This is a genomic window from Rhodococcus sp. T7 (assembly GCF_009872365.1).
Classification (GTDB): Bacteria; Actinomycetota; Actinomycetes; order Mycobacteriales; family Mycobacteriaceae; genus Rhodococcus_F.
The window spans coordinates 1-56440 of the sequence record NZ_WXYH01000330.1; the positions used below are offsets into that span (position 1 = coordinate 1).

General features: G+C 65.8%; 52 protein-coding genes and 2 pseudogenes (1 of these 54 cut by a window edge). 24 read left to right on the forward strand and 30 right to left on the reverse strand.

From position 1 onward, the window contains the following. Nucleotides 1–223: pseudogene (locus MLGJGCBP_RS52095) on the forward strand (alpha/beta hydrolase); the annotation flags it as partial. Nucleotides 224–403: 180 nt separating this feature from the next. Continuing rightward, a complete protein-coding gene (locus MLGJGCBP_RS28475) occupies nt 404–688 on the forward strand; it encodes a DUF1905 domain-containing protein (protein WP_087562003.1) in 285 nt (94 codons plus the stop codon). A gap of 443 nt (nt 689–1131) precedes the next feature. Here the strand turns inward: MLGJGCBP_RS28475 and MLGJGCBP_RS28480 are convergent, their stop codons facing one another. The 4 genes from MLGJGCBP_RS28480 to MLGJGCBP_RS28495 form a co-directional block, all read right to left on the reverse strand. Beyond that, nucleotides 1132–1422, reverse strand: coding sequence for a BMC domain-containing protein (locus tag MLGJGCBP_RS28480; protein WP_087562000.1), 291 nt, complete (start codon nt 1420–1422; stop codon nt 1132–1134). A gap of 91 nt (nt 1423–1513) precedes the next feature. Then, nucleotides 1514–2317 carry a 5'/3'-nucleotidase SurE gene (gene surE, locus MLGJGCBP_RS28485; protein WP_160099691.1) on the reverse strand — a complete coding sequence of 268 codons (804 nt, stop codon included), beginning with the start codon at nt 2315–2317 and terminating at the stop codon, nt 1514–1516. After that, nucleotides 2314–3273 (reverse strand): HAD family hydrolase, encoded by a 960-nt coding sequence (locus MLGJGCBP_RS28490; protein ID WP_160099693.1) that lies wholly within the window; start codon nt 3271–3273, stop codon nt 2314–2316. Before MLGJGCBP_RS28490 ends, surE begins: the two co-directional genes overlap by 4 nt. A gap of 2 nt (nt 3274–3275) precedes the next feature. Next, entirely contained in the window at nt 3276–4271 is a 996-nt protein-coding gene (locus MLGJGCBP_RS28495) for a DUF7064 domain-containing protein (protein ID WP_160099695.1), read from the reverse strand. A 264-nt stretch (nt 4272–4535) separates the two neighbouring features. Between MLGJGCBP_RS28495 and MLGJGCBP_RS28500 the strand changes: the two genes are divergently transcribed. The 8 genes from MLGJGCBP_RS28500 (at nt 4536) to MLGJGCBP_RS28535 (ending at nt 12708) form a co-directional block, all read left to right on the forward strand. Further along, complete coding sequence (locus tag MLGJGCBP_RS28500; RefSeq protein WP_160099697.1) at nt 4536–4826, forward strand: EutN/CcmL family microcompartment protein; 291 nt, start codon at nt 4536–4538, stop codon at nt 4824–4826. Nucleotides 4827–4897: 71 nt separating this feature from the next. Continuing rightward, the gene (locus MLGJGCBP_RS28505) at nt 4898–5221 is read left to right on the forward strand and encodes a BMC domain-containing protein (protein WP_087561995.1); all 324 of its coding nucleotides are present in this window, start codon (nt 4898–4900) and stop codon (nt 5219–5221) included. A gap of 71 nt (nt 5222–5292) precedes the next feature. Then, a complete protein-coding gene (locus tag MLGJGCBP_RS28510) occupies nt 5293–6669 on the forward strand; it encodes an aldehyde dehydrogenase family protein (protein ID WP_160099699.1) in 1377 nt (458 codons plus the stop codon). Next, complete coding sequence (eutJ, locus tag MLGJGCBP_RS28515) at nt 6669–7478, forward strand: ethanolamine utilization protein EutJ (RefSeq protein WP_160099701.1); 810 nt, start codon at nt 6669–6671, stop codon at nt 7476–7478. The genes MLGJGCBP_RS28510 and eutJ overlap by 1 nt, the downstream gene beginning before the upstream one ends. Further along, entirely contained in the window at nt 7475–8110 is a 636-nt protein-coding gene (locus MLGJGCBP_RS28520) for a hypothetical protein (RefSeq protein WP_073366703.1), read from the forward strand. Before eutJ ends, MLGJGCBP_RS28520 begins: the two co-directional genes overlap by 4 nt. Continuing rightward, nucleotides 8107–9417 carry a malate dehydrogenase gene (locus tag MLGJGCBP_RS28525; RefSeq protein WP_160099703.1) on the forward strand — a complete coding sequence of 437 codons (1311 nt, stop codon included), beginning with the start codon at nt 8107–8109 and terminating at the stop codon, nt 9415–9417. Before MLGJGCBP_RS28520 ends, MLGJGCBP_RS28525 begins: the two co-directional genes overlap by 4 nt. Next, nucleotides 9414–10451: an alcohol dehydrogenase catalytic domain-containing protein gene (locus MLGJGCBP_RS28530; RefSeq protein WP_160099705.1), complete on the forward strand. Its 1038-nt coding sequence runs from the start codon at nt 9414–9416 to the stop codon at nt 10449–10451. The genes MLGJGCBP_RS28525 and MLGJGCBP_RS28530 overlap by 4 nt, the downstream gene beginning before the upstream one ends. 25 nt (nt 10452–10476) lie before the next feature. Then, on the forward strand, nt 10477–12708 hold the full coding sequence (locus tag MLGJGCBP_RS28535; protein WP_160099707.1) for a helix-turn-helix domain-containing protein: 2232 nt from the start codon (nt 10477–10479) through the stop codon (nt 12706–12708). Nucleotides 12709–12889: 181 nt separating this feature from the next. On the opposite strand, the gene MLGJGCBP_RS28540 is transcribed toward MLGJGCBP_RS28535, so the two are convergent. From MLGJGCBP_RS28540 to MLGJGCBP_RS28570, 7 genes are all read right to left on the reverse strand, one after another. Then, complete coding sequence (locus tag MLGJGCBP_RS28540) at nt 12890–15400, reverse strand: pyruvate, phosphate dikinase (protein ID WP_160099709.1); 2511 nt, start codon at nt 15398–15400, stop codon at nt 12890–12892. Between the two features lie 14 nt (nt 15401–15414). Next, entirely contained in the window at nt 15415–16035 is a 621-nt protein-coding gene (locus MLGJGCBP_RS28545) for a hypothetical protein (RefSeq protein ID WP_087561989.1), read from the reverse strand. A 96-nt stretch (nt 16036–16131) separates the two neighbouring features. After that, entirely contained in the window at nt 16132–17568 is a 1437-nt protein-coding gene (locus MLGJGCBP_RS28550) for a hypothetical protein (RefSeq protein ID WP_160099711.1), read from the reverse strand. Between the two features lie 44 nt (nt 17569–17612). Next, the gene (locus tag MLGJGCBP_RS28555; protein ID WP_160099713.1) at nt 17613–18029 is read right to left on the reverse strand and encodes a PEP-utilizing enzyme; all 417 of its coding nucleotides are present in this window, start codon (nt 18027–18029) and stop codon (nt 17613–17615) included. A 128-nt stretch (nt 18030–18157) separates the two neighbouring features. Continuing rightward, nucleotides 18158–19753: a class I adenylate-forming enzyme family protein gene (locus MLGJGCBP_RS28560; protein WP_236581410.1), complete on the reverse strand. Its 1596-nt coding sequence runs from the start codon at nt 19751–19753 to the stop codon at nt 18158–18160. Next, the gene (locus tag MLGJGCBP_RS28565; protein WP_160099715.1) at nt 19746–20876 is read right to left on the reverse strand and encodes an NAD(P)-dependent alcohol dehydrogenase; all 1131 of its coding nucleotides are present in this window, start codon (nt 20874–20876) and stop codon (nt 19746–19748) included. Before MLGJGCBP_RS28565 ends, MLGJGCBP_RS28560 begins: the two co-directional genes overlap by 8 nt. A gap of 43 nt (nt 20877–20919) precedes the next feature. Then, nucleotides 20920–22380 carry an aldehyde dehydrogenase family protein gene (locus tag MLGJGCBP_RS28570; RefSeq protein ID WP_201453223.1) on the reverse strand — a complete coding sequence of 487 codons (1461 nt, stop codon included), beginning with the start codon at nt 22378–22380 and terminating at the stop codon, nt 20920–20922. A 248-nt stretch (nt 22381–22628) separates the two neighbouring features. On the opposite strand from MLGJGCBP_RS28570, the gene MLGJGCBP_RS28575 reads away from it, so the two are divergent. Beyond that, nucleotides 22629–26069: a protein kinase domain-containing protein gene (locus MLGJGCBP_RS28575; RefSeq protein WP_236581414.1), complete on the forward strand. Its 3441-nt coding sequence runs from the start codon at nt 22629–22631 to the stop codon at nt 26067–26069. A gap of 700 nt (nt 26070–26769) precedes the next feature. Here MLGJGCBP_RS28575 and MLGJGCBP_RS28580 read toward each other — a convergent pair. Further along, entirely contained in the window at nt 26770–27300 is a 531-nt protein-coding gene (locus MLGJGCBP_RS28580) for a DUF1772 domain-containing protein (protein ID WP_160099717.1), read from the reverse strand. A gap of 237 nt (nt 27301–27537) precedes the next feature. Between MLGJGCBP_RS28580 and MLGJGCBP_RS28585 the strand changes: the two genes are divergently transcribed. The 5 genes from MLGJGCBP_RS28585 (at nt 27538) to MLGJGCBP_RS28605 (ending at nt 30321) form a co-directional block, all read left to right on the forward strand. Next, nucleotides 27538–28044: a cupin domain-containing protein gene (locus MLGJGCBP_RS28585; protein WP_160099719.1), complete on the forward strand. Its 507-nt coding sequence runs from the start codon at nt 27538–27540 to the stop codon at nt 28042–28044. A 70-nt stretch (nt 28045–28114) separates the two neighbouring features. After that, nucleotides 28115–28732, forward strand: a complete 618-nt coding sequence (locus tag MLGJGCBP_RS28590; protein ID WP_160099721.1) for a maleylpyruvate isomerase N-terminal domain-containing protein — start codon at nt 28115–28117, stop codon at nt 28730–28732. 302 nt (nt 28733–29034) lie between these two features. Continuing rightward, complete coding sequence (locus MLGJGCBP_RS28595; RefSeq protein ID WP_160099723.1) at nt 29035–29442, forward strand: VOC family protein; 408 nt, start codon at nt 29035–29037, stop codon at nt 29440–29442. Nucleotides 29443–29496: 54 nt separating this feature from the next. After that, nucleotides 29497–29766, forward strand: coding sequence for a DUF7218 family protein (locus MLGJGCBP_RS28600; RefSeq protein ID WP_160099725.1), 270 nt, complete (start codon nt 29497–29499; stop codon nt 29764–29766). Between the two features lie 189 nt (nt 29767–29955). Next, a complete protein-coding gene (locus MLGJGCBP_RS28605) occupies nt 29956–30321 on the forward strand; it encodes a YtxH domain-containing protein (protein WP_160099727.1) in 366 nt (121 codons plus the stop codon). A gap of 16 nt (nt 30322–30337) precedes the next feature. On the opposite strand, the gene MLGJGCBP_RS28610 is transcribed toward MLGJGCBP_RS28605, so the two are convergent. The 3 genes from MLGJGCBP_RS28610 to MLGJGCBP_RS28620 all read right to left on the reverse strand — a co-directional run bounded on the left by MLGJGCBP_RS28610 (nt 30338) and on the right by MLGJGCBP_RS28620 (nt 33091). Then, on the reverse strand, nt 30338–31036 hold the full coding sequence (locus MLGJGCBP_RS28610; protein ID WP_442972128.1) for a hypothetical protein: 699 nt from the start codon (nt 31034–31036) through the stop codon (nt 30338–30340). A gap of 82 nt (nt 31037–31118) precedes the next feature. After that, nucleotides 31119–32408 carry a wax ester/triacylglycerol synthase domain-containing protein gene (locus MLGJGCBP_RS28615; protein WP_160099731.1) on the reverse strand — a complete coding sequence of 430 codons (1290 nt, stop codon included), beginning with the start codon at nt 32406–32408 and terminating at the stop codon, nt 31119–31121. Between the two features lie 56 nt (nt 32409–32464). After that, entirely contained in the window at nt 32465–33091 is a 627-nt protein-coding gene (locus MLGJGCBP_RS28620; RefSeq protein WP_160099733.1) for a TetR/AcrR family transcriptional regulator, read from the reverse strand. Nucleotides 33092–33336: 245 nt separating this feature from the next. Between MLGJGCBP_RS28620 and MLGJGCBP_RS28625 the strand changes: the two genes are divergently transcribed. The 3 genes from MLGJGCBP_RS28625 (at nt 33337) to MLGJGCBP_RS50700 (ending at nt 36038) form a co-directional block, all read left to right on the forward strand. Further along, on the forward strand, nt 33337–34287 hold the full coding sequence (locus MLGJGCBP_RS28625) for a metal-dependent hydrolase (protein ID WP_160099735.1): 951 nt from the start codon (nt 33337–33339) through the stop codon (nt 34285–34287). Further along, a complete protein-coding gene (locus MLGJGCBP_RS28630) occupies nt 34287–35444 on the forward strand; it encodes a hypothetical protein (protein WP_160099737.1) in 1158 nt (385 codons plus the stop codon). The genes MLGJGCBP_RS28625 and MLGJGCBP_RS28630 overlap by 1 nt, the downstream gene beginning before the upstream one ends. A 435-nt stretch (nt 35445–35879) precedes the next feature. After that, nucleotides 35880–36038 (forward strand): hypothetical protein, encoded by a 159-nt coding sequence (locus MLGJGCBP_RS50700; protein WP_201453225.1) that lies wholly within the window; start codon nt 35880–35882, stop codon nt 36036–36038. 46 nt (nt 36039–36084) lie between these two features. On the opposite strand, the gene MLGJGCBP_RS28635 is transcribed toward MLGJGCBP_RS50700, so the two are convergent. Both MLGJGCBP_RS28635 and MLGJGCBP_RS28640 read right to left on the reverse strand, forming a co-directional pair. After that, entirely contained in the window at nt 36085–36387 is a 303-nt protein-coding gene (locus MLGJGCBP_RS28635) for an antibiotic biosynthesis monooxygenase family protein (RefSeq protein ID WP_160099739.1), read from the reverse strand. 215 nt (nt 36388–36602) lie between these two features. Further along, nucleotides 36603–38957: an arylsulfatase gene (locus tag MLGJGCBP_RS28640; protein WP_160099741.1), complete on the reverse strand. Its 2355-nt coding sequence runs from the start codon at nt 38955–38957 to the stop codon at nt 36603–36605. A 211-nt stretch (nt 38958–39168) separates the two neighbouring features. Between MLGJGCBP_RS28640 and MLGJGCBP_RS54385 the strand changes: the two are divergent. Next, nucleotides 39169–39789, forward strand: a pseudogene (locus MLGJGCBP_RS54385) (hypothetical protein). Between the two features lie 304 nt (nt 39790–40093). Here MLGJGCBP_RS54385 and MLGJGCBP_RS28650 read toward each other — a convergent pair. The 8 genes from MLGJGCBP_RS28650 to MLGJGCBP_RS28685 form a co-directional block, all read right to left on the reverse strand. After that, entirely contained in the window at nt 40094–40501 is a 408-nt protein-coding gene (locus MLGJGCBP_RS28650) for a DUF302 domain-containing protein (RefSeq protein ID WP_160099743.1), read from the reverse strand. Between the two features lie 96 nt (nt 40502–40597). Then, entirely contained in the window at nt 40598–40867 is a 270-nt protein-coding gene (locus MLGJGCBP_RS28655; RefSeq protein ID WP_160099745.1) for a metal-sensitive transcriptional regulator, read from the reverse strand. Nucleotides 40868–41185: 318 nt separating this feature from the next. Next, entirely contained in the window at nt 41186–41827 is a 642-nt protein-coding gene (locus tag MLGJGCBP_RS28660) for a hypothetical protein (protein ID WP_160099747.1), read from the reverse strand. Next, nucleotides 41827–42831 (reverse strand): inorganic phosphate transporter, encoded by a 1005-nt coding sequence (locus MLGJGCBP_RS28665; protein WP_160099749.1) that lies wholly within the window; start codon nt 42829–42831, stop codon nt 41827–41829. The genes MLGJGCBP_RS28660 and MLGJGCBP_RS28665 overlap by 1 nt, the downstream gene beginning before the upstream one ends. Before the next feature lie 203 nt (nt 42832–43034). Next, nucleotides 43035–44027, reverse strand: coding sequence for an Acg family FMN-binding oxidoreductase (locus tag MLGJGCBP_RS28670; protein ID WP_236581417.1), 993 nt, complete (start codon nt 44025–44027; stop codon nt 43035–43037). A 108-nt stretch (nt 44028–44135) separates the two neighbouring features. Then, nucleotides 44136–45542 (reverse strand): WS/DGAT/MGAT family O-acyltransferase, encoded by a 1407-nt coding sequence (locus MLGJGCBP_RS28675; protein WP_160099751.1) that lies wholly within the window; start codon nt 45540–45542, stop codon nt 44136–44138. A 62-nt stretch (nt 45543–45604) separates the two neighbouring features. After that, a complete protein-coding gene (locus MLGJGCBP_RS28680) occupies nt 45605–46213 on the reverse strand; it encodes an Rv1733c family protein (protein ID WP_160099753.1) in 609 nt (202 codons plus the stop codon). Between the two features lie 317 nt (nt 46214–46530). After that, entirely contained in the window at nt 46531–47814 is a 1284-nt protein-coding gene (locus tag MLGJGCBP_RS28685) for an MgtC/SapB family protein (RefSeq protein ID WP_160099755.1), read from the reverse strand. Nucleotides 47815–48257: 443 nt separating this feature from the next. Between MLGJGCBP_RS28685 and MLGJGCBP_RS28690 the strand changes: the two genes are divergently transcribed. Next, nucleotides 48258–49136 carry a universal stress protein gene (locus MLGJGCBP_RS28690; RefSeq protein WP_160099757.1) on the forward strand — a complete coding sequence of 293 codons (879 nt, stop codon included), beginning with the start codon at nt 48258–48260 and terminating at the stop codon, nt 49134–49136. A 63-nt stretch (nt 49137–49199) separates the two neighbouring features. Here MLGJGCBP_RS28690 and MLGJGCBP_RS28695 read toward each other — a convergent pair whose 3' ends face one another. The 5 genes from MLGJGCBP_RS28695 to MLGJGCBP_RS28715 form a co-directional block, all read right to left on the reverse strand. After that, a complete protein-coding gene (locus tag MLGJGCBP_RS28695; RefSeq protein ID WP_160099759.1) occupies nt 49200–49445 on the reverse strand; it encodes a PLD nuclease N-terminal domain-containing protein in 246 nt (81 codons plus the stop codon). Nucleotides 49446–49538: 93 nt separating this feature from the next. Further along, entirely contained in the window at nt 49539–50408 is an 870-nt protein-coding gene (locus MLGJGCBP_RS28700) for a universal stress protein (protein ID WP_160099761.1), read from the reverse strand. After that, the gene (locus MLGJGCBP_RS28705) at nt 50405–51343 is read right to left on the reverse strand and encodes a universal stress protein (RefSeq protein WP_160099763.1); all 939 of its coding nucleotides are present in this window, start codon (nt 51341–51343) and stop codon (nt 50405–50407) included. Before MLGJGCBP_RS28705 ends, MLGJGCBP_RS28700 begins: the two co-directional genes overlap by 4 nt. 3 nt (nt 51344–51346) lie before the next feature. After that, nucleotides 51347–52147, reverse strand: a complete 801-nt coding sequence (locus MLGJGCBP_RS28710) for an ABC transporter permease subunit (RefSeq protein WP_160099765.1) — start codon at nt 52145–52147, stop codon at nt 51347–51349. Further along, nucleotides 52137–53048, reverse strand: a complete 912-nt coding sequence (locus MLGJGCBP_RS28715; protein WP_160099767.1) for an ABC transporter ATP-binding protein — start codon at nt 53046–53048, stop codon at nt 52137–52139. Before MLGJGCBP_RS28715 ends, MLGJGCBP_RS28710 begins: the two co-directional genes overlap by 11 nt. A gap of 210 nt (nt 53049–53258) precedes the next feature. Between MLGJGCBP_RS28715 and MLGJGCBP_RS28720 the strand changes: the two genes are divergently transcribed. The 3 genes from MLGJGCBP_RS28720 to MLGJGCBP_RS28730 all read left to right on the forward strand — a co-directional run. Then, complete coding sequence (locus MLGJGCBP_RS28720; protein WP_442972129.1) at nt 53259–54242, forward strand: Acg family FMN-binding oxidoreductase; 984 nt, start codon at nt 53259–53261, stop codon at nt 54240–54242. Nucleotides 54243–54340: 98 nt separating this feature from the next. Then, nucleotides 54341–54982: a response regulator gene (locus MLGJGCBP_RS28725; RefSeq protein WP_160099769.1), complete on the forward strand. Its 642-nt coding sequence runs from the start codon at nt 54341–54343 to the stop codon at nt 54980–54982. A 66-nt stretch (nt 54983–55048) separates the two neighbouring features. Further along, nucleotides 55049–56440, forward strand: partial view of a sensor histidine kinase gene (locus MLGJGCBP_RS28730; protein WP_160099771.1) — the 5' portion only. The gene runs 330 nt beyond the window's last position; 1392 of the gene's 1722 nt are visible here — the first part of the coding sequence; the start codon lies at nt 55049–55051; the stop codon falls past the right edge of the window.

Sequence of the window (56440 nt, forward strand, 5' to 3'; positions counted from 1 at the left end):
TGGACGCCCTGCTTTCGCTGCCCGAAATCGGCGGTCCGGTCGGGTACTCGGGAGGGGTGATCGCCATCGGCATCCGGTTGGCGGTGGTCGAGCCGCGCATCACGACCTGTTCGACGCCTTCGGCTCGAAGGAGAAGACGCTGCACGCCAATATGGGCGGGCATACCGGCGTCCCCCAGTTCGAGGGTGACGACAGGAACCGGTTCTTCGCCCGGCACCTGAAGCGGGACAGACCCGACAGGCCGGCAGCACACGATCGGAGCTGCCCGTCAGGATGTGCAGCTGAGATACGCGGTGGCGTGCGCAGTATGCGTCATTGGCGGGATGGTCGCTTCTGGACCCTTCACAATGAGGAGTTGATCCGGATGGATTCACCCGGTCCAGCACCGCGAAGGAGCAAGACCATGGCAGATCCCCGACCCCTGGACATCACCTTCACCGCCCGGCTTGGCAAGGTCCGTCCCGGGGACACTTGGACATGCGTGCAGCTACCCGACTCAGCACGGATCTTCGGTACCCGTGGTCTGGTCAAAGTCGCTGGGACCATCGACGCGCACCCGTTCACCGGAGCGTTCATGGCACTGGGAGATGGCACCCACAAGCTGCCCGTAGCTGCTGCCATCCGCAAGGCGATCGGCAAGAACGACGGTGACAACGTCGAGGTTCACCTCACCGAGCGACTGAACTGAACTCACCAAAGGCTAGACGTCCGGTACGGGATCCGCTTTCGGGAGGACTCCTGCCCACCGTGTCCAGTGCGGCGTGCGGATGCCAGGGCTTCGCTGTGGTGGTGGGTACACATATCGGGCGATGGTCGCTGACGTCCACCCCGCCAACCATCCGGCAAAGAACAGCAGAACCGGGGAGCGGGCTTCTGGTCGCGTGGTGCCGATGATCGACCACACGATGACCCAGGCGACGCCGCATCCGATGCTGTAAGTCGTGTAGGTGTGAGGCTTCATGCTCTCATTGTCCTTCAGCCGGGGATCTCCATTCGATAGCCGGATGAGGATGGTGATGCGATGACGACAGCCCGCTATCGGTGTCTCTGCGTGAGCGACGCTCGGCCCATCGCGACGCAATTTCAGTCGGCGTCGTGCAGCCGACAACAGTGGTGCCGGAGCCGGTTCCGTTACCAGATTGTGGGAATCGCGGCTGCCAACACGTCCTCGGTCTCGTTGTGGGGGCGCGCGATCACGTGCGATGTCGCCAACTCTCCTGTATTTCGTGCCGCCGCCATCCCTGCGTCGACCGCGGCCTGGACCGCGCCGACATCGCCGCGGACCAGCACGGTTACCTGTCCGTTGCGCAGAGTCCTGTATCCGACAAGAGCGACGTTGGCCGCTTTGACCATGGCGTCAGCAGCCTCGATGGCTCCGACCAAACCCACCGTTTCGATCAATCCAACTGCACCGGAACTCATTGTCCAACCTCCATATTCATCAGATGGCCTGTGCCACGTGCCTTGGCGACCGGGACTCCACATGACAGTTTGTGACGCTATTTCGCTCGTGTCACGAGCGGACCTGACAGATCCAGTCGATGGACGAGTCTCCGTTCAGGTGGAGCAGCGACAGCGTGGGGTGTCCCATCCGCACCCTTTCGATGTCGGAGCCTTCGACGATGTCGATCGTGGGTTCGAGTAACTCCGCCACCGGCAGCGCATCGGCATGCCGATCGAACTCGGCGATGAACGGCAGCAGGGTCGGCGCGGTGCCGGCGAGGGTCCACGACGCGGCGACCAGGGGTCGAACCTCCGCACTGGGTAGGTTGGGCACGTTGAGGTTGAATACCGATCCGGCGTCCGCGGTCATGATATTCGGCAGGATGTCGCCGACCACCGCGGCGGCGGTGCTCCAGTGCCGGGCAAGGCTGCGCTCCATCGATTGGTCGATTTCGAAGTCCAGGTGCAGCGATGCTGCCAATGCGGTCACGCCGTGCGCCCCGGCGACCATGGCCGCACCGGCAGTGCCCAAATGCAACACCGCTGCACCAAGGTTCGAACCCTCGTTGATACCGGAGAGAATAAGGTCGGGGACCGGGCCGAAGCGGCCGAGGACTGCGGCGAGTGCGATCATGCCCGGATGCGCGGCCACGGAGTAGGCCTCGACTCCCGGTAGCCCGGGTAGCCGACGGTGGCTCACTTCGAGTCGGTCTTCGACAAGAAACATCGTCAGGCCACCGGCGCTGCCGCTGGCTTGCCGGTGAGGTGCGGCGACCGTGACGTCGTACCCTTGCTCGCACGCAGTGTGAGCAAGGGCCGCCAGCCCTGGCGCGTCGATCCCGTCGTCGTTGGTGACCAGGACGTGGGGCGTCATGGCATCGCCAATCGCACTGCGAGCAGCAACTCGTTGTCCGCCGCGGATGGGGTGCCGTTCGCAATTGGCTCCCCTCGGGGTGGCGGGGCCGAGGTGGCGGGCTGGGTGTTCGGCGTCGGTGACACTCGGTGGGGGGTGATCCGCTCCTGTAGTGCCTTCGCTCCGGACACTCTGCGCTGCACCCGGGCCGGGATAGCCGAGGGTCGCGGTAACGCTGCGACTGGTGACGGCGGGCACGCACATGCCGCCGTCGCGGTGGCACTTGCAAATAGGTGCGCGAGAATCTCTTGCGGCCAGATCGCGACGAACTCCGCGCCGGCGGCGAGCAGTTGCTCTTCGGTGTGCATGCCCCAGGCGACCCCGACCGCGCGGATCCCGGCTCTCATTGCCGCTTCGACATCCCCGACTGTGTCGGTGATGATGGCGGTCGCCCCGGCCGGGACAGCACCTCCGATTGCTGATTCGTCGTAGAACGCTTGGCAGCGCCGACCGGAACCTTGCGCGGCGTCGTCGAGGAACCGCTGGATTCCCTTGGCCTTGTCGGGTTCGACATCGCCGCCGAACACGTGCCCGAAGCAGTATTCGAGCGTGTTCGTGCGCAGAACTCTGCGGATGACTTCAGTGGAGTTCGACGACAGAACGGCCAGGGTCGCGTGCGGCACCAGCGCTTTCACCACGTCCACCATGCCGGGAATCATGAGTGGGGCGTAGTCGGCTCCGAGGCTGCGCATGAAGTCGTCCTCGACAAGGCGCACATGCTCGGCGTCGCGGCAGAGACCGCGCAGGGAGACGAAGAAGTTGTTGGCGAACATCTCGTAGAACTGTTCAGCTGTTGTGATCCCGAGATGATGAGTGGCACTGATCTTCTCGAAGACCCGCCAGGATGCTTCGCGGGTCTGCACGAGTGTGCCGTCGAGGTCGAAGATCACCGCCTGCGGCGGCTCAGGTCGGCACATGGTCAGCTGCCGGCCGTGTCGGAGGCGCTGTAGATCTTGCACAACTGCTGGGGGCCGATGAAGTCCTGGATCTCGCCCCATCCACGTTCGGTGCCCGAACGCCATTCGGCGAGGACGTTGTACCCGACCGTGCCAGGCCCGGCCTGCCAGGGGAAACTCGTCCGGCCGAGGCCCTGGAGCTCATACTCCCGACCTTCGCTGTCGGTAAGCTCCAGCTCGACCGACTTGGCGAAGAACCCTTCCCGGATGGTGCGGCCCCGGCCCGCGGCCAACCCGAACAGTTCCCCCTTGTCGACGACGTAGCCGTGCTCGAGGGTGAGTTCGGTGGTGGCGTCTGGGCCGCCTGTGGGGTCGAAGTCGAAGATTCCGTGGATCGCGAAGTCCTTGGAGAAGTGGGCGTGCAGCCAGCTCATGGTGTGGCCCTGGTGCTCCGAGCGCAGACCCCAGCTGTGGTCCATCGTCGAGATGCAGTCGACGGCATACTTCTTGCCGCGCAGGTTGACCTCGCCCTCGAAATGACCGGACTGGTCGAAGTGGCCGGCGTAGGCCTCACCCCACGCGAACACGCCGTCGTCGGCCTGCTTGGCCACGATCGGGTCCTGCTGGGGGTCGTGGATGTCGAAGGCATCGGCGATGGCGGTGTACCGGAAGGCCAGCGAGACGTCGTCGCCGTTGTCGAATTCCACATCCCACACCCGGTTGGGTTCGCGGCAGACGACATGCAGGCCATTGTTCAAGCGGTAATCGCGCAGATTCCGCGGTTCCGGGATGGGCAGGTGGTGCTGGGCGTCCCAGTACTCGGCCTGCCAGGGCGCCTGCACGAACTTCGAGTTCATGGCGATCGTGGAGATCGCGACGCCCACATTCGGGCGGAAGAGCGCATAGACGCCGACGTTGAGGGTGGCTTCCGGGATGTAGAAGCCGAAGAAGTTCGTCTCGGTCCAGGTTGGATCGTCGCTGGTAGGGGTGTGGAAATCAGCGTCGATGTCTTCGATCATGTGGCTCTCCTAGGCTCTGGCGGTTGCCGCCCGGTGTGATTACCCGGCGCGGTCCTCGTCACCGCACACCTTGCCGAATTCGAGATACCCCCGCCACATCCATCGGGGACAACTGACCGGCCCAGAGCTGTCCCCGGGAGATAACGACCAGCGGGGTGTGCCGCCGTAGCGTCCTCCTCGATGCACTCCCGGGTCACTTGGGGTGAGCGGGAGTGCATCGATCCCGTTCGTTTTCGGTGACCCTAAGAGAAGGCGGTCCTCCCGGTGAGACTTGCACGTGTTGTCGGCCAGGTGGTGTCCACCGCCAAGGTTTCCGAACTATCCGGAACGACGATCCTGGTCGTCGAGGATATCGACACCGCCCCCGACGGTACGGATCGGCGGTCGTATGCCGCCGTCGACCTCGTCGGTGCCGGACAGGAAGAAATCGTTCTCGTCGTGTCCGGGGGCGCGGCACGAGTGGACCCGGCCACCACCGGTGTCCCGGTCGACCAGGCGATCGTCGCGATCGCGGACACGATCGTCACTCACGGTGAGGTGACCTACTCGAAATGACCACACGAACCGACGCAGTGCGCAAGTCACTCGCTGATCTACCCAGCAATAACGAAAATGGAGGAAAGACCATGGCAACCACTCAGACCACCCTGCCCGCCCGTGGCGCCGGAGCACTCGGCCTGATCGAGACCAAGGGTCTCGTCGGGGCAATCGAAGCCGCCGACGCAATGGTCAAGGCGGCGAACGTACAACTCCTCGGCCATCGGGAGATCGGTGGCGGCCTGGTCACCGTGATGGTCCGCGGCGATGTCGGCGCGGTCAAGGCCGCAACCGACGCCGGCGCGGTCGCCGCCGGCAAAGCCGGAGAGGTCGTCTCCGTGCACGTCATCCCGCGGCCCCACGACGAGACCGAGGGTGTGCTGTCGAACCTGGCCCGCCCCAAGGGCGCCTGAAAGTCGACCGCGATCGGGGCGCAACACAGAGTCGTCTGCGCCCCGGACCGAGCCATGGAAGGTAAAAGACCGTGACAGCAACGCTCGATGCGGACCTGGCGGCGCTGGTTGACGTCCGCGCACAGGTGACCGCCACGAAGAAGGCCTTCGACGCGATCGAAGGGGCCGACCAGCAGTGGCTCGACAACATCGTTCGGGCCATGGCGAAGGCCGGGTACGCCGCGTCCGAGGAACTCGCCCGGATGGCGGTCGACGAGACCGGATACGGCGTATACGAAAACAAGATCATCAAGAACCGCTTCAACACCGGCTTCGTGGCCGACTGGATGCTCGAGCGGCGGGCCGTCGGTGTGCTCTGGGCCGACGAGGAGAACAAGGTCACCGCCGTGGGCTCCCCGATTGGCGTGATCGCAGCGATCATCCCGGTCACCAACCCCACGGCCACCGTGTTGTTCAAGTCGCTGGCGGCGGTCAAGGCCGGCAACGCCGTGGTCCACGCACCACACCCACGGGCGGCGCGCTGCTCGGCCCGGGCGGCGGAAATCATGGCGGAGGCAGCGGTGCGGGCCGGCGCCCCGGAGAACCTGGTGTCCTGCCTGCAACAGCCCACCCTGGAGGCCACCCGGGAACTGATGCGCCACAACAGTATCCGCCTGGTCCTCGCCACCGGTGGTCCCGCGATGGTCGCCGCCGCGTACTCGAGCGGCAAGCCGACCATTGCGGTCGGCGCGGGCAATGTCCCCGCCTACGTCGACTCGACGGTCACCGATCTCACCGAGACGGCGACGATGATCGTGACCTCCAAGTCGTTCGACAACGGCACCGCCTGCGTCGCCGAGCAATCCGTGGTGGTCGCCGAACCTGTCGCCGACCAATTCGTCGCGGAACTGTCCCGTGCCGGCGCCGCCTGGCTGACCCCGGAACAGCAGGCCGCATTGACCAGCACCCTGTTCGACGAGCGCGGCGGACTCCGTGCGAACGCGGTGGGCCAGTCCGCGATCCGATTGGCAGAGCTGTCCGGGTTCACCGTCCCGGCGACGACGAAGGTGCTGGCGGCCGAGATGACCGAGGTCGGCGACCACGCACTGCTCTCGCGCGAGATCCTCGGACCGGTCCTGACGATTTATCGGGAGGCGGACTACCAGGCGGGCTGGCGGCGGTGCCGGGAGATCCTGGCACTGGGCGGCGAAGGCCATACCGTCGCCGTGCACAGCGCCGACCCGACGGTGGTGGCCAAGTTCGGCGAACTTCCGGCCGGCCGCATCGTCGTCAACACACCAGCCCTCTTCGGTGGGATGGGGTACTCGACGAACGTCGATCCGTCCTTCCAGATCGGCACCGGGACGTGGAGCGGGTCGATCTGCTCGGACAACGTCACCCCGCTGCACCTGGTGAACATCAAGCGCATCGCGCACGAGGCCCGGCCCTGGCGTGGAGTGTTCGACTGATGTCCCTCGACACGGTCGCGCAGACACTCGATCAGGCGCATCGGCGCATCCGTTCCGCCCGAACGGATCACGACGGTGATCTGCGCACCGGCATCGACCTCGGCACCGCCACCTGCGTGATCACCGTGGTCGATTCCACCGGGGATCCGGTGTGGATCGATTTCGACCGCACCGCCGCCATCCGCGACGGGGTCGTCGTGGACTTCGCGGCCGCAGCCGCGGCAGTCCGGAAGCTGAAAGCGACCGCCGAGGACGAACTCGGCGTCGAGCTGATCAACGCGGCCACCGCCTATCCCCCGTGCATCGGGGAGGCCGACAGTCGGGCCTGCCGCTTCGTCCTCGAGAGCGCGGGCTTCGACGAGGTCGTCCTGATCGACGAGGTCAGCGCCGCCAACAAGACCCTCGACGTGGCCGACGGGGTGGTCATCGACGTCGGTGGCGGATCGACCGGCGTGGGAGTCTTCGAAGCGGGGCAGCTGACCGCCCTCGACGATCGCCCCGGCGGCGGACACCACCTGGATCTGATCCTTGCCGGCGCTCTCGGCGTCACCATCGCCGAGGCGGAGGAATGCAAACGGGCTGGTAGCGGTGACTACCTCGCGATCCTTCGACCGGGAATCGAGCGCATCGGTTCCTCGATCCGGGATCTGACCCGAGGCGCCGAACACCTCGAACTCCATCTCGCCGGCGGCGCCCTGATGCTTCCCGGCGCCGATACGACCATCAGTAAATACCTGGGCCGGCGTGTGCGGGGTTATCCGCACGCGCTGCTCATCACTCCATTGGGAATCGCGAGGTACGCGTCATGACAGGCACAGCAACACTCCGGACGTACGCATTCATCGATCGAATGCAGCCGCAGTGTGCGGCGCACATCGCCGCCACCAGCCCCGGCGACCCGCCGTTGGCCGGGATGGCGGAACTGTTCGTCGAGATGGCCCCGGGCAACGAGGTGTTCCGCGCGGCGGACATCGCGCTGAAATCTTCCGGGGTACGTCCCGCCCTGCAGATCATCGAACGCGAATTCGGTCTACTCGAAATCCATTCCGAGCACCAGGCGGAAGTCCTCGCGGCCGGGGAGGCTCTGCTCGATGCGCTCGGGATGAAGGAAACCGACCGCATCAAGCCGGTCGTCGCGTCGACCCAGTTCATCACCAACGTGCACGGGTATCAGGCGCAGCTACTGAACAAGTGGCGCAAGGGCACCCTACTGATGCCCGGCTCGAGCCTGTTCGTCATGGAAGTCGCCCCGGCGGCGTATGTGTCGTTGGCCGCGAACGAAGCGGAGAAGGCCGCGGACATCGACGTCATCGAGATCCGCGCCGTGGGCCGGTTCGGTCGACTGTTCCTGGCCGGCAGTGAAAGCGAGGTCGCCACCGCCCGCGATGCCGCGGTCGCCGCGCTCGAATCACTCGAAGGGACCGAGGAGGCCCGGCGATGACGGTCTTCGGTGTCGACGCGGTCCCATCGGCCGGGGCCGGCGAGCTGGTTGTCGGAGCGAAAGACATCGTCACCCCGCTCGCACGGGAACTGGCCCGCGAACGCGGCATCACGATCGTCGTTGCCAGCGCCGGACCGCCCAGCATCCCCGCCACCGCGAACCAGTCGCCGCCCCCGGCACCCGCTGCGGTGGCCCCGATGTTTGCCCGCCCGTCCTCGAACGGGTCACACACAGCGCCGCCCCCGCTCGCGCCGCCGGCCCCGGCGCTGTACCGGCGCGGGGCGCCGCTGCATCCCGCCGTCGCTCCCGCCGCCCTGCACCAGCCCCGCATACCGCGACCCGAGCTGACGAGTGCTGCGAAATCCGTCGGCCGGGTGGTCGTAGTCGGCGCCGGGCACGTCGGAATGATCACCGCGATGAAGCTCGCGGAGGCGAACATCATCGCGGAAGTCGTCCTCGTCGACATCGCCGAAGGACTGGCGGCGGGAATCGCGTTGGACCTGACCCATTCGACCGCGCTGCTCGGCTTCGACACCACCATCCGCGGCGTCACCAGTCTCGCAGAGGCCGGGCCCGCCGACTACGTGGTCATCACCGCCGGGCGGGCCCGCCAGCCCGGGATGAGCCGGACCGATCTCGTGGAGGTGAACGCCGGCATCGTCGGCGCACTCGCCCGCGAGGCCGCCGCAATCTCCCCCCAGACGGTGTTGCTGGTGGTGACCAATCCGCTCGACGAGATGACCCACCACGCGTGGCAGGCCTCGGGGCTGCCCGCCGAGCGGGTGATCGGCATGGCCGGGGTGCTCGACAGCTCGCGCTTCCAGGCCTTGGCCGGGTTGGCTACGGACTCCCCCGCGTCCACGGTGAACGCGCTCGCCCTGGGCAGCCACGGCGACGAGATGGTCATCCCGCTGTCGCAGGCGCGAGTAGCGGGCACTGCGATCACCCAGGCGCTGCCGAACGCACAGGTCACCGCACTTGTCGACCGGGCCCGCAACTCCGGCGCCGAGATCGTCGGGCTCCTCAAGTCCGGCAGCGCATTCTTCGCCCCAGGTGCCTCCGCCGCCCGCATGGTGTTGGCAATGGCCACCGATTCCGACCAGATCCTCCCGGCCACCGTGCGTGCCCGAGGCCAGTACGGCATCACGGATGGGTATGTCGGACTTCCGGCCCGGTTGGGTCGCAACGGGTTACGCGAGATCGTGGAGATGCCACTGACCCCGGATGAGCTGACCGCGGTGCGCACCGCAGCTACCCGGATCTCCGAGCGGGTGGCCGACCTCGAGCGAGTGACGGCCGCGTCATGAGAGCGGTGGTGTTCGCCGGGGTCGGTGCCGTCGAGGTCTCGAGCGTCCCTGATCCGGCTCTGATCGACCCGACCGACGCACTGGTCAAGGTGCATCGGGCAGCGATCTGCGGAACCGATCTGCACACGATCACCCACCCCGACGGTCTGTCCCGCGGAGCGGTGCTCGGCCACGAGTTCACCGGCACCGTGGTGACGGTCGGTTCGGCGGTGCGGACCTTCGCCACCGGTGATCGGGTCAGCGGCGCCGACTTCACCGCGTGCGGGCACTGCTGGTGGTGCCGCAGCGGGAATCACTGGGAATGCGGTCAGCGCCAGTTCTTCGGCACCGGTGAGGCGTTCGGTCCCGCGCTGGCCGGAGCCCAGGCGGAGATCGTCCGAGTACCACATGCCGATGTGGTCCTGCACGCCATCGCCGACGGAATCTCGGACGAGGCCACCCTGTTCTTCGGGGACGTCCTGGCGACCGGGTACGCGGCGGTGCAACGCTGCGACATCCGGCCCGGCGATACCGTCGCGATCATCGGTGGCGGGCCTGTCGGGCAGCTGACCAGCCTCGCCGCGCAGGCCTGCTCGGCCGGCCCGGTCGTGCTGATCGAACCGGTCGCGGAGCGGCGGGCCACCGCCCACGCACACGGGGCGCTCGCCGCGACCCCGGAGGAGGCGCGACCGCTCGTCGACGCGCTCACCGACGGTCGCGGCGCGGATGCCGTCATCGAGGCGGTCGGTGGCCCACGCGGACTCGACGCCGCGTTCGGGCTGGTTCGCCGCCGTGGCACCGTCGTCTCGGTCGGGGTGCATCAACAACCGACCTGGCCGCTGCCCGTCGCGCAGGCGTTCGCCGGCGAATTGACACTCCGCTTCGCGATCGGCAATGCAATCCGCGACCGGGACCGGTTGTCCGGATTGGTGGCCTCCGGGGCGATCGACCCGACCATCATCATCGACCACCGAGTCGACCTCCACGACGCACCGTCCGCATACGAGGCGATGACCTCGCGCCGTACGCTGAAGGCAGTCATCGAAGTGTCCTAGACACACACGAACCGACGAGGCGGGTATGGACCACACGGAGAGCTCGATCGGGGTGCGAGCCACCCCGATCGGCACGGTACCCGGAGGGGCCGTGCCAGTGGAGCGGATCCAGGCGCTGCTGGCGACGATCCCGCAGAACGCCGTCGCCGCGGCAGCGGATGTTGTCACGACCTTCAGCAGCAGCATCCCCGTCAGCGTTTTCCATCGACACGACCTCGACTGGATCGTGCTCGCCGGCGCGCAGGACTCCGCCGACCAAACTCAGCTGGCCGCCCTCGAGTGCGGTGCCGGTCCCCTGGTAGACCGCGCAGCCACCGTCGGCAGCGTCGCCATCGTCGTCGATCTGTCCGTCCCGGTCCAGGTGGTCTCGGCGCACCGCACTCTTCTCGCCCAGCTCTGCGTGTGGATCGAACTGACAGCCCACGCCCATGCCTCCACCGAAGATCTCGCCGCGCTCGACGACGAGGCCGAGGTCATGCGCGCCGTAACGCACCAGATCCTCAGCGCGCAAGACCTCGACCAGGTTCTGCTCAACATCACCACCCAGACCCTGCGGATGTCCGAATCAGACATCTGTGGGGTGTTCCTGCGGGAGGACGACGAGTTGCGCATGCGCAGCTGCACCGGGCATCGGGTGATCGACACCGCCCGTTTGCGGATGAAAAAGGGCCAGGGGGTGGCCGGGCTCGTCTTCGAAACCGGGAAGGTCGCCAAGATCGACAGCTACCTCCAGGATTCGACGATCAGCACGGATTTCATGTCCCTCGCCGAGCAGGAGGCGACTCGTTCGGCGCTGGCGGTGCCCCTGATCGTGCACGGAGACATGATCGGTGTCCTGGAGGTGTGGCGGCGCCGCTACTCCTCGTTCACCGAGCGCGACGTCCGCCGCTTGGTGGCGCTGGCCGACCTCGCCACCATCGCCATCGAAAATGGTCGCCTCTACGACACCCAGCGGGCCACCGTCGTCGAACTCGACCGGACCCGCATTTCCCTCGAGCGCCAACTGACCCTGCTCAATCGGTCTGCAACACTGCAGCATTCGCTGATCGAGATCGTGCTCGCCAATTCCGCCGTCACCAGTTCGGTGGCCCGCACCGTGGGTACCGAACTGGGCTGCGATGTCGTGATCCTCTCCGCCACCGGAGAGATCGAGGCAACCTTCCCGCGCACCCTCGACACCACACCCCTGCTCGACGAAGTGATCGGCCGGCACGGTGTGTTGCCGCAACGCGCCACCCGGATCGTGGCCCGTGACGCCCGCACGATCTGGGCTCACCCGGTCATCGCCGCCGAGAACCAGTACGGGGCGGTCTGCCTCGTCGGTGGCAGCGAGGATGCAGAGATCATGGAGGTGGCATGCGGGCAGGCCGCGATGGTCTGTTCCCTCACCCAGCTGCAGCAGCGCGCCGCCAGCGCCGCTCGGGCCGAGGCCCTCGACCAGATCCTGTGGGACCTGATGGAAGGCACCGCCGAGCAGCGGTCCGCCGCGCGCAGCCGCACCCACCAGATGGGAATCCGGCTCAAAGGTTTTCACCGGGTCGTCTACGGCGTTCTCGAAAACACCGACGCCATCTCCGCGCAGGAGGGGTGGACCACATCCTCCGCAGATACGTTGCGGCGCAACGTCCTCAACGGTCTCCGCAGCTGCACCCATCCCGCGCCGTTGACGCTCACCAGTGTGCGCGGCAACTGGATCGTCGCCCTCGCCCCGATCAAGGACCGCGAACGAGCCCGGGCTCTGCTCGATGAGCTGGACAAGACCGCGGCCCAGTGTCATCCGGAGCTGCGGATCACGTGGGGTGTGAGTTCGGCACGCAGCGACCCGGCGGACTATCCGGCGGCCTTCGGCGAAGCGAAGACCGCACACGCCGCCTCCCGTCGCCTCGGCACGGTGTCCCTGTATGACGAACTCGGTATCGTGCGGCTCCTGCTCGGTAGCAGCGACAATCCCGACCTGCAGGGATTCATCAAGGAGGTCACCGAGCCACTGCTCGAGTACGACCAGCAGTCGGACGGATCCCTGCTCAAGACGCTGCGCACCTTCTTCGATGCCAATTGCTCGCAGAAGGATGCCGCCGAACGGCTGTTCGTCCATCCCAAGACCCTCGCCTATCGGCTGGATCTGATCCGCAAACTCACCAATCTGGACCTGTCCCGACATTCCGACCGGATGCGCGCCGACCTGGCGCTGCGGCTCTTGCAGGTCACCCAGGCGGTCAATGACCTGGACGGCGATTCGACGCTACCCACCAACTGAGAGTGGTGTGTGGTGACCCCCGACCGGGTTCTCACCACACACCACCCGTCGCCGGTTGGACCTTCTTCGTATCGACTTCGGGCGGAATAGACGCGGCCGCACGGCCGGTCAACGACGACTGAGGGTGGCGCAGGACGGCGTTTGATTCACGCCACCCATACCCCACCCTCAGGTCACCGACCTACTCGCTCTGGCGGTCTCGTTGTCCCAACGCCAGGATCGATGGGCGCACCTCATCGGCGTCGACGCCGAAGCGGGTGAACCCGCGCTGCTGCAGTGCCTGCACCAGTTCCGCGGTGACCGGTCCACTCAACCGGATCCCCACCCGGCGATTCCGATCTCGGGCGATCACAGCGGCGACGGTGTCGACCAAGTGGCCGACCTGATCGTCGATCTCGACGCGAGGGTCGACGGTGATCAGGCCCCGACGCAGATACGAATCGAGCGGTTCACTGGTCAGCAGGTGCCGCGCCGAGATACCGGCCACCGCGGCCTGCAGGACCCGCAGTTCGATCCACACGACGTCACTGTGTTCGGTGATGGCGTCGATGGAGGCGACACCGCGGGGGCTGGTCAGATACCCACCGATCTCCACCTGCTCGGCGCCGGGCAGGTGGTCCCGCAGCGCGACCAGCGCGGCGACCTCACCGCTGTCGGCGATCTTGCGGACCGTGAAGTGCACACGCAACTCGGCATCCGCGTTCTGCAGGGCAGCGGTGATACCGCGCAACTGCGCAGACAGAATTTCCTCCGACCCGAGCGGCAACGCCAATTCCGGGTGCGCAATGAACAGCTCGGCCGTGCGGAGCAACTCGCTTGATTCGTCGGCGTGAAAATCGATCGCCCGCACCCCGAACTCGGACACGCTCGCATCGGCGAACAACTTCGAAAACTCGGTGGCCACAGCGGCCTCGAGCGCCGCGCTGGCATCGCTGATCTCGCCCTCGCGCAGCGTGGTGATGATTCCGTCGAGGTGCCCGGTGGTGGCCAGGACGTCGTCGATACCCGCCACCAATCCGGTGGCACCGCGTGCGAGCGCCTGACGCACCTGATCCGGTGTGGTCGCCCGCGCGAAGACCTGCGCGCCGGCACGTTCGCGGGCGAGTTCGAGCAGACCCGAGAGACGGTCGTCCTCGGCCGCCGGCTCACTGAGCTCGATCTCCCCGGCAATCACCTCACCCGACGAGCCGTCGAGGGAGACGATATCTCCGGTGGTCAGAGTCCTGCCGGCCACGTGCATGGTGCCCGCCGCGGGGTCGATGTCCACCGCGGCGCATCCGACGACGCAGGTGGTGCCCAGTGCGCGGGCCACCACGGCGGCGTGGCTGGTCGAACCGCCCGTGGCGGTGAGGATGCCGTCGGCGGCGATCATGCCGTGCAAGTCGGTCGGGCTGGTCACCGGCCGCGCCAGGATGACTGTCTTGCCCTCCTTGACCGCCTGCTGCGCCGCGTCGGAGTCGAAGTACAGCTCACCGACCACGTGCCCTGGGGACGCGCCGACGCCGGTGGCCAGCAATCGCCCGTCCTCGTGGGCGCGGGCGTAGGCATCCGGGTCGAACCCGGGCCGCTGCACCTGGCGGATCTGCTCCAGGGTCAGCGTCGCGAGGGCACCGGAGGTGCTCACGACCTGCTCGGCGAGCAGGTCGGCCGCGATCCGGATCGCGGCCTGGGCGGTGCGCTTGGCGCTGCGGACCTGAAGCATGTACAGGATGCCGCGTTCAACGGTGAACTCGATGTCGAGGACGTCGCCTCGGCGGCGTTCAAGCTCGACGCAGGTGCTCTCGAGTTCGGTGTAGACGTGCGGGAGTCGGTCGCGTAGCGCGGTGACGGGGTCCGGGGTGCGGATACCGGCGACGACGTCTTCCCCCTGACTGGCGGCAAGGAACTCCCCGAACAGTCCTGGCTCGCCGGTGACGGGGTTGCGAGTGAACACCACGCCCGAGCCGGAGTCCTCATCGAGGTTACCGAAGACCATCGACTGCACGACCACCGCGGTCCCGAGGTCGTTCGGGATCTTGTGCACTTCACGGTATTTCACGGCACGTCGGGTATTCCAGGACCGGAAGACCGCCTCCACGGCGCCGATGAGCTGAGCGCGTGGGTCGCTGGGAACTTCGTCGTCGAGTTCGTCGCGCACCAGGGTCTGGCAGTGCTCCCACACCCGGTCGTAGACGGGTCCGGGCTGGCTGTCGGTCTCCACGTCGTCGATCAGCGCGGCGAGATCCTCGCGGTCGGGTGTCTCGAGAGCCCCCATCACCGTTTCGGCGTACATCCCGTGGAACCGGAACAGCACGTCCGCCATGAAGCGGGTGTCGCCGGTGACGTCGGCCAGCGCGATCGCCGCATCGCGGCCGAGACCGAGGTTGAGGACGGTGTCCATCATCCCCGGCATGGACACCGGAGCCCCTGAGCGAACGGACAGCAGCAGCGGGAAGGGGCCGCCACCGAATGTCTTGCCTGTCGCCTGTTCGAGCTCGTTCAGGCGGCCGTGGATTTCCTCGATCAGGTCCTCGGTCATGGACCCGTGCTCGAGGTAGTCGTGACAGGCCGACGTGGAAATGACGTACCCGCCGGGCACGTTCAGGCCTTCCTGGGTCATCTCGACCAGGCCGTAGCCCTTGCCGCCGAGCACATTCCGGTCGATCTCACCTGGTTCACTGAACGCGCGGGTCAGTCCGGTCGTAACAGTCACAGAGCTCACCTTGTTCACTCCTTACGTGCGCGACCGAGGGTGCGCAGCAAGTCTTCGTGGAATTCGAACCACACGTTGTGCACCGAGTCCTTCGTTGGATCGGAGACGAACGCGATGTCGCCGCTGTCGACCTTTTCCAAGGAGCGTTCGAATCGTCCGATGTAGGTGCGGAACCGCTGGTCCTTTTCGCCGAGCGCTTCGAGCAGCCCCTCGAGCCGGGACACCAGGCGCTCGATGGTGGAGATCACCTTCGCGTCGTAGGCAGAATCGCTGTGGTCATTGGCGAGTTTGCGTCCGCCCACCTCGATCTGCTGCCAAGAGGACATGGTCTTGAGGAAGCGGGAATTGACGTCCTCGAACTTGTCGGCGACTTGCAGCACCGAGGGATCGTTGCGGATCGGCCCGTAGATCGCGGCCGCGGAATCGACCAGCACCGGACCCGAGGCGTCGGTGGGCAGTGCCGTCTCGCCCATCAGTGCGAGGTAGTCACTGTCGGCGAGTTCGGCGAAGATCTCCCGAACCTGATCGGTGCCCAGATCCACGATCTCCGAAACGGCGGCCGCGGTGGCCATCTTCTTGAGCGCCACGGCATTGAGGACGTCGTAGAGACGTTTGTCGAGCAGTGTTTGTGTCATATGGTCATTCCCAACGATCGAACGGGGGCGACGGAACGCAGATGCCCACGCGACAGGCCGGTTCGCTCCGCCGCCCCCGAATCTGTGAACGGGTGGTTAAAGCCAGCGGTACTTCGACCTGCGCAGATCCGCACCCTCCCCGAAGGGCAGATAGCCCTGGCCGGAGAAGATCTTCTGCGGAACGACTTCCTGCGCGAAGCCGCGCTTGCCGATGTCGTAGTAGTAGTTCGACACGCGCTGGTCAATTTCCCAGAGCTGGTATTCGTCGCATGCCTTCTCGTATGTTCCGGCCTTACGCAGGTACGGCAAGATCATGTCTACGTAGTAGACGTATTGGCCGGCCCAGATGAGGTCGCGGCGGCACATCCGCGAGATCTTGCCGTACATCTTGAGCGTGGCGTCCTGAATCTTCGGCAGCTCGCCACCCAGGTCGTCGATCTTGATGGTGCGCACGTCCGACATCGGGGTGTCCCACTGCTCTCGGGCGAAGACGGCGCCGCCGACGATGGCGGGAATGTAGTTCTTCGGCCGGGTGAAGGTGGTGGAGATGTCGTTGACGCGAATTTCTTGCAGTCCCAGTATTTCCGGGTCGATCTCGAGCGCGATGGTGTAGGCGTGCGGCAGGCCGGCGTCGTCGCACACATCGGACCAGTGGAAGACGGGCTCGTTGACGAACAGATCACGAAGAATGAGGATGTTGCCGTTGGGCAGTTCATAGGGGCCGGTATCACCGAGACCGAGCCGGCAATCCATGTGATCGAGGAACGAGAGCAGTTCGGCGGCGGCGTTGAAGCGGGTGAAGGATTCGTGCTTGGGGCTTCCCGGTTCGAGCGTTTCGAGCTGGTTGATGATGCCCGCGAGGAAGTCCGGCTCGTGGATCTGGCAGCGGTAACGGTCCTGCGAGTTGAGGATGTATCCGTCCTGGCGCTTGCCGAACTCGATCCGCTGCATGAACTTGAGGAGCTCGTTGCTCTCCTCGATGTAGTCGTCGGGTCCGATCGCTTCGAGTGCGAGCAGTCCGCAGCGGCCCATCCCGAAGCCGACAGCCCCGATCGACCAGTCGTGCACCGCGTTGATCTTGGTGCCGATCTCCCGCCGTGCCGAGGCCCCGATGTCCAAGATGCCCTGGGCTCCGACCTCGTCGGTGGTCATGCGCAGGATCTCCGGCCATCGGTAGAACTCGTGCATGAACGCGAGGATCTCGTATTCCTGGCGGGGGATCATGCCCGAGACGCCTTCGGTGGCGCGCATGACGAGCACGTCCCAGATGTTCCACGCCAGGTAGTTGTTGAGGTCGTTGAGCTCGTCCAGGGTGAACTGGTCGGCCAGGACGTCCTCCTTGCTGACCTTCTCGAGGACCTTGCTCTTGGCGCGCTGCTTCTGCACCTTGTCGCCGAGGATGCCGTCGCGCATGGGTTCCTGGCCGACGAAGTTGCCTTCGAAGACCAGGTCCTGGAACCGCAGACCGTCATCGTCGGGTTCGTAGCGCTGCTTGTATGTCGAGCGGAGGCCGGGTGTCATTTCGATGCTCATTGGGGGGTGTTCCTCTCTGCCCATGGATGTGTGGTCGAAGACGGTCAGCTGACGATGCTGACGCGCGCGACCTCCGCGTCGCCACAGTGCAGTTGGACGGTTTTGCCGATCAGGGTTTCGGCGATCTCCTCGAAGTGCGCGTCGTCGGTGTTGCCCACGACGTAGCGCGAATCGCTGGCGGTCAGGTGCGCGGTCATCACACACGGGATCTGGAACTCACGAGAGAGGATGCCGAGGTGCGACTCGGGAGCGCCCGACATCGTGATGACGCCGGAAGCACCCATGCTCAACGCCGGAGTCAGGAAGGTCGTCGTGCCGCCGCGAACGAGCAGGATGTAGTCCTGCAACTTTCCGGACCGCACAACCTCGATCACGTCCTTGGGGGAGCCCAGGAACTTGACCTCACCCTTCGGGCTCTTCTGTGTCTCGAAGGCGTTGAACCCTTCGGCTACAACCTGCATTGGTACTCCTTTGATCGAATCGAGGAAGGTGGCCTCGACCACATCCAACTTGCCATGTTGCTCCAGTCACAATGCCCGCTGATGTGTGACCACCGCATGGGCGCCGCGGATAGCGTTCCGTGTGACCATTATCTCGCGCGGACAACGTCTTGATCACTGTCGGCGACCTCGAGTTCCGCCAACTTGCGGCGCATGAGCTTGCCCGACGAGGTGGTCGGCAGGGCATCGACGAACACCACCTCACGCGGCCGCTTGTAGGCGGCCAAATGGGCTCGGCAATGCTCGATGATCTCCTGTGGGAGCAGCTGGGCGGCCGGGGCCGGAACGACGTAGGCGACGGCGATCTCCCCTTTGACCGGATCCGGCCGGCCTCCGACGGCGACCAGCGCGACGTGGGGATGCGCGCCGATGACGCGTTCGATTTCGGCGGGATACACGTTGTAGCCGGCGGTGACGATCATGTCCTTGAGCCGGTCCACGATGAAGAAGTGTCCGGTGTCATCGACGTAGGCGACATCGCCGGTGCGCAGCCACCCGTCTTCGGTGAGCGCCTCGGCGGTGGCGTCCGGGCGGCCGTAGTACCCGAGCATCACCAAGGGGCCACGGACGAGCAACTCACCATGCTCACCCCTCGGGATGTCGCCTGTTGTGCCGTCGATCGCGCCGATCTTGATCTCGAGCCCGGGGAGAGAGACTCCGATCGACCCGGCTACCGGTGGGGCGTGGACCGCGTGGGTGGTGCCCAGCCCGGACAGCTCGGTCATCCCCCACAGTTCCAGCACCGGGCCCGGGGCCCTGGTCTGCCAGCGATCGAGCAGTTCCGGGGCGAATGTCTGACCACCGATGGTGCTTGCGCGCAGGGTGGTCAGGTCCGCGGTCTCGAACGCCGGGTGTGCGAGCATCATCGAATACATCGCCGGCACGCCCTCGAACAGGGTGGCACGGGCTCCTTCGAGCAGCGCCAGGGCTTCCCCGGCGTCGAACCGCTCCATCAGCACTACCGTGCCGCCGGCGAGGAAGGTGCTGTTGATGGCGACGTTGCCGTACACGTGCGCCGAGGGCAACGCGGTGACGACGATGTCGTCGGCGTTGCGCCCGTGCATCGTGGCCGTCAACGCGCAATTGAGCAGCACCGATCGCTGCGACTGCATCGCGCCCTTCGGGTGGCCGGTGGTCCCGGAGGTGTAGCCGATGCTGCACAGGTCGGTGGGACCGGGCGCCGGACGCGCGGCCGGCGCACCGTCGACCGGGGCGGTGAGCAGCTCGGTGAAGGGCACCGCACCGATTCCGTCGCCGATGTCACCGTCGAGCTGGCACACCAGTTCGACGGCGGACATCTCCCCCAGAACGCTCGCGACCGTATCGGCTTGGGATGCCCCGAAGAAGAGGGCTTCGGCCTCGCAGTCGGAGAGGACGAACGCCAACTCCGGACCGGTGAGCATGACATTGACCGGATTGACGGTCGCACCCGCTTTGAGGATCCCGTGATACGCGACGATCCATTCCCAGCAGTTCTGTGCGTAGAGCGAGCACACGTCTTTCGTGCCGATCCCCCGCGCGCGCAGTGAGGCCGCGACCGCGTCCGACAGGTGGTGGAGTTCCCGGTACGTCAGGCACGTGTCACCGACGACGAGGGCGACCTTGTCCGGGTGGCGGGCCGCGGAGAAGGGAAGGATCTCTCCCGGTCCCACCGCGGGCGGAACGCCACCGGAGCGATTATTCACCTGTCGCCCTGTTCGCCGAGGTGGGCTCGTCGAAGGTCAGAACCGCCTTGGTGACCTTGCCCAGGTGAACAGCCTCGATCGCCTCGTTGATCTGGTCGAACTCGAAGGTGTCGATCAGCTCGGTGAAGGGGAACTTGCCGGCCTGGTAGAGATCGATCATGCGGGTGACGAATTCCTGCGAAATGGCGTCGCCCTCGATGACGCCGATCAGGCTGCGGCCGAACAACAGGTGCCCCTGGTCGACGGAGATCTCGTTCGGGACGCCTTGGAAGCCGACGGTGGCACACACCCCCGGCGACTGCAGACATTCGAGTGCGCTGCGCACGACGTCCGCCAGGCCGATGCAGTCGACCGAATAGTGAACTCCTCCTCCGGTGATGTCGCGGATTCGTTCGACCACGTTCTCCTCGGCCGAGTTGATGGTGTGGGTGGCGCCGAGGTCGGCGGCCTTCGCCAGGCGTGCGGGCTGGATGTCGACGGCGATGATGGTGCTGCAGCCGGCGACCACCGCGCCCAGCAGGGCGGCGAGCCCGACCGAGCCGGTCCCGAAGATCGCGATCGACGATCCTTCGTCCGGATGGAGGGTGTTCAGCACCGCGCCGGCACCGGTTTGGATGCCGCAACCGAGGGGAGCGAGCAACTCGAGCGGCAGATTGCGGGCGACGCGGACACAGTTCTGCTCGTTGGCCACGGCGTAGGTCGCCCACGAGGATTGGCCGAAGAAGTGTCCGCGTACCTGTTCGCCGCTGGAGCTGAGGACGCTCGAACCGTCCAGGCGTGCGCCGACCAAATTGAGTGGGAGGAAGTTCCGGCAGTGCATCGGGAGTGAGCGTGCGCAGTTGTCGCACTCGGCGCAGAAGTTGTAGGAGAGCACCACGTGGTCGCCGGGCTCGATGCGCTCGACCTCCGGTCCGACCGCGGTGACGATTCCTGATCCCTCGTGGCCGAGCACGATTGGGGCGGCGTCGGTTTCCGCGGTCGCGATCATCCCGAGGTCGGTGTGGCAGATACCGGAGCCGACGATCCGCACCAGGACCTCGCGGGGGCGTAACTCGCCGATGTCGAGTTCCTCGAGCGACAACGGCTCCTGCGCTGCTCGCAGGACGGCTGCTGTGGTCTTCATAGTTGCACTGTCCTCTTCGAAAGATATTCGGGTGCTGGTGGTCTCACGAGACCGTGTCGGGGACCTTGTTCAGCGTGATCGTCTGATGGTTGGTGTATTCGGCGAGACCGTGCAGGGAGTTCTCGGCGCCGATGCCGGACTGCTTGTGTCCGCCGAAAACCTGATGCGGCGAGTACTGGTGCACCTCGTTGAGCCACACCGTTCCGGCTTCGAGCTGACGTCCGATCCGCTCGATCGCCTCGAGATCGTCGCCCCACACGGTGGCGCCAAGGCCCCAGACGGTGTCGTTGGCCCGGGCGATGACATCGCTTTCGTCGTTCCAGCGCAGCAGCGGCAGGATGGGCCCGAAGGGTTCCTCGGCGACCAGGCGGGAGTCCTCCGGCGGGTTGTCGACGAGGGTGACCGGGACGAACCAGCCGCCGGCCTCCGGGCCGATCTGTCCGCCGAGGGCGAAGGTGTAGCCGTTGGCCGTGCAGTCGTCGAAGTACTCCTGCACCTTCTGCAGCTGGGGCAGGTTCTGGATCGGACCCAACTGGGTCTCGGCGGCAGCCCCGTCACCGACCACCACGGTCCGTGCGTACGCGACCAGCTCGTCCCGCACGGCCTCGTAGACGTCGTCGTGGATGTAGATGCGCTTGGCGGCGTTGCAGAACTGGGCGTTGTTCTGGAATGCGGCCCAGAAGATCTGCGGGGCGACCTTCGCCGGGTCGACGTCCGGGAGGACGATCGCCGGATCGTTTCCGCCGAGCTCGAGGGTGACCCGCTTGAGCGTGCCGGCCGCGGACCGCATCACGTGCTTGCCCGTTTCGGTACTGCCGGTGAACGCGATCTTCGCGATACCGGGGTGCGCTGTGATCCACTTGCCGAGTTCGTCGTCACCGCTGACCGCGCTCAATACGCCGGCGGGAAGCAGGTCCTGCACGAGTTCGACGAGCTTGAGGTCGCACAGGGGGGTGAAGGGGGACGGCTTGACGATGATGGTGTTGCCCGCCACCAGGGCAGGCGCAATCTTCCAGACCGCCAGCAGGATCGGGAAGTTCCACGGCACGATGGCACCGACGACCCCCAGCGGCGTGTGCCGGCTGATCACGCTGCGCTCGACAGTGTCTTCGAGAACCTCCTCAGGCAGGGACTGCTTGGCGATCTCCCGGAACCACGCCACCGACCCATAGACCTCCCATTCGGCCATCGGACGCGGCTTGCCCTGCTCGGCGGTCAGCAGTGCCAGAAACTCTTCGGCGTGGGCTTCGAGCCGATCGCCGATCGCCGAGACGATGGCCTGCCGCTCGGCCAGTGGTGTCGCCGACCAGCCGGGGAAGGCGGCCCGCGCGGCCGCGACAGCCTCGTCGAGTTGGTCCGAGGTCGCAACAGGGACTTCGGCGATCACCTCGGTGGTCGCCGGGTTGTACACCGGCGCCGTGTCCTGTGCGGTCACGGACCGCCCACCGATCGTCATCGGGAACTCAGTGGGGAGGACGAGAGTAGTGGCTTCGGTAGACAACATTCATCTCCTTCAGGTGCGCAGTTCCACCGGTTGTGAGACTGCATCCGTGCCGCCCGCGTGTGGCACATATGTCCCGGACGGGTCACCGGGCGCGGCATGGGGGTTGGTATCTTCGCCAGCGAGTGGGGTGGCGATCACAGTTCTACTGACCGAGCGTGATGGGGACGTCATCTCTCAGGGAGCAAACCCTTGCCGCCTTCTATCCCCGGGGGAATAGCCGGTCGCCGGGAACCGGGGCATTGTGGCTGGTGAACGCTCGATTTTCGACGATCCTGCAGAAGCTGGTCAAGCGCATGACAACCTGCATCCGAGTCACGCCGGGGTGGCTGTCCACGAACAGCCACCCGTACCGCACGGACAGCCACGGCCCGCGTGGAAAACCCCCGCATTCCGTTGCGGCGACCGTGAGGTTTCAGATCGCACCGCCATCCCTGCCGGACGAACTGGCGGTTGCCGGGTTCGACGACGCCGAGGAGATCGGGCGTGGCGGCTTCGGAGTCGTCTACCGGTGCACCCAGGCAGCCCTGGGGCGAGCCGTGGCGGTCAAGGTCATGACCTCGCGGCGCGAGGCGTCGAATCTCGACCGATTCCTCCGGGAGCAGCGTGCGATGGGCCGGCTGTCCGGCCACCCGAACATCGTCAGCGTCTTCCAATGCGGGAGCACCGCCACCGGTCTGCCCTACATGGCGATGCAATTCCATCGTCGCGGGTCGCTGCAACATCGGATTGACAACCGAGGCGCGCTCACCTGGAGCGACTCATTGCGTCTCGGGGTTCGCATCGCCGGCGCCCTCGCGGCCGCGCACAACGCCGGCATCCTTCATCGCGACGTCAAGCCGGCAAACATCTTGCTCACCGACTATGGCGAACCGCAGCTCGCAGACTTCGGTATTGCTCACGTGGACGGCGGTTTCGAAACCGCCGACCACGTCGTCACCGGCACGCTCGCCTACACCGCCCCGGAGGTACTCCAAGGTGCGTGCCCGACTCCCGCGGCGGATGTCTACGCGCTCGCCTCGACGATGTTCTGTGCGATGACCGGTCACGCCGCGTACGAGCGACACGTCGGCGAACCGATCGTCGCCCAATTCCTCCGAGTCACTACCCAACCGATCCCCGATCTCCGGAAGGTCGGCGTCCCCGACAACGTCTGCGTCGAGATTGAACGAGCCATGTCACCGAAACCCGAGGACCGCCCCTCCACCGCCGCCGAGTTCGGAAACCATCTTCGGCGGGTGCAACGCCTCAACGGTTGCCCGGTAGACGAGATGGCTGTGATCAAAACCTGCGATCCTCACCCGACCGCCGATTCGCCACGGCCCGACACCATTCGGTCTCAGCCGGCGGCGCCCGCTCTCACCGTCGTGCCTGCCGTGCCGGACCAAGACTTACGCCCCTCCCCCGGTGCCCGCGGGAATCTCCCCGCAGACCTCACCACTTTCGTCGGACGCCGACACGACGTGGCCACCACGAAGAAGTTACTCGCCCAATCACGCCTCGTGACCCTGATCGGGACCGGAGGAGTCGGAAAGACCCGGCTCGCATCAAAGGTGGCCGCCGAATCCCATCGCGCGTTCACCGACGGTGTATGGCTGGTGGAGCTCAGCGAGGTGACCGACGGAGACTTCCTCGTCGACACCGTTTCGTCCACGCTCAGGATTCAAGAACTACCCGACCAGCACCGGCTCCACAGCCTCATCGAGCACCTCCGGTCCCGCCGATGCCTGCTCGTCCTGGACAACTGCGAGCACCTCATCGACCCCACCGCCGCCCTCGCTGAAATACTCCTCCAGTCCTGCCCCGAGCTGCGAATCCTGGCTACCAGCCGCGAACCACTGGGTCTGGGCGGCGAGTCACTCCAGCGAGTACAACCGCTGGCCACCCCAGACTCGCGAACACGGTCGATGCAGGCGATCAGCCAGTACGACGCCGTGCGGTTGTTCCTCGACCGCGCCACCACCGCCCTCCCTGAATTCGAACTCACAGAGGAGAACTGGCCAAAGGTAGCCCGCGTCTGCGAACACCTCGACGGCCTTCCACTCGCTATCGAGCTGGCCGCGGTTCGCCTCCGCGCGATCTCGATCGACCAGATCTACGACAAACTCTCCGACAGGTACCGGCTGCTCTCATGCGGTCGGCGCCGCGCGCCGGCACGCCAGCAATCACTGCGGCTGTGCATCGACTGGAGCCACGACCTCTGCACACCGCAGGAACGCACGCTGTGGTCACGACTGTCGGTGTTCGCCGGCAACTTCGAACTGGATGCAGCCGAGGCGATCTGCGGCGACGACCTAGCCCCACACAGCGTCCTCGACATCATCGCCTCATTGGTCGACAAGTCGATCTTGGTCCGAGAAGAGGAAGGCTTCACTGTCCGCTACCGCATGCTCGAAACGTTGCGCGACTACGGCCGCGAGCAACTCGGCGCCACAGAGGACCTGATGCCACTGAGGCGCCGCCACAGCGACTGGTACCGGCAGATGGCACACGACGCAGAAGCCGAGTGGATCAGCGCGAACCAGCTGATGTGGATCCTTCGATTGGATCGCGAACAACCGAACCTTCGTGACGCACTCCAGTTCCGCATCTCCCAGCAGAACCCCGATTCGATCGATTTCGCCACCGCACTCTATCCCTTCTGGTTCTCCCGTGGGCTCCTCCGCGAGGGGCGACGGTGGTTGGAAAGCGCACTGTCCACTGACAACGGTCGACATCGGGTAGACACAGTGAGAGCGCTGTGCGCCCAGAGCGTCCTCGCCGGGCGACAGGGCGACCTCCCGGCCGGGGCGCAACTACTCTCCACGGCCCGCACCGCGACCGATCACATCGACGATGAGGTCGCCCGGGCCCATCTGCACCACGCCGAAGGAATGCATGAGCTCTACTCCGGCAACATACAACGAGCCGCGACGTCATTCGCCGCAGCTCTCGCCGCACTCCACACCCACCCCACACCGTTCCTGCGGATCTCCACACTCCAAGGACTCGGACTCGCCAGCGGACTCCTCGGTGACACCGAGCAGGCGATCATCCGCAACGAAGAGGCCATCACCCTCAGCTCCGACCTGGGCGAATCGGTCTACCGAGCCCGCTCCTTCTGGGTCCTCGGCCTGCAGGTATGGCAACTCGGCAACCACGACCGAGCTACCGGGCTCCTCGGTCAAGGGCTACGGATGGCACGGATGGTCGACGACCCGCTCAGCGCCGCCTGGTGCTTGGAGGCACTGGCATGGATCCATGCAAAATCCGATCGAGCCGAAGACGCCGCGCAGCTGATGGGCGCTGCCGAAGGACTCTGGGAAAGCGTCGGCAGCACACCAGTTCACATACCCGGCCTCCACATTCATCACGACGAATGTGCACGCCAAGCACATAACACGCTGAGCAGCAAACACTTCGACGACGCCTTTCAAGCCGGCCGACACATGACGCTGGCGGAAGCCGTCGCCTTCGCACTTGACGAAGACACGCCGGTCCCCTCAGCGCACGCCGACGACACCTGCCTTCTGACCAAACGCGAGCACCAAGTTGCCGGGCTCGTAGCGGAAGGCCTGACCAACAGAGCGATCGCCACCAGGCTGGTCATCGCCAACCGCACAGCACAAGGACACGTGGAACACATCCTCACAAAATTGGGTTTCACCTCACGTACCCAAATCGCATCATGGGTGGCCGCCGGAAAACAGTGACTGCTGATGTGGCGCATTCCTCATCTTTTGTGGAGTGAACTGCGCCGTCAGGCTATCCCTCGGAGTAGTGCGTTCACGTTGCCCGCAGTTCTATCGTGTGTCCTGCAGGCACTCCTGACGGAGACCGCGCTCAGATACAGCTCGAGGCATGGCTCTATGGGTGTCGTAGGAGGGCAGAAATGACAAACAGACCAGAAGATCACGCGAACACTCGTGACGATGACTTCATGGTTCAGTTCTTCCGACGTTGGTCCGCGTTCGGCGGAGGACCCGCAGAAGACATCATGGTCAACTTCGGAATCTCCAAGCGTGAATATGAAAATCGCCTCTACGATCTCGCCTGCAGCAATCGCATTCGCAGGTATCCCCCCGAAGTGAAGGACCTGATCCTCACGTTCTGTTCGTCGCGCCAGATCCGACGACATCGAAGCGCCCCACAACCGCTGCTAGTCGCCTTTACGGCGCCCGAGCCATCCCACGAAATGTCCGCATTACTAACCTCATCGTAAGAGTCTCGAGATATCGACCCCATCCAGTGGTGCGGATCTTGTCCCGCTTTCTTGGAGGCGAAGTCACCAAGGTACGCCCGGAGTGGCGACAAGTCGTTCGCCGAAATACGCACAGTGCCGGCGCCCCGAGATGACCGAAGGCACGTTCGGTTAAGCCTTCTCGCGGGAATATGTAGTTGCTGCCCTCGGCGTTACCTCGATGTGGTGGCGTTCTCACGTCGGCCGGCAGTGAGTGCAATGCAGGAGAGGGCGGCCGCGGCAAGGCCCAGTCCCGTGCGTATCCAGTTCCAGCGATACCACGCGGTCAGCTCGGCGTGCACGGCCTGGGGTGGGAAGGCGGGGTCGAGCAGGGCGAGGTTCGCGTCCAGGAAGTAGATCGGGAGCAGTAAGAATGTCCCGACCATGCACGTCGTCGCCAGAGCCCACGCGAGGCGGCCTGGTCGGCGACTCGTGACGGTCGAGTACGTCGTCATGCTCAGCAGCACGACCGAAGCGACCTCGAACGGGAAGACCGTCGCTCCGGTGGCAGGTCCGGCTCTCGCGAATTCCGACAGGAATTCGGCCGGATCCATTTCCCGCCAGTGCGGAACAATTACGGTCTGGGTGAGCAGGGCTCCCCCGGCGAAGGCCGAGGTAACGGCAACTGCGGTGGTGTCGATAATGCGGGCTGCGCGCCTGGCCGCGAGTACGCGAGGAGACGAGGCACTCGGGGGCTGAGCCATTGGGCCACTCCGGATCTCTCGCTCGATCGGTTTCGGTCGGTGGCGTTTGCGTCGGCCACAATTCCGCACAATTCCATAGTCGCCACCTCGACGCTTTTCGTCGACAAGCAAGGGTCTGTCTGCCAAGATCTTCAAACGGCTGTGCCCCGAGACCGTTGACAATATCTGCGCCGTCGGCGAAGAGTTGAGCAGAGAACGTGTTACCCGATCTGTCGACGTCGTGAGTGGGTGAGACGCGTGGGAGCAACCGATCCCCCGCCGTTGGTCGTCCTGCCGCCGGGGACCGGGCAGACCGGCGACCTGGGCCCGATCGGGGTCGAATTCAAGCTCTGGGGCCGTGACACCGGTGGGGTGTTGTCGGTCGTGGAGCACCCATTCCCGGTCGGTGCGCTGGTGCCGCCGCATCTGCATACGCGGGAGGACGAATTCTCGATAGTTACTCAGGGTGTGATCGGATTCCGCTCCGGCGATCGGGAGGCCGTTCTCGAATCCGGCGGATACATCACCAAGCCCCGAGGCGAGATGCACGCCATGTGGAACGCCGGCACCGAACCGGCTCGCATGATCGAGATCATCAGTCCAGCCGGCTTCGAACATTGTTTCCTGGAAATGTCCGAACTGGTCGCCACCGGCGCACCGGATGTCACCCAGCTCGCCGCGATTGCCGAGCGTTACGGTCTGCAATTCGGCGAACCCGACTGGTTGCCCGACGTGATCGCCCGATTCGCCCTGACACCGCCGTGAGCCATGCCGGCACCGTCGAACAGTTGAATTCGGCGGGCGGTGGATACTGGTCGGCTGCGATAATGAGCCGATGGACGGTCCAACTGCTGATGCCTTCGACAGTGCCGCCCGACGGTTCCTCGAAGTCAGCGCCTCCGCGACAGGTCACTATGACGACCCGGGCCTCGGTGAGTGGTCCGTGCGCGACCTGCTGGGGCACACCAGCAGGTCGCTGACGACGGTGGAGACCTACCTCGACGTCGCCGGTGACGATTCCGACCCGGCAGACCTGGACGATGCCGTCGCGTACTACCTGGCCATCGCCGGTGCCCTGGCTGACACCGCAGCAGTGGCACAGCGGGGACGCGCCGCCGGCGCCGCGCTCGGGGAGGACCCGATGCCCGCGCTGACCGCGCTGGTTGCCCGGGTACCCGAGCGCGTCCGTGCCACTCCAGCCACCGCCCTGGTGCGCACACCATTCGGGACGATGACCTTGCAGGGCTACCTTCCAACCCGAACCCTCGAGCTGACGGTGCATACCTGCGATTTGGCAGCCGCCCTCGGCGTCAACGCGGATGTCCCTCACGATGCAGTAGCCGAGACATTCGCCGTGATCGGTGGCCTGGCCGCAGCACAGGGAACAGCATCCGCGGCGCTGCTGGCGTTGACCGGCCGCCTTCCCCTGCCAGCCGGCTACTCGGTCCTCTGAGTCAACCTCCCCGGGGGCGCCGTCGTCGACTGACGCGGGTCGCCCCGGCCAACCGTCGGCATTTGTTCTGAACAACACTGTTGCTCAACATTTTTCGGGGCGGCCCTCCGGCTCGAACAAGGGGGAATCCGGGCCGGAAGACCTGGCTGGCGCGCTGCCATCGCATGCTGCGCGCGCAGCGTCCACACGGAGTACCCGCGATGGTGCTGTTCATGCCCCAGCGATCACCCTGATTCGCGCAGCAGAATATGCGACGGTTGACCCACGAGATCTCCAGTGCCGAATGTTAAGCGGAGGACATCATGTTGCTCGACGGGGTCAACCATATTGCCTGGATCTCCAAGGACGCCGCCCGCCTGGGCAGGTTCTATGCCGACGTGTTCGACGCCGACGTCGGGCCGACGCGACCGCACGGCCGCGAAGAGGGCGAAACGATGACCGTCATCCGGATCGGCCCGCACACCGAGTTGAACATCTTCGTGATCGACGGCAACACCGAAGCCGAGCGTCAGACACCGATGTGGGGGCGAGGTCGCATAGACCACGTCGGTCTGCAGGCGGCCTCACCGGAAGCCTTCGCAGTGATCCGGCAGCGGCTGATCGACGCGGCCGCCAGCGATGGAACCATCAACGACTTCGGTTCTGCACAGAGCATCTTCTTCCGGGACCCCGATGGTCTCGAGGGGGAAGTGCTGATCGCCCTCGTTTGAGGCACCGAGTCCCCGGGTAGGCGGAGACCACGAATTCGATGGGAGGAGCGCCGGATGGCAACCAAGGACTCGCAACCCCAGCTCAAAGACCAGAAACTGTACGAGGAACTGCGGAAGAAGGGTGATTCCAAAGAGAAGGCGGCGCGCATCTCCAACGCGGCTGCCGACCGCGGCCGCGAGAACATCGGAAAATCGGGCGGGAAGTCGCAGTCCTACGACGACTGGACGGTCGACGAGCTCGAGAAGCGAGCCAAAGAACTCGGCTTGACCGGCTATTCGAAGCTGAACAAGAAGGAACTCATCGACGAGCTCCGCAATCACTGAGGCGGCCGCCGTGCCGGCTTCGGTTCACCAGTGGCACCGACACGTGCCGACCGATCCGATCCCGATATTCATTCGAATCGAACACCTTTCGCGTGGTTTGGGGTTTTCAGCTGGGGGCAAGCTGTGCAGAGGGCGTTCGGACGACGGTTCGGCTGATCTGCTCGTGCCACACAACAGTCAGGAGATGTCATGCAGAAATTGTTGACCTTCGCAGCGGGCGCGGCCGTGGGCTTCGTCCTGGGCACCCGATCCGGCCGGCAAACCTACGAGAAGATGAGGCACCAGTCCCTCGAACTCTGGCACAACCCCGCCATCCAGGAAAAGGTGAGCGGCGCGACGGAAACGGTGAAGGACAAGGCGCCGCAGGTGCAGCACAAGGTCGGCGAACTGGCGAAGAAGGCGACTCACCACCACACCGACACGAGTTCGGCGACGGCCCCCACCAACGGAGCGCCGCTGGGTGACGCTGCGACCCCGGCGCCGGCGGCCCCAACTCCGACCGACGCGCAAACCGCGACAGGTGTGCCGCCGACGCGCGGCGAATCTGCGGGGTGAGCCGCCTCGCCGGCTATCAGCGCGGTGGCACCATACCGGCGGGCGGAGTAGGTTCGGTGCCGAATGCGCCGAGGACGTCGCCGGTGTGTTGTTCGGCGGTGCCGTAGGTATTGGCGACGACGGAGAAGTCGGGTCCGAAGGATGCGGAGGCGACGACGCTGGAGCCGTCGTCGGACCATCCCCATTTCGTTCCGGTGACCGACGGCAATGTACCAGTGCCCCAATTCTGGTAGGTGCCGTCGACGGCGACGGGAGCGGCGGTGGCCATCCATCTGAGAACGGGACTGTTCGGGTCGGCGGTCTTCTTCGCCTCGAGGAAGGTGACCGTGTCAGCCGTGCTGGTCACCGAGTTACCCCAGAAGGCGGCGCCGCGGGTGCCGGTGAGCCGGTACTCGGCGGCGACGACGTCGATGGCTTGCGGATACTTTGCGTACGCCTGCGAGGCGGCGGCGTCGTCGCTGTCCCGGATTATTCGTTGCCCGAGTTCGAGGTCTTCGGGCGAGCCGTCACCGTGCCGGATCATGTAATCGGCGACATACAATTTCACGATCGACAGACCGGGTCGCGCCTCGCCCTGATTCGCGGTTCCCATTCTCGTTCCGCTGGGTGTGTGTGCAAACGACAGCGCGGTCCGAGGGGGAACGTCCGCGATTCCGCTGGGGGTCGGGGCGGCCTGTGCCTGTCCGGTGGCTACGCAGACAACTCCCCCTGCCATCAGCACTGTGACGACCGCGGACCGCATTCTGCGTGATGCGGATCTGGATGCCATGGTGTCCGTGTACCCATCCCGGCAGACTTCAAGGCGTCGATGCGGCGTCACGCAATTCGGCGTACGAATCTTCCATCGCCACCGCCAGTCGGGCAACATCGGGCAGCGCTTCGGGGTCGGTACAAAGCCCGATTCCGACGATCCCGGCGCAGGAGATCGCCGAGATCCGCAGCGCGTGGTGAACGGCGGGCTCCGAGGAGGAGAAGAGCCGCTCCACCCGGCGTCCGGACACGCTCACCGGCACGCGCGGGCCGGGAACGTTCGAGATCGCGAGACTGAACTCGCGCGCGCTGCCCGCGAGTCTTTGCACAGCCGTCCCGACGCGCTTCACGCGTCCGAGAGCGTGGAAGAGATCGAAGAGCTCGTCGGCGTCGTCGAGGTGTTTGCGCTTGCTGGTCTCGGCGCTGATCCGGTCGAGTCGGATGAGCGGATCGGCCTCGGCGAGCGGCAGATCGATGTTCAGGAAAGAATCGCGGTTTCCGACCTCCGCTCCCTCGTTCCGATGGTGAAGGCTGACCGGAACCTGAGCACGCAGACGCGGCAGCGCAGCGTCGCCGGCCGAGAGCCAGCTGCGCAGGCCGCCTGCGACGATCCCCAGAAGTACGTCGTTGACGGTTGCGCGGGTGGGGCGCGAGGCGCCTATTGCTTTCAGCTCGGAGAGCGGGGCGACGGTGAACGCGAGTTCGCGAGCGGCACTGATCGGACGGTCGAACGGCGAGCGTGAGCCGCGATGGCCCAGTTCACGATGCACGGCCGCGGGCAGCCGCAGCACCTCGTCGACTCGCGAACGCTGCCCCGAATCGGCGCGAACACCCGGACGCGACCCGTGCGGGGCCGGTTCGACGTGTCGATCCCAGAGCACATCGTGCAGGAAGCGCACCGCGCCGATCCCGTCGGCCATCGCGTGATGGATCCGGACGGCGATCGCCTCGCGCCCGTCGTCGAGCGGACCGAGCAGATCGAACGTCCACAGTGGTCGCTCGTGGTCGAGGTGCTCGGACATCAGCGTGCTGACGGCCCGCCACAGATCGGCCCGCGTCGCACACGGCTCTTCCCGGCGCCGGATGTGATCGCTGATGTCGAAGGCGGTGGCCGCGGTCCAGCGCGGCTCCGGACCCGAGGCGTCGATCCGCTGCGTCGCGCGCGGCTCGCTCGAAAGGCGCTCCGCCACCGCGGTTCGCAGGGCCTCCAGGTCCAGCGGGCCGGGGCTCGGTTCGAGAACCACCAGCTTCAGGGTGTGGCCGGATATCACCGCCGATTCGAGCCCCAGAATATGGGCATCGTCGGCGGAGAGCCGATCGGGATCCTCGCGGGTCACCTCGGCAAGTCTATTCGGTCTGCACGTCGTCGGACCAGAAACGTCGAACCAGCCGATTACGTCGCTCCACCGGCAGGGCCCACCGGACTCCCCGTGACGGCGACCGCAGATCCCACCCATCGGCGCAGGTACGCACGCAGTTCGTCCTGGCTACGCGGCGGATTTCCCGGCGAGATGAAGAACGACTGCATCGTCCGCAACTGATACTCGACGAGCTCACGGAGGGCGTGCTCCCCGTAGCCGTGCCGTTCCCAGTCGACGTCGAAGCGCCTGATCATCGTCATTCCGAAGGTGAGGGCTTCCTCGGACGTGATGCCCTCGGCATGGGAATGGGAACCGGACAGCATGATGCCGAGCTGCGGAACGCGGGGCGCTTCGTTGAGCGTGTAGATCACGGCCTCGACCACAGCTTCTGCTGGATCCTCGATGCCGGCGACGTGTTGCGTCAGTCGGTCGAGGAATCCGTCGACCGCGGCGATGGCTGCGGCTCGGAGGAGGGAGTCGGTGCTGGGAAAGTACCGGTAGACCGTCTGACGGATGACGCCGAGGGATTCGGCAACGTCGGCGATGCTGATCGCCGTGCCGTTCCGGCTGATGAGCTCGACTGCGGCGATGACGATTCGACGGGACGCTTCCTCGTCACTTCCGGGTGGGCTGCCACCCCACCCACGCCTGCCTGCCATTGCCCGTTCCTTACCTCTCGCAATGCGTCGTCGGCCCGAACGTACTGCACGGACGACGGCACATTGCCCGACCTGGACTCAGAGGTTACCGCGAGCGCGCCTCACTTCCGGCCACTGCCGTTCTCCCCGAATCCGCCGAAAAGTAATCATACAGAGTTTATGGTGTGTGTATGTTGTTGGGGCTCGGGTCTCCACCTGCCCACAGACTTCAGCCCACTCAGGCCGCACGAGACGAGGAATTGCACATGTCCGACCTGCATCCCAGAAAGATGGATTTCGCGTTCGACGAACAGGACGTCCCGTTCCTCTGGAACCCCGACAACCCCGCCTGGTCGAGCATGTCGAACGCGATCTCGTTCCTGGCCATCGGTTTCGAGAAGATGATCGTCAAGGCGATCATGCAGGCGAAACCGTTGATGACCGATCCCGATGTCGCAGACGAGGCCGTGGCGTTCATGCGTCAGGAGGGCCACCATTCCACCGCGCATCGTCAGCACGTCAAGGCCCTGATCAGGCGGTATCCAGGACTCCAGAACACCCTCGACGCGGTGATCGGCGAGTTCGACCTCCTCACCGAGGCGACCAGCCTGAACTACCGCCTCGCCTACACCGCCGATCTGGAGGCGACGTTCACGCCGGTGTTCAAGCTGATGCTCGACAACGACGCGACCCTCTTCCGGCCGGGCGACGACCGGGTTGCGTCCCTGTTCATCTGGCACTTCGTCGAGGAGGTCGAACACCGTAGCTCAGCGCTGGTGATCTTCAATTCCCTTGTCGGAGATGAGCTGTACCGGATGAGGATGGCGCCGTCGATCTTCACGCATGTGATGAAGGTTGTCCGGATCGCCTGCGCCGGGTTCAACCAGCACGTCCCACTGAGGGAGCGGAAGGTCGATTCGATGTCGATGTTCGCGACGCACCGCACCAAGCAGAAGCTGCTCACCGCGTTCGCGCCCTACCTGAGCAAAGGGATCATGCCGCGCGCGTTCGACGACCTCCCCCGCGGGGAACAACTCACCGCCCTCGCCGGCGTCGTCCGTAGTCAGATGCCGAAACACAACCCGACGCACGAGAAGCTGCCCGCGCTCGCCGACGAGTGGTTCACCCGATACGACGCCGGCTACGACTGCTCCCGCTGGTACACCGCCGAGTCGGGTGAACATCGGACCGAGTCCGCGGCGGCGGTGGTCAACTAATGACCGATCTCTGCTCCCCCACCTTCGACCAGCTGTCGACGGCGCTCGGCTTCTCGTGCGCCGAGGCCGGTGGACTCGTCGAGGTCCGTAATCCGTTTGCCCTGGAGAACTGGACGCTGCCGGTTCTCGAGTTCACGATCGTGCTCGGGTCGGTGCTCGCGCTCGTGTTCGCGATCCTGCGCTGGCGCCGCAACGGCGATCCGACCACCCTGGCGCTCTGGTTCGGCGCCACCGCGTATCTGTTCGTCATCGAACCGCCGCTGTACTTTCCGGCGGCGTTCGGGATCGAGGAACACGTGGACACGATGTTCGCGCACAACGTGTTCACGGTGGAATTCCTGTGGGGCCGGCTTCCCCTGTACATCATTGCGATCTATCCGCTGATGGCCACGCTGGCCTTCGAGCTCGTCCGAATGCTCGGCGTCTTCCGAAAGTACGGCGTGCTCGTCGGCGCGGTCTGCGTGGGCTTCGTGCACCATGCGTTCTACGAGATATTCGATCAACTGGGGCCGCAGCTGAGGTGGTGGGAATGGTCGACCACCAACCCGGTCAACCAGCCGATGTTCGATGCGGTCCCGCTGCCGAGCGTCGTGGTGTTCGCCGCACTGTGGCCGATGTCGCTGGCGCTGTGCGTCCAGTTCTTCGTGGGTCGCCACGCCGACCGGGGCCGGGACTTTACTGGACTCGAACTGGCTTGGCGGACAATGGTAATCGGACTTTTGGCATCGGCGGGCACGTTCATCCTCCCCATCCCGGCGACCATCCTCGGGATGGAGAGCACCACGGTGCGAGGATTCCTCTACGCGGCGGAACTCGTCGTCGTCACGCTCGTCGCGTTCCCGGTCCTGGTGCGGCAGTGGTCGCGGCTGCGCGGGGGGGCGTCGGACGTTTCCGCCTACTCGAACGACTTCGTGCGTGTCTACAGCGCGGTGTACCTCGGCGTGATGGGTCTGTTGTGGGTGACCGCGTTACCGGACTACTTCGCTGCCGTCGACGGTGTCACGAGCAACGGCGATCCCATCGGAAATATCTGGTACACGATCGTCTGCTTCGCGATCGCGATTCTGTGCGTCGCCGCCACCTGCACGGTGCCGCGGAATTCCGTAAACGGACACGGCCCGGTCTCCGGCGAAAGGACGCCGAACGCTGTCCGATAGCTGCCGCTCATTCTCGTGATCGACAACCGCATCCTGCCAGTCCCGGTCGGTGACCGGACTGCCGTACGCGATCGGAGCGGTCACACCGAGCCGAGTACCGATCTGCTCCCACGACAGGCCACCGGCAAGCGCATCGATCACCGACCGGGCGAGGAGTTCTTCGTCCTCTTCGCCCGGTAGACGGACCGGGGATTGCACCAGCCGAAGCTGTCGACGGTTCGGGGCCGTCTCCTCATCCATTCGGGCGACTGTACCGGGGCCGGATTTCCTGTCCATTCGCCGAATGGCACGGCTGCGACAACCCGAGCACTTGGCTACCGGGCCGAGTGGCACGCGACCGGGTATGTGGTGTACAACATAGTCGGCCACGATGTGAACCAGATCACAGACGTGACCGTGAGGCACACATATAAGTAACCGACGAAAGCAGGACGCATGGCGACAGTCTCGATCACCCCGGCAACTCCCACCGTGTCGCGGACGCCCCGCCACGGCGGCTCCATGAGCACCGCGGAGATCAAGTCGAGGATCGAGGCCATGTTCGCCGACGACCGCACGCCCGCCCGTCGCGCGGGCACCGTAGTCTCGCCGTAGCTGTAGCGAACGGTGTGCTGCCCTCGGCCTGATGCGCGACGTCGCGCTAGAGGGCAGACTCATCAATAGGTGTGAAGTGCTCCACGACCGGGAACGGCTCGTAGAAGTGATGTAGCAGGTCCTTCCACTCCTGGTATCGAGCCGACCGACGAAATCCTTCGGTGTGGTCTTCGAGCTCCTCCCACTCGACCAGCAGAAGGTAGACATTCGGGCGCTCGTGGCCGCGTGACAAATGCAGTCGGCGGAATCCGGGCATCGACGAAATGATCGGCTCGGCCCGCCCGAATGCAGATTCGAATTCAGCGACCCTCTCGGGAGTCACGGACAGCAGTGCGTGTTCCAAGATCATCTCGGGGAACGCCGTTCTCTCGGGGCGGCGACGGGTTCGCGGTCGTCGGGCCGATGCTACGTGAATACCTCGATGAACACCGACAACCTTGCCTCAGGTGAACCACCCTGCAGAGGTTCTACCTTCAACTCCTTCCCGGGGGACGACCGCCGGGCGCGGGCTTCTGCGTCGCCCCTGCTGATGCTCCTATCAACTCGGTGCGCGCATGTGCGCGGCTAGTCGATCATGAACCAGCCCCTCACCTGTGCCTCGTGGTCGACGTAGTGTTGCCCGGAGACGTCGACGACGACCTTGTCGATGGTTCCGCCGGTGAACGGGAACGGTGCGGTGTAGTCGGCGGTGACCGGGGAGGCGCTGTCGCGTCCCACACAGATTCCGTCGCCGACGAGGCAGAACACCCCGGGCTGGGTGACAATCTCATTGCTGGCCACCTGTTGGTCGTCGAGGTAGAGGTCGAGGGTGCCGGTGAATCCGGGCATGGCCGGGTCCTCGTTCTTGCCCTTGACGGTGAATTCGGCGGTGCACACGTGCCCGCCCGGAGTGAAGTCGCGGTCGGCGGTCACGTCCTCGATACGGGTGCCGAGCCAGTTGAATGTGTAGCGGAGTCGGTGATCCTTGACGTACAGGCTGTGCCCGCCCGCGACGCCGCCGTGCGCGTAGAGGACGCCCTCGGCGTCGGTGCTGTCCACGTGGACTCCGGCCGCGATGGTGTAGGAGCGGCCGGTGATCGCGGCACCCGCGGTTTCGGGGACGTCCGCGCAGTTCGGGTAGTACACGTAGCGGTCCCGGCTCTTGCCGGGGTGCGGACGGTCGGCGAGGACCTGTTCGAGGGCGTTGCGGTCATCGAGCGGGAGGCCGTTGTAGATGCCGGCGTAGTAGAACCAGAGTTCCTTCATCTGGGCGAGGCGTTCCGGTTCGGTGTCGGCGAGGTTGTGGAGTTGGGCCCGGTCTTCGGCGAGGTGGTAGAGCTCCCAGACGTCGTGGCCGAAATTGCCCCACCCGGAGATCGGCGGGTGCAGGGCACACGCGAGCCATCCCTCGTGGTACAGGGAACGCTGGCCGAGCATCGCGTAGAACTGAGTCTCCTTTCCCGGGGCTTCGGAGTCGGTCAACGTCGCCGCGAAACTCTCCCCTTCGATCGGGCTCTGCGTGTAGCCCTTGAGCACCGCGGGCGGGTCGATGTCGAGGAGTTCGTAGATGGTGGGCACGACATCGACCGCGTGGATGTACTGGTGCAGCGGTTCGGTGCGGGGCGTCAGCTTCGCCGGCCAGGAGACCATGCACATGTCGGCGATGCCGCCCTCGTACCCCGCCCATCGCTTCCAATACGGGAACGGGGTGTCGAGCGCCCAGGCCCATCCGGTGTTGTAGTGGTTGTACGAGGCGGGGCCGCCGAGCTCGTCGAGGTGCGGCAGCGTCATTTCGGTGGTGTCGGCGACCCCGTTGAAGAACCGCCATTCGTTGAACGAACCGTTCGGGCCGCCCTCACCGCTGGCACCATTGTCGGAGATCACCACGAGCAGAGTGTTGTCGAGTTGGCCCGACTCGTCGAGGAAGTCGATCACCCGGCCCAGCTGATCGTCGGCGTAGGAGATGAACCCGGCGAATACCTCGGCCATCCGGATGAACAGGCGCTGCTCGTCGGCGGTGAGCGAGTCCCACGGGCGCACCGTGTCAAGCATCGGCCACAGTTGACCGTCCGGGCCGGTGGTGTTCGGCTCCCCGTGGGGGTTGATCGGTGACAGTTCGGTGTCCTCGGGCAGCAAGCCCAATTCCTTCTGGCGGGCGAGGATCTCGGCGCGGATGGCCTCGTAACCCTGGTCGAACTTGCCTTTGTACCGGTCGGCCCATTCCGCGGGGACGTGGTGGGGGGCATGCCCGGCCTGCGGGGCCAGGTACATGAAGAACGGTTTGTCGGGGTCGACGGCCTTGGCGTCGCGGATGAACTCGATCGACTTGTCGGACAGGTCCTTCGACAGGTGATAGCCGTCCTCGGGGGCTCCGGGCGCTTCGATGGGGTGGTTGTCGTAGACGAGATCCGGGTACCAACTGTTCGACTCTCCACCGAGGAAGCCGTAGAAGCGTTCGAACCCCCGGCCCAGCGGCCACCGGCTCTTGACCGCCGACATGTTGCATTCCTCGCTCGGGGTCAGATGCCATTTACCGACGCAGTAGGTGTTCCACCCGCGTTCGGCCAGTACCTCGGAGATGAATCCGTTCTCGAAGGGGATGTGGGTCGAGATGCCGGGGAACCCGGAGCTGAGTTCGGCGACCGTGGCCATCCCGTTGGACGTGGCGTTACGGCCGGTCAGCAGCGATGCGCGGGTCGGCGAACAGAGTGCCGTGGTGTGGAAATTCGAGTAGCGCACGCCTGCGTCGGCGATGCGCTGCATGGTGGGAGTCTCGATGGGACCGCCGAAGACGTCCATGCTGCCGTAGCCCACGTCGTCCCACGCGACCATCAGCACGTTCGGGGCGCCCTCGGGGGCCGCCTGCGGCAGGTACGGCGACCAGTCCGGAACCGAGTCCCGAATGTCGACCGCGATCTTGACTTTACGGTTCGTGGCCATGGCGTCGCTCCTCCGGTCGACGGCCCGCTGCGCACTTCTCGGCATGCGGGAACCCCACACATTTATCGTTCCCGCGCGGTGACCCAGGCGTCTACCCCCGGCACGCGCAAGCCTCGAGGGGTTTGTTCACCCGCGGTGCAGGAGCGCCGCGCCCCGGCCGCGACCGGGGCGCGTGCTGGTCCCGACACCCGACTTCGTCCGTGATTGATGCATGGCCGATCCGCGCAGCGGAGCCCATTACCGCCACCTGCGGACGCCCCGGGCCGCAGCGGTCGCGGGCATCGTCTTCGGTGCCCTTTTCGCCGCCAGCATCGTTCTGCTGGCGGCGGCGATGCCGACGACCGCGAGCACACCCCGGGGTGCGGGGCAACTCGCAGATCGCGGCAGCCCTGTTCCTCGCGCCGATCGCGGGCATCGCCTTCCTGCGGTTCATCGGGGTCCTCCGTGACCGGTTCGGGGACCTCGAGGACCGCTTCTTCGCGACCGTCTTCCTGGGCAGCGGGCTGCCGTTCGCGGGCGGTCTACTCGCCGTCTCCCGGAACACGAACGTGCGGAGAACGACATCGTCAACTTCGGACGGGAGGTGATGCTGCACGTCAACGTCTACGCCGTGCGCATGGCCGCGGTGTTCATGATCTCCCTGGCAACGATGTCGTTACGGACGCGGCTGATGCCGCGACCGCTGGTGGTCACCACCTATCTGCTCGCGGTCGTGCTGCTGGTCGTCGTCAGCTTCGCCTTCTGGGTGGCGCTGGTCTTCCCGGCGTGGGTGCTGGTGGTCAGCGTGCACATCCTCGCCGCCGAGCTCCGGCAACCAACCGATCCGGGCTGAGCCCTGCGGGACGGAATCGAACATTGCGCGCAACGACGCCAGTTGATCCCGGACTCCCCCGCTGCACATGCGGTGCCCGTCTCGGCACGCTCCTCCAGCATCCGGATCCCCGCGGTCACCATTGCGATCGCGAAATCGATCTCACGATGGGCTCGGATGTAGGCGGCCCAACTCATTGCCGACGAACGTGGCCGAGAGATTGACCCGCCGCCGCCGAGCAAGCCAAGCAGAATGCCGATGACCGCAGGGCGGCCACCTGTGTCACGATCCTCCGTTCCGTCCGTCTAATCGGATTGTGTAGATGTCAGGCCTGGTGCGCGGCGAGGGAGTCGATCGCGGCCCGGAGTTTGATGGTGGCGTCGTCGGCGACGTCTTTCAGTCCGGGTTCGTTGGTGACGTCGACCATCAGGGCTGGGTTCATTGCGTCGATGATGATGGTGTTCTCGGTGACGGTATCGGCGCGCACGACGACATTGCAGGGCAGCAGCAGCCCGATCTGTCGGTCGACGTTGACCGCGCGATGAGCCAGAGGCGGATTGCACGCGCCGAGGATCAGGTAGTCCTCCATCTCCTCACCTAGTTTCGCCTTCAGGGTGGCTTTCATGTCGATCTCGGTGAGTACCCCGAAACCCTGCTCTGCCAGCGCCTTCCGAGTTCGCTCCACTGCATCGGCGAAGGTTGTGTGCAAAGTTGTCGATAATGCGAGTTTCATGACGATTCGGCTTTCTCTTCGGGGTTCGTCGGATATGGCGTACGTAGTGCACGGCGGCTGATCGCCGGTTCGGTGAACCGGAGAGGAAGGCGCCGCTCAGGCGAGCGCGAGGAAGAGCTTTTCGAGTTCAGCCTCGGTCATGGGTTCGGCACCCTCCGCGGCCTCGCCGCTCAGGCATTCACGCAATCCGGTTGCGACGATTTTGAACCCGGCGCGATCCAGGGCGCGTGAGACCGCAGCGAGCTGGGTGACGACGTCCTTGCAGTCGCGGCCCTGTTCGATCATTGAGATCACCCCAGCCAGCTGCCCGTGCGCGCGGCGGAGCCGATTGAGTACCAACGCAATGCCTTCTTCGTCGCCGACCATGATTGCCCCTTTCGTGAAACCTGACACGATTATACCCCAGGGGGTATCCAGTGTGGCGTGTACGGGAGGGTCCGCGAGGGCGACAGCGTTCGGGCGCCTGGTCGCGTCCCTCAGTCGTCCGCACCACCCGAAGGGGTGCGTTATCGAGCGACCCCCCGCGACGTCGACGAGGGACCGCAGGAGCGCTGCGGTACGCATACCGAGTCCCCACGAACTCTGCGGACTTCAGCGCACCCGTTGTCACTTCTTCTGCAGCGCAGCGCTTTCAGTGCGATCCTCGTCGGCAGATGGGTCCTGCTACGCGGCTGGGGGCTCCGCTCACCGTGACTTGTACACCGAGTACCAGGTGCGCCGCGCCACACGCATCATCGCGGCGTGCAGATGTTCAGCTCGGCGATACAGTTCCCGCCTGCGTAACTCCCGCCGGACGTCGGGTTCGTTTTCGAGGTCGGCGATCGCAGCGCGGTAGGCGTGTTCAACCATGGACAAATCTTCGATGGCGCGGTCCGCGCACTGTGCCGCGTCCCCGCTCGGCAGTTTTCGCAGCCCCCGTGCGAGGGGGATCAGCGCACTCGCGAGCCTGTCTATCAACTCGACGAGGTAAGGATCGGGCGAGGCGCAGGTCGGGCCGGAACATGACAGCTCGGACTCTCGGATCACGGCGTACCCGGCCTCGGCGATCTCGCCGAGACGCTCCCCCAGTTCGAATAGATCCTCAGCCTCGATGGGGGTGCTGAAGCTGTCGCGCACAGCATTGTTGAGAGTGCGGCGGGCACGATGCTCGTTTCCCGCGGCGACCCGCAGCTCCGCGACCGCCTCGTGGGTCGGGGTCTTGCCGTGTCCCCAGTCGCTCAACACGTGCACGCAGTGCTCGACGATGTCGAGCTGTTGGCGCAGCATGTCCAGCACGTCGAACGAGCGTGGCAGGAACCACGCATTGGACAGTCGCGGCCGATGCATCAGATCGCCCCCCACACCGGAAACAGCACCGCCCCTAGCAATGTGGTCATCGGTAGGGTGACCACCCAGGCCACGCCCATCTCTGTGACTACCTTCCAGTGCACATGCCGCGCGCGATGTTGCGCGCCCGTACCCACGACACCGGCGGCGACCACATGTGTGGTGCTGACCGGCGCACCGACGAGGGAGGCACCGAGAATCACGCCGGCGGCGCCGGCCTGACTGACCAGCCCGTCGAGCGGTGTCATCCGAAACACCCCACGGCCCACCGTCCGCACGATACGCCACCCGCCGAACGCGGTCCCGATCGTCAGACTGGTCGCAGCTGCCAGCTTGACCCACAGCGGCACGGTGAACTCGGTGAGCTGACCACCCGCTATGAGCAGCAGCGTGATCACCCCCATGGATTTCTGCGCATCATTGCCGCCGTGGCTCAATGCGAGGGTGGCGGCGGTGACCCATTCGGTGCGGCGCACCGGGCCGAGGGCTCGGCGTCGGGCGCGGCGCATCAATCGCCAGGCGATGGTCGCGAGCAGCGCACACGCGGCCGCGCCGAGAAGTGGGGAGATCGCCAGGCCGACCAGGATCCCCACGACGCCGGAAGGTCGGCCGTCGGTGAATCCGCCCCAGTGCACCCCACTCGGGCCCGCAGCGACCAGGGACGCACCGACCAGTCCGCCGACCAGGGCGTGCGACGAGCTCGATGGCAGCCCGAACCACCAGGTGAGGAGGTTCCACGCGATCGCTGCGGTCAGTGCGGCGCCGACCGCGGTGACCGTCGCGCTCGCGGGGAGTGTGACGACTCCTCCGACGGTGTCGGCGACGGCCGTTCCCACGACCAACGGACCGATGAAGTTCCCGGCCGCAGCCAGGATGAGCGCATGTTCGGGGCGAGCAGCCCGGGTGGCGACGAGCGCGGCGATCGAGTTCGCGGAGTCGTGGAAGCCGTTGGTGAGGTCGAACGCGAGCGCTGTCGCGATCGCCAGCAGGACAGCGACCTCCACGGCTCAGCACACGCGATCGGTGTGCGGGCCCTCTGCGGCCGGTGTCGAACAGGCAATCACCGACACCGGAGACGGGATCATTTGGGTCACAGCCCCGTCGGCTCCGATGGTCGCGGCGAGGGCGAGGATCCGTCGGCGACGGCGTGACGTCCGATCGGCGAACATCCGCAACGCCGTGGCGGCGGGATCAGACCCCTGCATCGTCAGGCCTCCGGTCGGTCGCGGAAGAGAACCTCGGAGAGCGGTCGTCTGGGCGTTGTCGAGGGCGATGCGCTCGGTGACCGGATGCCGACCCTGATGAGGACTTGAGGCAGGCCATCGCCGTCGAGCAACTCACCTACCCGGGTTCTCGTTTCCCCCAGCTCGGTCATGTGCGTCACCGGGCACGTACCGAGGCCTCGAGCGGTGCAGGCCAGCAGGAGCGCCGAGAGCGCCTCGCCGCATCGCAACCAGTCCAGTCTCGAGTCCGCGCCGGTGGTGAGTACGAGTATCGCGGCACGGTCCTCCATATCGCCGGGGTCACACGTGGCAGTGCCGGTGGGGAACTCGCGTCCGACCGGGACCGTTCCGGGTGACGATGCGGGTAGTGCGGCCGAGGGAATCCCGTCGGGATACAGTGCGTGGCCCGCCCACCACTGCAGCTCGGCTTGATACACGGGGTTTCCGCGGCGCAGACCGCTGAGGCGACGGGACATTGCCTCGAGTGTGGGGCGGGCGCGGTCCCCGATGTCTTCCACGTGTATTCCTGCGCGCTCGGCGAGTTCGGTCACCTGTGCGAGGGTGTCGTCCCACGAGGTAGGAGCGGCCATCGGGAGGCGCTCGGTGTGCCGGCGTGCAATCGCCGATGCCAGGGCGATCTCGGATCCGGACACCTCCGCCGCGGGGGTAAATGCAACAGTTGCCAGACACTGACGGCTCGCCGAATGAGGCATGCGTTCGATCGCCGCATCCCAATGATGCTCGAGTAGAGCATATTCGAGATGGTTGAGCACCGCACCGCAGGACACCACCATTTGGCGTCCGAACGAATCGGTGGCGGGCAGGATGCGGTCGGGATCACTGAACAGTGTCAGGCCCTCCGGCTCGAGGACCCACCGCCACGGTTGACTGTTGTGAAGCGATGGTGCCCGGCAGGCCAATGCGACCACCGACTCGATCGTGCGCCAACTCGGCATCGTCTCCGCAGGTGTGCCCATCACCCACCTCATTATTCGTAGGACCAGGTGCGCCGGTTGGTGCCGTCGTAGTGATATCGAGTCTCGCTTATCGGGCCCTCACACCGGTAGGGCCGGAGGTCATTGCCATTAGCTGCCTGCGGTCTCCAAGCGGGCGGCCGTCAGCAGTGAGGACACGCCCTGTTCGATCGACGTAGCCAGGTCGGCGAGGTCCGGGGTGCTGTCGTAGTCACCGGTCAGACCGAACGTCAGAGTGTCGGCGTAGCTGAGGATTGCGATGCCGATGCGCAACCGCAGTGCGATGGGTACGTACGGGAAGATGTCGAGGATCCTTCGGCCCAGGACGTGACGAGGTTGTCGGGGTCCGGGGATGTTGGTGGCCACAGCCACCACGCTGTGCTGGGGGAATCGGGTGGCCAGCCGCAACGCCCAGGCCAAGGGCATGAACGGACCGTACTGTGCCAACGTAGTGAACACCTTTCCGCCCTGGGCTTCCTTGCCTGCCTTGTGCGCAGACAGCCTTTGATGCACTGCGGTGAGCTGTTCGACGTGATCCTCGATGTCGACCGGCAGAAACGGCAGCATGAGCGATACCTGGTTGTGAAGAGATTCGGCGTCGTCGTTCGGGGACCGCACCGAGACCGGCACCAGTGTGCGCACCGTGTGTGCGTCGGGGTGTTCACCCCGTCGAAGGAGCAGTGTGCGCAATCCACCGGTGATGGCCGCGAGGGCGACGTCGTTGACCGTCACACCGTATGCCGCGCAGATCTCCCGGACATCCGTCATCCGGGTGCGGGCACCGCGGTAGCGTCGTTGCTTGCCTATCGGACCGATCAGGGACGTGTCGGAAGACGACGTCAGCATCTCGGACAGGAGCCGGACAAGTCCCCGGCTCGCTCCCAGTCCCGCCTGAGCGATCGTCAGAGGAGCCCGCAGGATCGTCTCGAGTAATGCGTACTGGTGGCTCGGGGAGAACAGCGTGGAGATCGAGGATGCCGGCGGTGGTTGAGGAGCGGGGTGCTCCGGGCCTGACGAGTCGGCGGCGGGGTCCATTGTCCGCTCTACCTCGTCACACATCGCCTCGAACAGTCGTGTTCCGGTGATCCCGTCGGCCATACAGTGGTGGAGTTTGGCGAGCATCGCCCAGCGGTCGCCGCTGAGTCCTTCCACCATCCAGCATTCCCACAGCGGGTGGTCCCGGTCGAGCCGGTGCCCCATGACCCGGGCAACGAATCCGAACAGTGCCTCCTCCTCGCCCGGGTTGGGGATGGCGACCCGTCGCAGGTGTCGGTCGAGGTCGAAGTTCGCATCTTCCGTCCACGACGGGGCACTGACATCGAGTGGGGCCGTGCGGAGTTTGTCGCGTGCGTGGGGGAGGTTGAGCAGACGCGCCGCGACGGCGTCGCGGAACTCCTTCTGATTGGGCGGGGGTCCTTCGATGACTGCCAGCGCTCCGATGGTCAGGCTCGCATGCCGGTCGGAGTCTTCCGTTTCCAGGAAGCCGGCGTCGAGGAAACTCAGCGTGTCATTTTCCATGGCCGCCCTCATCGCCTTCCAGTGTGGTGTTTCTGGGGTCCGGATTCACCGCCGTGTCGACTTCAGCTCACGGGCCATCCGGGTGCCTTTCCGATGCCGGCCCATTCCCGGTTCCATTGCGCGAGTCGGTGCCTCGATGCGCTCCAATGCACTCCGAGCAGGAACAGTACTCCCGCGATGATGCTCGTTGCCCACACTGCGATGGCGCCGATGACCGCGGCGACCGCGCTCTCCCCGCCGGTCATCGGCGCGGCACTGAGATTCCCGTTCGCGTCGACCCAGATGCTCACAGCGTCCCCGGCTTTCGCCTCGGAATCTGCGTCGATCATGTGCGTGTGCCCGATGCCACCGACGGACCAGTGCACCCGTGCCTGGCCGACATCGGGGCCGCCGGTTCCGCGCACCGCATCCTCGTTGTACACGCGGACCGCGTCCTCGACGAGCACAGCGCTCACCTCGCTACGGGTCGCTCCTTCGACTCGTGCTTGGTCTCTCAGTCTGGTGTAGGTGGCTGTTCCGAACGCCGCGGCGACCGGGAGCAGGAGCAGGACCACCGCGACGACAACGATGACGATGACGGATTCGAGGCGGTCGCTCGGACGCATCAGCGCGTTGCGGCTCCATGGCACCAACCGCCAGATTCGCACTGGTGTAGTCAGTTCCCCAGCCATCACGACCTCCTGCGTTCCGCACTCTCAGTCTTGCGGCTCGTGTCACGGGTCTATAGAGCCCAAGGTCATCTCGCGTCCGTCTCGTGGAGACTTCGGGCCAGCCCCGAAAACGTCAGGAGCGGACCGGTTCATGTGCGCGGAAGCTCCCCACTCGTCACGTCTGGCGGGATTTTCTCCGCCGCCTCGGCCACGGGATACGAACACCCGTGATCAGGCGTTCGTCCCGCTTCGCTCGGGAGGTCCGGACGGGCAGTCCTCGGCCGGCGAGTGGGTCAATCTGGATGTATCGGTTGTTGCTTCGCCGACGGCATCGGTCGTCAATGCACGACGGTCCACAAGGTTATGGCCGAGAGCGCAACCGGCCCGATCAGACACGCGGCGAGTCTGGTTGCGAACGCCCACGTTCCCGCCACCACCGCCAGGACGAGCTTGGTGACGAGATTCGTACCGACCGCCACCGCTGCAGCGGTGGTCGCGGTGTCGACAGATATTGTGCCACCGGCTGCGGCCGCAGCCGCCAACGACGAGGAATGGGCATCAGCCAGGCCTCCGACAGCCGATGCTGCGATGACACCGCCACTTCCGAACACACCTGCGGCGCCCTTCGTCAGGACGAGCAGGACGAGCAGTAAGCCTGTCAACGACAGAGTCGCCGGGACCGAGATCGGGCGGTCGAGCAACCCGATCGACCGACCCTCCCGGGTGTCGGCCGACTGCTCGCGTGGCCGGCGGAGCACCAGTAGCGCGGTTTCGGCTGCGATCATCACTGCCGCACCGCCGAACACCATTGCCAGTTGCGCGGAAACTGCGGAGTTGACGACCCAGGTGATGCCGATAACGAGAACGATGGTGGATACGTTGACGACCAGGGCTGCAGGTAGGGCGTCCTTGGTGTTGGTCTGGCGGGCTGCGCGTGCCATGACCGCAGTGGTCGCGGCGCCGGAGACGAATCCACCGCCGATGCCGACGATGAGCAGCCCCCACCGCGGCCCGAGGATCCGGGTGGCAACGTAACCCGCCCATCCGATCAAGCTCAGCGCCAGTACCAGTCGACCGATAGTCGCGGGATTCAATGCGCCGTAGGGCCCGACATCACGGTCCGGGAGCACGGGCAGGACCAGGAAGGCGATCGCCACCAATACGCAGAAGTCGATGATGTCGCGTTCGTCGATCATGTGCTCGGCGAATTCGTGTATCGGGGACTTGACCGCGAGGAGAACCAGCACGATGACGCCGAGCGCGACCGCGAGCGACGGATAGTGCAAGGCGAGCGCACCCAGCAGGAAGGCGACCAGTGCGGCGAACGAGGTGGTGGTTCCCACGTCCGGTCGGTCCGGCGCGTGTGCTCGGACCCAGTACCAGCACACGATGAGAGCCGCCACCGCGACAAATGCGGCGGGCACGACCACGTCACCGACGTGGGCCGCCACCGCACCGGCGAGGGTGATCAGCGGGAACGTTCGGGCGCCGGGTAACTCGGGTGTGACCGAGTCCGCGCCGTCTGCTGCAGAACGGGCCGCGTGTTCGCGCTCGATCCCCAGCCCGAGTCCGATCAGCAGGGCGGCTACGTACCCGTATGCGTGGAACTGTGCGAGATCCATGATGGGCGGGCCGCTGGAGGGTCAGCGCTTCGGACGGTTCCGAGGTGACTGAAGCCCTCCCCCCTGCCGGTGCCCGGGTCCACGGGTTCAGGGGCACAGATCGACTCGCATCGTGGGCTGATCCTGGCCGTGCTGAGGACGCAATCGGAGGCCATACCGTCAGACTGTCAGTGCGAGCCTCTCACCAGTAGGGTCTTCGGACCCGACCCTGGCCGCGGAGCAGGCTTCCCCAGACCCCGTACGGGGTCTGGGGCCCGGCGGCACCGCCCCACCGCGGTGTGCCGGTGGTATTCGCCGATCGCACGGCCGGAAGAGCGTCGTCGTATCGTTGCCCGATGGCGGCGGCTCCGGAAGCCGGGACCTTCGGCTCTATGAGCCCTTCGTAGCGGCGAAGACGATTGGTGCACGGGACGAACGCCGACTCACGCGAGGAGACCTTCATCATGACCGCCCACCAGCCGATCGTCGTCGGAGTTGACGGGCAGTCGGCGCTGGCCGCCGTGACCTGGGCCGCACGTGAGGCCGTCTATCACGACGCCCCGTTGGTTCTGGTCACCGTTACCTCGATGCCCGGGGACTCGGGTGTCCCGACCGGCATACCCGCCGGCTTCTTCGACGACCAAGGACTCGCCGCGAGGAAGCGACTGGAAAAGGCTGAGGAATTCGCTCGGGCGGCCGCCCACGGCCACGACATCGATATCGAGATCGCGCGCAGCACAGGCTCACCGACTCGCGAATTGCTCGAGCGGTCGGAGACGGCACGCATGGTGGTGGTCGGCAGCAACCGGTACGGGCCGGTGGAGCGGGCACTGCTCGGTTCGGTCAGTACCGCAGTCGTCACCCACGCCCGGTGTCCCGTTGCCGTGGTCCGCGAGCTCCCCCATACCGAGGTGACCGAGATAGTCGGACCGGTCGTTGTCGGAGTGGACGGGACCGCGAACAGCGAACCCGCGATTTCCGTAGCGTTCGAGGAGGCTGCGCAACGGCAGGTCGGACTGGTGGCCGTGCACGCCTGGTCCGATATCGACCTCGATCTCGCGGGCTGGCGCGGTAGCGGCTTCGAATGGGAGAAGCAGCACACCCGCGAAATGGCACTGCTGGCGGAAAGCCTGTCCGGTCGCGCCGAGGAGTACCCGGACGTCAAGGTCCAGGCGGTGGTGGTGATCGACCGTCCTGTCCACAATTTGCGCGCACAAGCCGAACGCGCACAACTTCTGGTTGTGGGCAGCCGAGGTCGTGGTGGATTCGCGAGCATGTTGCTGGGATCGACCAGTCGGGCCCTGCTGCATACCGTCACCTGCCCGCTGATCGTCGCCCGCTGAGTTCGCGGACCCGTGCCCGGGGGCGTCCCTATCGTCGGGTGTCGCAGCCGGGATGCAGAGTGCTTACGAAGTGTGCGGTGCGGTTTCGTCGCGCCGACCGCGTGTGAAGTAGGCGATAGGGCCGATGAAGTTGACTGCGATAATTGCAGCCCACGTCCTTTTGCTGCCGTTGATCTGTCGCGGATCGCGGCGTGCGAGATCGGTCCACGCGGCGACCGCGAGTGCCACCTGCACCGTCGCTGACATGGCGACGGCGGTGCGCTGTCGGTGCGTCAGATCGGACCACTTGTAGCGTCGTCTGTTGCGCATTATTTGTCTCCTTCTCTCACGAAGAGATCTGCGGGTGTTTGCGGAGAGGACAGGGGCGGATTGTCGGCCCACTGCTGTTCGGGGGGAGATGCGTCAGTCCTCCGATCGCGGGCGCACGATCAGCAGCGGGCAGGTGGTGATATGCAGTAGCGCCTCGCTGGTCGAACCGAGCGTCATGCCGGTGAATCCGCCGCGGCCGTGGCTTCCGACCACGATGAGCTGAGCTTGTTCCGCCTCGGCCAGCAGGTGTCGCACCGGACGGTCTCTGACCACGACGACCCGCACGGCGACGTCGGGATACTGCTCCGTGTGCCCCGCCAGGCATTCGGCCAGCAGGGCCGTCTCTGACTGTTCGGCGGCCTTCCACTGGTGCGGATCGATGTGGATCTGCGACAGGTTCTGATCAGACCAGGCGTGCAGCGCAACCAGTTCAGCACCGCGCAGTGCACATTCTTCGAAGGCGACGTCGATGGCGGCGGCGCTGTTGGCGGAGCCGTCGGCTCCGACGACGACCGGTCCCGAGCCGTCCTCGACCCGAGACCACCCCTCGATCACGGCGACCGGGCAGCGTGCGTGGCGGGCGACGATCGAACTGACGGAACCGAGTAACCCGCCCGTGAATTCACCGAGGCCGCGTCGACCGACGACGATCATCCTCGCGGAGTCCGAGCAATCGACGAGCGCCGCGGGCGCGTACTGCGCATGTACCTCGGTGCGGATGTCGACTCCGCCCTCGCGGTTCTCGGTTTGTGCGATCCCGAGCGCGGCCACCAGGTCCCGTTCGGCGCGGCCACGCAGTTCGGTTCCGATGCACGGAACCGCGGCCTCGGCGCCGCGATAGCTGATGCACGACAGGAGCAGAAGTGGAGCGTGGCGAATTTCGGCCTCGCGCGTCGCCCATCGCACGGCGTCCGACGACGACGGGGATCCGTCGACGCCCACGACTATCGGTGCGTTCGTCATGGTCTTCTCCTCGACTCCGTTGGGGCGGATGGTGTCTCGGCGTGAGGCGGTGCCGGAGTCGCGTCCGGATGGCAGATCGTGACGGGGCAGGGAGCGCGGTGCAGCATGTCTTGACCGGTCGATCCGAGCAGCGCTCGTCCCAGCGCCCCTCGGTCGTGGCTTCCGACGACCAGGAGTTGCGCCTGACGGCATCGCCCGAGCAGGGCATCGGCCGGAGCGCCGCGTTCGGTGACCTGTTCGATCGTCAGGTCGGGGTACTCGGTCCGGCAGCCGGCGACGCTTTCCGCCAGTAGTACCTGCTCTGTCGCGTCGACCAGATACTCGTGGCGGTGCGACCCCCCTTGGGGTGCTGTGCCGGTCCAGATGTGGACCGCCACGACGGGCGCCTCGAAGGAGGCCGCGAACGAACACGCCCACCGCACGGCCGCGCTGCTGATCTCGCTTCCGTCGACGCCGACGATCACCGGCCGGCGGTCGGGCAGGACAGGACCCGGGGCCGGCCGCCACACCGTGACCGGGCAGGTGGCGTGGTGCGCCAGCCGTAGGGCCGTGGCGTTCAGGAATCCCTCGACGGGCCCGGCACACGCCGACCCGATCACCACCATCGAGGCCGACGGTGCCACATCCAGCAGGCATTCGGCGGGAGTCGGCCCGGTTATGGTTGTGCATTCGATCGCGACGGCTGGTTGTTCGCCGCGGATGATCTCGGCGGCATGCGAGAGCGCGGCGTCGCCGAGCGCACGGACCGCCTCGATGTCCGGGACCGGTGCCGGCGCCCCGTAGAAAAGAGGTGCCGGTGGCAGGACGTGGACCAGTCGGAGCGGCAGATTTCCCCGCGCGGCGACAGCGGCGGCCCAGCGTGCCGCCGCCTCGGCCACGGCCGAGCCGTCGATCCCGGCGACGATCTGCCGGCCGCCCGCGGCGTGCCCGGTCACCCGTTACCTCACCACGTCCCGCCGGCTGAAGCCCACCACCGCAACGACGATCAGGACCGATATCGTGGCCAGGGAGACCACTGCTGCGCTGATGGAGAACCCGTGCCGAAGGGGGTCGTGACCGGCGTACTGATAGAACGGGGAATACCGTTGCCAGGGGGCGAGCCAGGACACCACGGGGCCGAGACCGTTCAGCACGTACGCGAGTACCGCGGCCACTGCCGGGACCGAACGACTCAGCGCCGGGCGTCCGGTGACCGCCCCCAGTGCCAGAGCTAGGGCACCGAACACCAACGCGAGTAAGGCCAGGTGGGCCATCGCCGCGAACACTTTTCCTACCGGCAGGTTCATGTCCGCCAACATCCCTTCGGCGAGGAGAGCGATTCCCGTCGCGGCGGCGAGGAGCACCGTGCCGACGACGAGAGCGCCGACCTTCTCGAGCAGGATGCGCCGGCGAGTCAAGGGGGTGGCGAGCAGCAGGGTGAGGGTTCCGCGGTCCTCCTCCCCGGCCACCGCGCCGGCACCGCTACCGGTGGTATAGACGAGGAACAGCAACGGCGCCATGAACGAGAGCAGTTCGATCTGGATGTAACCGACCGGGGTCGACATGTCGGCCCCCGACATTGCGAACAGCGCCCGGAATGCTTCGGGCATCTGATCGAGGAACTGGTTCATCGACGGCTGATCGCGCACGCTGGGCCAGATGGCCACGTACATCGCGACGAGCAAGACCAGACCCAAAGCCCACCCGGGCAGCGCGCGGCGTTGGTCGTACAAGGTCTTGGTGAGCACGCTACGCAGCATCGCCCGCCCCGATTCCGTAGAACGCCATGAAGGTTTCCTCGAGGTCGGCTTCGGCGCACGCGAAGTCGACGACGGTGTATCGGGCGGCGGCCCGGATCAATGAGTCCAGTGCGGACTGCGGGGCGCTGCACGTGAGGCTGCGGTCGTCGATCGCGAGATCCCGGATTCCGTCGATCCTGCGGAAGTCGGATTCCTGCACCGGGTCGGCGAATTCGGCGGTCACATGGTGGAGTGACTTCTGGCGCAGTTCATGCAGGCTCTCGACGGCGATGAGTATGCCTTCCCGCAGCACCCCCACCCGGTCGGCAACCTGCTGGACTTCGCTCAGCACGTGCGACGACAGCAGGACAGTGCCGCCGGATGTGGTGTGCTCCCGCAGAATTGCGTGGAATTCTCGTTGCACCAGGGGGTCGAGTCCTCCGGTGGGTTCGTCGAGGATCAACAGTTCGGGTCCGGACATCAGCGCGAGAACCAACGCCAGTTTTTGCCGGTTTCCCTTCGACAGGGTTCGCGCCGTCTTGTCCAGGTCCAGATCCAGCCGGTCGGCGATCATCACGGCCGTCTTGTCGTCGGTGTTGCCGCGCAGGTGCCCGAAGTAGGTGACGTGCTGACGGCCGGTCAGCCGCTCGTAGAGCGACAGTTCGCCGGGAACGTAGCCGACGCCGCGGTGGACGTCGGCTGCGGATGACCAGGCGTCCAGTCCCAGGACCTCGGCGGTGCCGGAGGTCGGCCGGAGCAATCCCATCAGCAGGCGCAGGGTGGTCGACTTGCCGGATCCGTTGGGGCCGAGGTAGCCGAAGACCTCGCCGGGGTGGACGCTGAGATCGACGTCGTCGAGGGCGAGGACGGAACCGTACGATTTCGTGAGCCCTTCGGTGCGGACGGCGAGCGGAATGGCCATGTGCCCAGGCTCGCAGCTGTGGGGACGCTGCCAGTAGGGTCTTCGGTCCCCGAATGACGGTCGCACCGTGGGTTGGCGGCTGCGGACCTGTGCCCTGTCCGGCGGTGACAATCGGCCCTAACCCGGGGAACCCGTGCGATGGACACTGGTGTCATGCACCAGATCTCCGGCACGGGTCGTGACGTTGGGTGGATTGAAGTGGAGACGATCGTGGACACCACCATTCCCGATGTGAACGTGGTTCGAATCGCGGTGGACCTTGCGTGTCGTGCACCCTCGGTGCACAACAGCCAGCCGTGGCAGTGGACCTATTCGGACGGTCGCCTGGACTTGCACACCGACCGCGGCCGGCTCCTGGCGTCGACAGATCCGAAGGGTCGACAACTGGTGGTCAGCTGTGGCGCGGCACTGCACCACCTGGAAACTGCGCTGACCGCACTGCGATGGACGCCAGACATCGAACGCCTTCCCGACGGGCTGCATTCCGGGCATCTGGCGACGATCAGATTCCACCATGACGCGCACCCCCGCTCGCACGACTTCGATCTCCTCTCCGCGATCCGCCACCGATATTCCGATCGGCGTCCGTTCGGTCCGTTGAGTGTGAAGACGCCGCTTCCGCGCGCTCTGCCGGATATGGTCCGCGCCCGAGGGGCGCATCTGACGGTCCTGCCCCCCGAAGCTCGCGCGACCCTCGCAGAAGCCACCAAGATCACGGCCGCGGCACGCCGCTACGACACCGCATATCACACCGAGTTACATTGGTGGGCAGGCCATTCCATACCATCCGGTGGGATTCCCCCGAATGCCCTGGCAACGGCGGAGAACCTCTCCCGGGTAGACATCGGGCGCGGTTTTCCCGCTGGTCTCGACAATGATTCCGCCGAGGAGATCGACCGGTCCACAGTGCTGGTGGTGAGCACCGATGGCGATGTGCGGACGGACTGGCTCCGCGCCGGCGAGGCGCTGTCGGCGGTGCTCCTGGAGGCGACGGTGGAGGGCCTTGCGACCTGCCCCCTGACCCATATGACCGAACTTCGGCAGAGCCGTGAGTTGATCCGTGAACTGCTCCCCGACCGCGGATTTCCTCAGGCCCTGATCCGGCTGGGCGTCACGGACAAGAAGCTCACTCCGCGGCAGACACCGCGGCGCGCCACGGACTCGGTGCTCTCGGTCGTACCGCATCCGCGGTGATCGCCGACCGCATTCCCGCCGAGATCTCGTCGTGCGCTCGCCTGCTGCCGTAACCTGGGGGAAGTGGCGGCACCAACCTGCAGAGCGGAGGTTGCCGAATGATCAGCGTCTTTCTCGTCGACGATCACGAAGTCGTGCGCCGTGGGATCGCGGAACTTCTCACCGAGGACCCGGAACTCACCGTAGTCGGAGAGGCAGCGTCGTACTCTCAGGCGCTGGCCCGGATACCCGCGCTCCAACCCGATGTCGCCGTGCTCGACGTCCGCCTTCCGGACGGAAACGGCATCGAGTTGTGTCGGGAACTGATGTCGAAGATGCCCGGCATCCGCTGCCTGATGCTCACCTCGTACACCGATGATCAGGCCATGCTCGATGCCATCCTCGCCGGCGCCAGTGGGTACGTCGTCAAGGACATCCGCGGCATGGAGCTCACCGAGGCGGTCCACGACGTGGGCGCAGGCAAGTCGCTGCTCGACAGTCGCGCGGCGGCAGCGTTGATGGCGAAATTGCGGTCGGACGCGAGCACCGAGCACGGCGCCATCTCCCGCCTGACCAGCCAGGAACGAACCCTCCTGGCCCTGCTGGGTGAGGGCTTGACGAACCGGCAGATTGCGGAGCGGATGTTTCTCGCGGAGAAGACGGTCAAGAATTACGTGTCCCGGTTGCTGACGAAGCTGGGAGTGGAGAGACGGACCCAGGCCGCCGTCATCGCCACGAAGATGACCCCACCCCCGACCTGACCCGCCCGGGGTGTGCGCGTCCACCTTTTCCACCCTGGCGGACGGTGGGCTGGAACAATGCCAAGGATGACTCCTCCTGAGGATGAGCGGAATCCCCGATCTCTCCTCGGACCCCTGTCCGAGTTGCGGCTGCGGGAGTTGCTCACCGAAGTCCAAGAGCGCATCACACAGATCGTCGAGGCACGTGATCACGTCGATGGTCTCCTCGAAGCCATGCTCTCAGTGACGTCCGGGCTCGATCTCGACGACACGCTCCGCACCATCGTGCACGCGGCGATCAACCTGGTTGACGCACGTTACGGAGCGCTGGGGGTGCTCGGACCTGGTGAGGACCTGGCCGAATTCGTGTTCGAAGGTATCGATGACGAGACTCGCGCCGAGATCGGAAACCTGCCGAGAGGGCGGGGAATACTCGGATTCCTCATCACCAACCCGAAACCGATCCGCCTGAACGACATGTCGCACCACCCTGCCTCGGTGGGATTTCCTCCGCACCATCCGCCGATGAGAACGTTCCTCGGGGTTCCCGTCCAGATCCGCGACGAGGTGTTCGGCAATCTGTACCTCACCGAGAAGAAAAACGGACTGCCCTTCACCGAAGACGACGAGGCGATCTTGCGGGCGCTCGCGGCGGCGGCGGGAATCGCCATCGAAAACGCGAGGCTGTACGAGCAGTCACGCATCCGGCAGGCCTGGCTGGAAGCGACACGAGAGATCGCCACCGAACTGCTCGCGGGCAGTGACACAGTCGACGTACTGCAGGTCATCGCCGACGACGCGCTGGAGCTCACCGCAGCCGACAGCACCTTCCTGGCGGTGCCGGACGATCCGGAGACTCCGTCGGACGACGTGACGGAACTGGTCGTCACGGTGTCGGCCGGCACGGTATCGGACCACATCATCGGCGGCGCGATCCCGCTCGAGGGGTCCTCGTCGGGCCAAGCGTTCCGCAGCCGAATGCCGCTGCGCGTGGACCAGCTGGCGTTCGACCCCGGATTCGACGCGACCACGCCGTTCGGCCCCGCCCTGGTTCTTCCGCTTCGTGCCGCCCAATCGGTGGCCGGTGTCCTCGTAGCCCTGCGTACCCAGGGCTCGGTGCCCTTCACCGAGGAACAGTTGGTCCTGATGTCGGGTTTCGCGGACCAAGCGGCCGTGGCCCTGCAATTGGCGAACACCCAACGGCGGATGCGGGAGCTGGATGTGTTGTCCGACCGGGACCGGATCGCGCGCGACCTGCACGATCATGTGATCCAGCGGCTGTTCGCCGTCGGCCTGTCGCTGCAGAGCACCGTGCAACGGGCCAAGTCGCCGGAGGTCAAGAGCAGGCTCGGGCACACCGTGGACGAACTCCACGACATCGTGCGCGATATCCGGACCGCAATCTTCGATCTGCACGGCGGCGCGAGTGAGACCACTCAGCTTCGGCAGCGGCTGCACGAGGTGATCGCCGAGATCACC

Coding starts and splice junctions, on each gene's coding strand:
- MLGJGCBP_RS28475 (WP_087562003.1), top strand. CDS start 404: ATGGCAGATCCCCGACCCCTGGACATCACCTTCACCGCCCGGCTTGGC.
- MLGJGCBP_RS28480 (WP_087562000.1), bottom strand. CDS start 1,422: ATGAGTTCCGGTGCAGTTGGATTGATCGAAACGGTGGGTTTGGTCGGA.
- surE (WP_160099691.1), bottom strand. CDS start 2,317: ATGACGCCCCACGTCCTGGTCACCAACGACGACGGGATCGACGCGCCA.
- MLGJGCBP_RS28490 (WP_160099693.1), bottom strand. CDS start 3,273: ATGTGCCGACCTGAGCCGCCGCAGGCGGTGATCTTCGACCTCGACGGC.
- MLGJGCBP_RS28495 (WP_160099695.1), bottom strand. CDS start 4,271: ATGATCGAAGACATCGACGCTGATTTCCACACCCCTACCAGCGACGAT.
- MLGJGCBP_RS28505 (WP_087561995.1), top strand. CDS start 4,898: ATGGCAACCACTCAGACCACCCTGCCCGCCCGTGGCGCCGGAGCACTC.
- eutJ (WP_160099701.1), top strand. CDS start 6,669: ATGTCCCTCGACACGGTCGCGCAGACACTCGATCAGGCGCATCGGCGC.
- MLGJGCBP_RS28520 (WP_073366703.1), top strand. CDS start 7,475: ATGACAGGCACAGCAACACTCCGGACGTACGCATTCATCGATCGAATG.
- MLGJGCBP_RS28525 (WP_160099703.1), top strand. CDS start 8,107: ATGACGGTCTTCGGTGTCGACGCGGTCCCATCGGCCGGGGCCGGCGAG.
- MLGJGCBP_RS28530 (WP_160099705.1), top strand. CDS start 9,414: ATGAGAGCGGTGGTGTTCGCCGGGGTCGGTGCCGTCGAGGTCTCGAGC.
- MLGJGCBP_RS28535 (WP_160099707.1), top strand. CDS start 10,477: ATGGACCACACGGAGAGCTCGATCGGGGTGCGAGCCACCCCGATCGGC.
- MLGJGCBP_RS28545 (WP_087561989.1), bottom strand. CDS start 16,035: ATGACACAAACACTGCTCGACAAACGTCTCTACGACGTCCTCAATGCC.
- MLGJGCBP_RS28550 (WP_160099711.1), bottom strand. CDS start 17,568: ATGAGCATCGAAATGACACCCGGCCTCCGCTCGACATACAAGCAGCGC.
- MLGJGCBP_RS28555 (WP_160099713.1), bottom strand. CDS start 18,029: ATGCAGGTTGTAGCCGAAGGGTTCAACGCCTTCGAGACACAGAAGAGC.
- MLGJGCBP_RS28565 (WP_160099715.1), bottom strand. CDS start 20,876: ATGAAGACCACAGCAGCCGTCCTGCGAGCAGCGCAGGAGCCGTTGTCG.
- MLGJGCBP_RS28570 (WP_201453223.1), bottom strand. CDS start 22,380: ATGTTGTCTACCGAAGCCACTACTCTCGTCCTCCCCACTGAGTTCCCG.
- MLGJGCBP_RS28580 (WP_160099717.1), bottom strand. CDS start 27,300: ATGGCTCAGCCCCCGAGTGCCTCGTCTCCTCGCGTACTCGCGGCCAGG.
- MLGJGCBP_RS28590 (WP_160099721.1), top strand. CDS start 28,115: ATGGACGGTCCAACTGCTGATGCCTTCGACAGTGCCGCCCGACGGTTC.
- MLGJGCBP_RS28595 (WP_160099723.1), top strand. CDS start 29,035: ATGTTGCTCGACGGGGTCAACCATATTGCCTGGATCTCCAAGGACGCC.
- MLGJGCBP_RS28600 (WP_160099725.1), top strand. CDS start 29,497: ATGGCAACCAAGGACTCGCAACCCCAGCTCAAAGACCAGAAACTGTAC.
- MLGJGCBP_RS28605 (WP_160099727.1), top strand. CDS start 29,956: ATGCAGAAATTGTTGACCTTCGCAGCGGGCGCGGCCGTGGGCTTCGTC.
- MLGJGCBP_RS28610 (WP_442972128.1), bottom strand. CDS start 31,036: ATGGCAGGGGGAGTTGTCTGCGTAGCCACCGGACAGGCACAGGCCGCC.
- MLGJGCBP_RS28620 (WP_160099733.1), bottom strand. CDS start 33,091: ATGGCAGGCAGGCGTGGGTGGGGTGGCAGCCCACCCGGAAGTGACGAG.
- MLGJGCBP_RS28625 (WP_160099735.1), top strand. CDS start 33,337: ATGTCCGACCTGCATCCCAGAAAGATGGATTTCGCGTTCGACGAACAG.
- MLGJGCBP_RS28630 (WP_160099737.1), top strand. CDS start 34,287: ATGACCGATCTCTGCTCCCCCACCTTCGACCAGCTGTCGACGGCGCTC.
- MLGJGCBP_RS50700 (WP_201453225.1), top strand. CDS start 35,880: ATGGCGACAGTCTCGATCACCCCGGCAACTCCCACCGTGTCGCGGACG.
- MLGJGCBP_RS28635 (WP_160099739.1), bottom strand. CDS start 36,387: ATGATCTTGGAACACGCACTGCTGTCCGTGACTCCCGAGAGGGTCGCT.
- MLGJGCBP_RS28640 (WP_160099741.1), bottom strand. CDS start 38,957: ATGGCCACGAACCGTAAAGTCAAGATCGCGGTCGACATTCGGGACTCG.
- MLGJGCBP_RS28650 (WP_160099743.1), bottom strand. CDS start 40,501: ATGAAACTCGCATTATCGACAACTTTGCACACAACCTTCGCCGATGCA.
- MLGJGCBP_RS28655 (WP_160099745.1), bottom strand. CDS start 40,867: ATGGTCGGCGACGAAGAAGGCATTGCGTTGGTACTCAATCGGCTCCGC.
- MLGJGCBP_RS28660 (WP_160099747.1), bottom strand. CDS start 41,827: ATGCATCGGCCGCGACTGTCCAATGCGTGGTTCCTGCCACGCTCGTTC.
- MLGJGCBP_RS28670 (WP_236581417.1), bottom strand. CDS start 44,027: ATGGGCACACCTGCGGAGACGATGCCGAGTTGGCGCACGATCGAGTCG.
- MLGJGCBP_RS28675 (WP_160099751.1), bottom strand. CDS start 45,542: ATGGAAAATGACACGCTGAGTTTCCTCGACGCCGGCTTCCTGGAAACG.
- MLGJGCBP_RS28680 (WP_160099753.1), bottom strand. CDS start 46,213: ATGGCTGGGGAACTGACTACACCAGTGCGAATCTGGCGGTTGGTGCCA.
- MLGJGCBP_RS28685 (WP_160099755.1), bottom strand. CDS start 47,814: ATGGATCTCGCACAGTTCCACGCATACGGGTACGTAGCCGCCCTGCTG.
- MLGJGCBP_RS28690 (WP_160099757.1), top strand. CDS start 48,258: ATGACCGCCCACCAGCCGATCGTCGTCGGAGTTGACGGGCAGTCGGCG.
- MLGJGCBP_RS28695 (WP_160099759.1), bottom strand. CDS start 49,445: ATGCGCAACAGACGACGCTACAAGTGGTCCGATCTGACGCACCGACAG.
- MLGJGCBP_RS28700 (WP_160099761.1), bottom strand. CDS start 50,408: ATGACGAACGCACCGATAGTCGTGGGCGTCGACGGATCCCCGTCGTCG.
- MLGJGCBP_RS28710 (WP_160099765.1), bottom strand. CDS start 52,147: ATGCTGCGTAGCGTGCTCACCAAGACCTTGTACGACCAACGCCGCGCG.
- MLGJGCBP_RS28715 (WP_160099767.1), bottom strand. CDS start 53,048: ATGGCCATTCCGCTCGCCGTCCGCACCGAAGGGCTCACGAAATCGTAC.
- MLGJGCBP_RS28725 (WP_160099769.1), top strand. CDS start 54,341: ATGATCAGCGTCTTTCTCGTCGACGATCACGAAGTCGTGCGCCGTGGG.